The 57671-nt window shown below is 66.6% G+C and carries 40 protein-coding genes and 2 pseudogenes (1 of these 42 running past the window's edge); 28 read left to right on the top strand and 14 right to left on the bottom strand.

Annotated elements, in window-relative coordinates:
• The 3 genes in view from pglZ to Mam01_RS31885 are tightly spaced (each overlapping or abutting the next) and all read left to right on the top strand, a layout consistent with a single transcriptional unit that may run on beyond the window.
• Positions 1-811: the 3' end of a BREX-2 system phosphatase PglZ gene (gene pglZ, locus Mam01_RS31895; RefSeq protein WP_204288897.1), read on the top strand. It extends 1913 nt beyond the left edge of the window; only the last 811 of its 2724 coding nucleotides appear in the window; its start codon lies off the left edge, out of view; its stop codon occupies positions 809-811.
• The gene (gene brxD / locus Mam01_RS31890; protein WP_204288896.1) at positions 802-2109 is read left to right on the top strand and encodes a BREX system ATP-binding protein BrxD; all 1308 of its coding nucleotides are present in this window, start codon (positions 802-804) and stop codon (positions 2107-2109) included. The genes pglZ and brxD overlap by 10 nt, the downstream gene beginning before the upstream one ends.
• Entirely contained in the window at positions 2106-4211 is a 2106-nt protein-coding gene (locus Mam01_RS31885) for a DEAD/DEAH box helicase (RefSeq protein WP_204288895.1), read from the top strand. The genes brxD and Mam01_RS31885 overlap by 4 nt, the downstream gene beginning before the upstream one ends.
• On the opposite strand, the gene Mam01_RS31880 is transcribed toward Mam01_RS31885, so the two are convergent.
• Positions 4204-5763 (bottom strand): serine/threonine-protein kinase, encoded by a 1560-nt coding sequence (locus tag Mam01_RS31880; RefSeq protein WP_239101775.1) that lies wholly within the window; start codon positions 5761-5763, stop codon positions 4204-4206. The genes Mam01_RS31885 and Mam01_RS31880 overlap by 8 nt on opposite strands.
• 260 nt (positions 5764-6023) lie before the next feature.
• Here Mam01_RS31880 and Mam01_RS31875 point away from each other — a divergent pair, with 260 nt between their 5' ends.
• The 7 genes and pseudogenes from Mam01_RS31875 to Mam01_RS31845 form a co-directional block, all read left to right on the top strand.
• A complete protein-coding gene (locus tag Mam01_RS31875; RefSeq protein WP_239101774.1) occupies positions 6024-7277 on the top strand; it encodes a DNA sulfur modification protein DndB in 1254 nt (417 codons plus the stop codon).
• 323 nt (positions 7278-7600) lie between these two features.
• Positions 7601-10483 (top strand): tetratricopeptide repeat protein, encoded by a 2883-nt coding sequence (locus Mam01_RS31870; protein ID WP_204288893.1) that lies wholly within the window; start codon positions 7601-7603, stop codon positions 10481-10483.
• Between the two features lie 499 nt (positions 10484-10982).
• Positions 10983-11711, top strand: coding sequence for an EcsC family protein (locus Mam01_RS31865; RefSeq protein WP_204288892.1), 729 nt, complete (start codon positions 10983-10985; stop codon positions 11709-11711).
• 349 nt (positions 11712-12060) lie between these two features.
• Positions 12061-12468, top strand: a complete 408-nt coding sequence (locus Mam01_RS31860; protein WP_275409117.1) for a transposase family protein — start codon at positions 12061-12063, stop codon at positions 12466-12468.
• A 74-nt stretch (positions 12469-12542) separates the two neighbouring features.
• The gene (locus Mam01_RS31855; RefSeq protein WP_204288890.1) at positions 12543-13199 is read left to right on the top strand and encodes a transposase; all 657 of its coding nucleotides are present in this window, start codon (positions 12543-12545) and stop codon (positions 13197-13199) included.
• Between the two features lie 100 nt (positions 13200-13299).
• Complete coding sequence (locus Mam01_RS31850) at positions 13300-15081, top strand: reverse transcriptase/maturase family protein (RefSeq protein ID WP_204288889.1); 1782 nt, start codon at positions 13300-13302, stop codon at positions 15079-15081.
• Positions 15082-15201: 120 nt separating this feature from the next.
• Positions 15202-16016: pseudogene (locus Mam01_RS31845) on the top strand (transposase); the annotation flags it as partial.
• 77 nt (positions 16017-16093) lie between these two features.
• Here the strand turns inward: Mam01_RS31845 and Mam01_RS31840 are convergent.
• A complete protein-coding gene (locus Mam01_RS31840; RefSeq protein WP_204288888.1) occupies positions 16094-17212 on the bottom strand; it encodes an FHA domain-containing protein in 1119 nt (372 codons plus the stop codon).
• Positions 17213-17447: 235 nt separating this feature from the next.
• Between Mam01_RS31840 and Mam01_RS31835 the strand changes: the two genes are divergently transcribed.
• Genes Mam01_RS31835 through Mam01_RS31810 form a run of 6 tightly spaced genes read left to right on the top strand, consistent with a single transcriptional unit; the run spans position 17448 to position 27231 of the window.
• Positions 17448-18293, top strand: a complete 846-nt coding sequence (locus Mam01_RS31835) for a hypothetical protein (RefSeq protein ID WP_204288887.1) — start codon at positions 17448-17450, stop codon at positions 18291-18293.
• Positions 18227-19936, top strand: coding sequence for a SpoIIE family protein phosphatase (locus tag Mam01_RS31830; RefSeq protein ID WP_204288886.1), 1710 nt, complete (start codon positions 18227-18229; stop codon positions 19934-19936). Before Mam01_RS31835 ends, Mam01_RS31830 begins: the two co-directional genes overlap by 67 nt.
• Positions 19933-21381 carry a VWA domain-containing protein gene (locus Mam01_RS31825; RefSeq protein WP_204288885.1) on the top strand — a complete coding sequence of 483 codons (1449 nt, stop codon included), beginning with the start codon at positions 19933-19935 and terminating at the stop codon, positions 21379-21381. The genes Mam01_RS31830 and Mam01_RS31825 overlap by 4 nt, the downstream gene beginning before the upstream one ends.
• Complete coding sequence (locus Mam01_RS31820) at positions 21378-22406, top strand: FHA domain-containing protein (RefSeq protein WP_204288884.1); 1029 nt, start codon at positions 21378-21380, stop codon at positions 22404-22406. The genes Mam01_RS31825 and Mam01_RS31820 overlap by 4 nt, the downstream gene beginning before the upstream one ends.
• Positions 22403-23431: a protein kinase family protein gene (locus Mam01_RS31815; RefSeq protein ID WP_204288883.1), complete on the top strand. Its 1029-nt coding sequence runs from the start codon at positions 22403-22405 to the stop codon at positions 23429-23431. The genes Mam01_RS31820 and Mam01_RS31815 overlap by 4 nt, the downstream gene beginning before the upstream one ends.
• A gap of 38 nt (positions 23432-23469) precedes the next feature.
• The gene (locus Mam01_RS31810) at positions 23470-27231 is read left to right on the top strand and encodes a hypothetical protein (RefSeq protein WP_204288882.1); all 3762 of its coding nucleotides are present in this window, start codon (positions 23470-23472) and stop codon (positions 27229-27231) included.
• 1613 nt (positions 27232-28844) lie between these two features.
• Here the strand turns inward: Mam01_RS31810 and Mam01_RS31805 are convergent.
• Entirely contained in the window at positions 28845-30032 is a 1188-nt protein-coding gene (locus tag Mam01_RS31805) for an IS701 family transposase (protein ID WP_204288881.1), read from the bottom strand.
• An 84-nt stretch (positions 30033-30116) separates the two neighbouring features.
• On the opposite strand from Mam01_RS31805, the gene Mam01_RS31800 reads away from it, so the two are divergent.
• The 3 genes and pseudogenes from Mam01_RS31800 (at position 30117) to Mam01_RS31790 (ending at position 31354) form a co-directional block, all read left to right on the top strand.
• Positions 30117-30548: an IS5 family transposase gene (locus tag Mam01_RS31800; protein ID WP_204288880.1), complete on the top strand. Its 432-nt coding sequence runs from the start codon at positions 30117-30119 to the stop codon at positions 30546-30548.
• A 1-nt stretch (position 30549) separates the two neighbouring features.
• Positions 30550-31086, top strand: a pseudogene (locus Mam01_RS37790) (IS3 family transposase); the annotation flags it as partial.
• 49 nt (positions 31087-31135) lie between these two features.
• The gene (locus Mam01_RS31790) at positions 31136-31354 is read left to right on the top strand and encodes an integrase core domain-containing protein (RefSeq protein WP_204288879.1); all 219 of its coding nucleotides are present in this window, start codon (positions 31136-31138) and stop codon (positions 31352-31354) included.
• A gap of 318 nt (positions 31355-31672) precedes the next feature.
• Here Mam01_RS31790 and Mam01_RS31785 read toward each other — a convergent pair whose 3' ends face one another.
• From Mam01_RS31785 to Mam01_RS31770, 4 genes are all read right to left on the bottom strand, one after another.
• Positions 31673-32815 carry a site-specific integrase gene (locus tag Mam01_RS31785; protein ID WP_204288878.1) on the bottom strand — a complete coding sequence of 381 codons (1143 nt, stop codon included), beginning with the start codon at positions 32813-32815 and terminating at the stop codon, positions 31673-31675.
• Positions 32812-33000 carry a helix-turn-helix domain-containing protein gene (locus Mam01_RS31780; RefSeq protein WP_239101773.1) on the bottom strand — a complete coding sequence of 63 codons (189 nt, stop codon included), beginning with the start codon at positions 32998-33000 and terminating at the stop codon, positions 32812-32814. The genes Mam01_RS31785 and Mam01_RS31780 overlap by 4 nt, the downstream gene beginning before the upstream one ends.
• A gap of 136 nt (positions 33001-33136) precedes the next feature.
• Positions 33137-34168 carry a DNA-methyltransferase gene (locus Mam01_RS31775; RefSeq protein WP_204288877.1) on the bottom strand — a complete coding sequence of 344 codons (1032 nt, stop codon included), beginning with the start codon at positions 34166-34168 and terminating at the stop codon, positions 33137-33139.
• A complete protein-coding gene (locus Mam01_RS31770) occupies positions 34165-34584 on the bottom strand; it encodes an XF1762 family protein (protein ID WP_204288876.1) in 420 nt (139 codons plus the stop codon). Before Mam01_RS31770 ends, Mam01_RS31775 begins: the two co-directional genes overlap by 4 nt.
• 378 nt (positions 34585-34962) lie before the next feature.
• Between Mam01_RS31770 and Mam01_RS37055 the strand changes: the two genes are divergently transcribed.
• The 4 genes from Mam01_RS37055 to Mam01_RS31750 all read left to right on the top strand — a co-directional run bounded on the left by Mam01_RS37055 (position 34963) and on the right by Mam01_RS31750 (position 40596).
• Positions 34963-36165: a hypothetical protein gene (locus Mam01_RS37055; protein WP_239101772.1), complete on the top strand. Its 1203-nt coding sequence runs from the start codon at positions 34963-34965 to the stop codon at positions 36163-36165.
• Positions 36166-36443: 278 nt separating this feature from the next.
• Positions 36444-37901, top strand: a complete 1458-nt coding sequence (locus Mam01_RS31760; protein ID WP_204288875.1) for a conjugal transfer protein TrbL family protein — start codon at positions 36444-36446, stop codon at positions 37899-37901.
• A complete protein-coding gene (locus Mam01_RS31755) occupies positions 37898-38833 on the top strand; it encodes a PrgI family protein (RefSeq protein WP_204288874.1) in 936 nt (311 codons plus the stop codon). Before Mam01_RS31760 ends, Mam01_RS31755 begins: the two co-directional genes overlap by 4 nt.
• The gene (locus tag Mam01_RS31750; RefSeq protein ID WP_239101771.1) at positions 38830-40596 is read left to right on the top strand and encodes a VirB4 family type IV secretion system protein; all 1767 of its coding nucleotides are present in this window, start codon (positions 38830-38832) and stop codon (positions 40594-40596) included. The genes Mam01_RS31755 and Mam01_RS31750 overlap by 4 nt, the downstream gene beginning before the upstream one ends.
• 5 nt (positions 40597-40601) lie before the next feature.
• Here the strand turns inward: Mam01_RS31750 and Mam01_RS31745 are convergent, their stop codons facing one another.
• Positions 40602-41228: a nucleotidyltransferase domain-containing protein gene (locus Mam01_RS31745; protein ID WP_204288873.1), complete on the bottom strand. Its 627-nt coding sequence runs from the start codon at positions 41226-41228 to the stop codon at positions 40602-40604.
• Positions 41229-41269: 41 nt separating this feature from the next.
• On the opposite strand from Mam01_RS31745, the gene Mam01_RS31740 reads away from it, so the two are divergent.
• The 3 genes from Mam01_RS31740 to Mam01_RS37050 are packed head-to-tail and all read left to right on the top strand — an operon-like array spanning position 41270 to position 45734.
• Positions 41270-43654, top strand: coding sequence for a type IV secretory system conjugative DNA transfer family protein (locus Mam01_RS31740; RefSeq protein WP_204288872.1), 2385 nt, complete (start codon positions 41270-41272; stop codon positions 43652-43654).
• A complete protein-coding gene (locus Mam01_RS31735) occupies positions 43651-44481 on the top strand; it encodes a replication-relaxation family protein (protein ID WP_204288871.1) in 831 nt (276 codons plus the stop codon). Before Mam01_RS31740 ends, Mam01_RS31735 begins: the two co-directional genes overlap by 4 nt.
• Entirely contained in the window at positions 44478-45734 is a 1257-nt protein-coding gene (locus tag Mam01_RS37050) for a C40 family peptidase (protein WP_239101770.1), read from the top strand. The genes Mam01_RS31735 and Mam01_RS37050 overlap by 4 nt, the downstream gene beginning before the upstream one ends.
• Positions 45735-45899: 165 nt before the next feature.
• Here Mam01_RS37050 and Mam01_RS31725 read toward each other — a convergent pair whose 3' ends face one another.
• Complete coding sequence (locus Mam01_RS31725) at positions 45900-46334, bottom strand: hypothetical protein (protein ID WP_204288870.1); 435 nt, start codon at positions 46332-46334, stop codon at positions 45900-45902.
• Between the two features lie 100 nt (positions 46335-46434).
• A complete protein-coding gene (locus tag Mam01_RS31720; RefSeq protein WP_204288869.1) occupies positions 46435-50415 on the bottom strand; it encodes a DNRLRE domain-containing protein in 3981 nt (1326 codons plus the stop codon).
• 1168 nt (positions 50416-51583) lie between these two features.
• On the opposite strand from Mam01_RS31720, the gene Mam01_RS31715 reads away from it, so the two are divergent.
• Positions 51584-52201 (top strand): prepilin peptidase, encoded by a 618-nt coding sequence (locus Mam01_RS31715; RefSeq protein WP_204288868.1) that lies wholly within the window; start codon positions 51584-51586, stop codon positions 52199-52201.
• Between the two features lie 121 nt (positions 52202-52322).
• Here Mam01_RS31715 and Mam01_RS31710 read toward each other — a convergent pair whose 3' ends face one another.
• Entirely contained in the window at positions 52323-52805 is a 483-nt protein-coding gene (locus Mam01_RS31710) for a hypothetical protein (RefSeq protein WP_204288867.1), read from the bottom strand.
• Positions 52806-53087: 282 nt separating this feature from the next.
• Here Mam01_RS31710 and Mam01_RS31705 point away from each other — a divergent pair, with 282 nt between their 5' ends.
• Positions 53088-55631 (top strand): SCO7613 C-terminal domain-containing membrane protein, encoded by a 2544-nt coding sequence (locus tag Mam01_RS31705; RefSeq protein WP_204288866.1) that lies wholly within the window; start codon positions 53088-53090, stop codon positions 55629-55631.
• A 46-nt stretch (positions 55632-55677) separates the two neighbouring features.
• Here the strand turns inward: Mam01_RS31705 and Mam01_RS31700 are convergent, their stop codons facing one another.
• The 3 genes from Mam01_RS31700 to Mam01_RS31690 form a co-directional block, all read right to left on the bottom strand.
• Positions 55678-56706, bottom strand: a complete 1029-nt coding sequence (locus tag Mam01_RS31700; RefSeq protein ID WP_204288865.1) for a DUF932 domain-containing protein — start codon at positions 56704-56706, stop codon at positions 55678-55680.
• A gap of 133 nt (positions 56707-56839) precedes the next feature.
• Complete coding sequence (locus tag Mam01_RS31695) at positions 56840-57400, bottom strand: hypothetical protein (protein WP_204288864.1); 561 nt, start codon at positions 57398-57400, stop codon at positions 56840-56842.
• Positions 57401-57466: 66 nt separating this feature from the next.
• A partial coding sequence (locus Mam01_RS31690) for a hypothetical protein (protein WP_204288863.1) occupies positions 57467-57671 on the bottom strand: 205 nt, incomplete at its 5' end.

Genomic DNA, 57671 nt, shown 5'->3' with positions numbered 1-57671 from the left:
TGCCAGAGCCACCGGCCGCACCCTGATCCTCACCAGTGACCACGGGCATGTCATCGAACGCGACAGCACGCCACTGACGGGCACTGGCGCCGAGTCGGCCCGGTGGCGACCGATCGGTGGCCCTGTCGGCGAAGGGGAGATCGCCATCGAGGGACGCCGGGTGATGCTCGGAGGCGGCGCGGCCATACTGCCCTGGCGGGAGGAGCTCCGTTACACCGGAAAACGCGCCGGATACCACGGCGGCGTCTCCGCTGCCGAGGTCGCCGTGCCGTTCGCGGTGTTCAGCGCCGCTCCGGTGGACGAGATCGCAGGCTGGCGGCCCGCGCCAGCGCAGGAACCCGCCTGGTGGCACACCACGGTCGCGCTCGCCGCGGCCCCCGCGAGTCCGCGGAAAGCTCAGGGAACCAGATCCTCGAAGTCTCCGGAGAACCAGGAGGAGTTGCTCTCCTTCGAAGAGCTGGCCCCGCTCGCGGTGCCGGCGCCGCGGCCTCCCGCTGAGCGATTCATCGACGAGTTGCTCACCACCCCGCTCTATGCCCAGCAGCGGGAGCGAGCCGGGCGGACGGCCCCCGACGATGAGCGGGTTCGCAGCGTGCTGGCCGCGCTGCTTGCCGGCGGTGGGCGGCTGCATGAGACGACGCTCTCCGCGGTCGCGCAGGTGCCCGCTGCCCGGCTGCGAAGCGTGCTGGCCGCAGTCAGGCGGGTGCTGAGCGTCGACGGCTACGACCCGATCGGCTATGACGCCGACGGCGTCACCGTCATGCTGGACACGAGTCTCCTCTCCGAGCAGTTCGGGGTGCCATGGCGGTAGAAAACGTCAGCGAACGTCGGCGCCGCGAGGTCATCCACGCGCTGCGGCGCGGCACCGTCCCGTCCACCGGGCTGGATCTGCTCGCGGTCGGTTTGGACCGGTTCACTGCAGCGCTCGACGAGGAGTTGGCAGTCGCAGCCCGTGGTGGCGCGGTCTTCAAGGCGGTCCGCGGCGAGTACGGCTCCGGCAAGACATTCTTCGCTCGATGGCTCGCCGAGCGTGCCAAGAAGGCGGGGCTGGCCGTCGCCGAGGTGCAGATCTCGGAGACCGAGACGCCGCTGCATCGGCTGGAGACCGTCTACCGACGGCTTTGCGAGAACCTGTCTACGGCGCAGTTCCCGCCCAGTGCGCTGCGTTCCGTGATCGACGCGTGGATGTTCACCCTGGAGGAGGACTCACTCGCCGCCGGGGTGCCGGAGCCCGACCTTGACCCGGCCGTGGGAGCCCTGCTGGAGAAGCGGCTGGCTGAGGTGAGCCGGTCCGCGCCCGCGTTCGCCGCCGCCCTTCGCGGATACCGCTCGGCTCTGGCAGCGTCCGATCCCGCGACAGCGGAAGCCGTACTGGCCTGGCTGAGCGGGCAGCCGCACGTGGCCGCATCCGCCAAGCGAGCGGCGGGGGTGCGCGGCAACCTGGACCACTTCGGAGCGCTCGGATTCCTGCAGGGGCTGCTGACCGTGCTGCGCGACTCGGGGCATCAGGGTCTGCTGCTGGTCCTCGACGAGGTGGAGACGCTGCAGCGGGTGCGCTCCGACGTACGGGACAAAGCGCTGAACGCGCTCCGCCAGCTCATCGACGAGGTCGACTCGGGCCGGTTTCCCGGTCTGTACGTGCTCGTCACCGGTACGCCCGCCTTCTTCTCCGAGGGGTCCCAGGGGGTCCAGCGGCTGGCGCCGCTGGCAGCCAGGCTCGCCACCGACTTCGACACCGAGGCACGGTTCGACAACCCCCGGGCTGTGCAGATCCGGCTTCCTGGGTTCAGCCACGACGGCCTGCTGGAGCTGGGCATCCGGGTCCGGGACCTTTACGCCGCCGGAGCATCTCCTCGGGTGGTCTCGCTGGTGGACGACGCCTATCTCGCCGACCTCGCCGGCGCGGTCGCCGGTTCACTGGGTGGCAGGATCGGGGTCTCACCCCGACTGTTCCTGAAGAAGCTGGTCGGCGATGTGCTCGACCGGGTGGACCAGTTCCCTGATTTCGATCCACGTGCCCACTACCGGCTCACCGTCGGTGCGAGCGAGCTGACCGAGGTCGAGCGGAACGCGCTGTCGGTGGACGACATCTCGCTGGATCTGCCGTGAACTCCTCCGAGCTCCACCCCGTGGTACTGCACCACATCGTCAACACGCTCGGCTGGCCAACGTTGCGACCACTCCAGAAGGACGCGATCGCACCGGTGCTGGCCGGCTCGGACGCGCTGCTGCTCGCCCCGACGGCGGCTGGAAAGACCGAAGCGGCGATGTTCCCGCTGCTATCACGGATGGCATCAGACCGTTGGCGCGGCACCTCGGTTCTCTACCTCTGCCCGATCAAAGCGCTTCTGAACAACCTTCTGCCCCGCCTTGAGGGCTACACAGGCTGGCTCGGACGGCGCGCGTCACTATGGCATGGTGACGTTACATTCTCCCGTCGCAAGCAGATCCTCCGGGAGCAGCCCGATGTGTTGCTGACCACACCGGAGTCGCTTGAATCGATGCTGGTCAGCGTCAATGTCGACCACCGGCAGTTCTTCGCCGGGTTGCAGGCCGTCGTCGTCGACGAGGTGCACGCCTTTGCCGGCGACGACCGCGGCTGGCACCTGCTCGCGGTGCTGGAACGCCTCACCCACCTGCTCGGCCGCCCCCTTCAGCGGGTCGGCCTGTCCGCCACCGTGGGGAACCCAGGCGATCTGCTGACCTGGCTTCAAGGCTCCGGCGCGGGAACCCGCCCCGCGCGAGTAGTCTCACCCGATCCGCCCAGCCAAGCGCAGGCCGTACCAGCTGGAGAGGTGCAGCTCGACCACGTGGGGTCGGTGTCCAACGCCGCGAAGGTGATCGCGGCGCTGCACCGCGGCGAGAAACGCCTGGTCTTCTGCGATTCCAAGCAGCTTGTCGAGGAGCTGGGGCACGCCCTCCGTGGTCTGGGCATCACCGTGTTCCTTTCGCACGCATCCCTGTCCACCAACGAGCGAAGACGCTCGGAGGAGGCGTTCGCGCAAGCCCGGGATTGTGTCATCGTCTCCACCTCGACATTGGAAGTCGGCATCGACGTCGGTGATCTGGACCGGGTAATCCAGATCAACTCGCCGTTCAGCGTCGCGTCGTTCCTACAGCGAATCGGGCGCACCGGGCGCCGGCAGGGAACCGCGCGGAACTGCCTGTTCCTCACCCTGGACGAGGGATCGCTGCTGCGTGCCGCAGCGCTGTTGTTGCTCTGGGGCCGCGGGTGGGTGGAGCCGGTCACGCCGCCCCCTGAGCCCCGACACATTGTGGCCCAGCAGTTACTGGCGCTCTGCCTGCAGGAGCACCGTGTCGGAGATCGGATCTGGCCAGAGTGGTGGAATGGGCTATGGCCGTTCGGTACGGGATCCGAACCCATCGTCAGCCATCTGATCTCGTCGGGATACCTGGACGAGGACTCGGGGATGCTGTTCATCGGCCCGGAAGCCGAGCGGCGCTTCGGATTCCGGCACTTCATGGAGATGACCTCCGTCTTCACCGCCGCACCCGAGTTCACCGTGCTGCACGGGCGCAAGGAGATCGGACGGACTGACCCCGCGCTGCTCACCGAGGAGATTGAGGGACCGAGGCTGCTGCTGCTCGCCGGCCGGACCTGGCGGGTCAACTACATTGACTGGAAGCGCCGCCGATGCTTCGTCGAACCTGCAGACGGCCGGGGTAAAGCCCGCTGGAACGGGCGCGGGTTGGGCGGACTCTCATTCGCTCTCTGCCGTGCCATGCGCTCGGTGCTTCTGGGCGAGGATCCGCCGGTCCGGCTGAGCCGCCGAGCGAAGGAGCGACTCGCCGTGATCCGCGAGGGTGACCTGGAGACGGTCCACCCCGGCGGAACCGTCATCACCAAGGACGTCACTGGCGACGTCCGCTGGTGGACCTGGGCGGGATTCAGGGTCAACGCGACACTTGCCGCGACCCTGTCACAGATCGCGGACAGCGGTCAGCGTGTGGAGGAGGATTCCGTGCGGCTCCGGGCGAACCTGACTCCAGACGAGTGGCGGAAGGCGATGACGGGGGCCGCTGAACGGCTCTGCCTGCCCGAGGTTGATCCCAAGGCGTTGACGGGGTTGAAGTTCAGCGTCGCGCTGCCCGAACGGCTAGCGGTCGCCACCCTCGCCGCGCGCCTGGCCGATCTGCACGGCGCACGCGAAGTGCTCGGCGAACCGTCCCGCTGGTCGATCATTAGTTAGAGGTGTGCAGATCCAGGTCGGCCAGAATTCCCACGACCTGATCCACTCCGGGATGCCGCGGGCCATAGCGGCGTTCCAGGTCCGGAAGGAGTGCGGACAGAGTGCGGGTCGCCCCGGCTTTGTCTCCAGCGGCAAGCTCCAGAAGTCCGATCTCACGGCGAAGCTCCAGGATGCGATCCTCATCGACGCCGAACTCACGCTCGTCGACCAGCAGGTCACGAAGCTGCCGGAGCGCGAGGCTGGTTTCCCCCACGTTCGCGTGGCAGGCCGCCTCCTGCAGGCGGCAACGGAGCACCAGATCGTTGTCGTCCCCATCACGCACGGCAAGGTCCGCAGCGAGCTGATTGAACTCCGGAGCAGCCCTTCGGTAGTCACCCCCCAGGAAGAGCACGTTAGCGAGATCCAGCCGAAGGCTGATCACCTCCGGACTGGCAGCGCCGAGTGCCCGGCCAGCGGGCTCGATCACCGCGGCGAGCACCGAGGCGGCCTGGCCGAACCGAGATTCGGACAGCAGCGCCTGGGCATCGGCACGAGCATGAGAGATGTCCCTCTCACGGATCTCAGCCCCGGCACGCCGATTCGAAACCGGTACCCCGACGACCTCGGGAGCCGGTGCGGGCGAGCGATGAGGGATCCTCGCCACCACTGAGGCATACATGAGGACCGGGGAGCCGGTCACAACATCCACGAAACCCGGCAACGGGGGAAGGTCGCGGCAAAACTCCGTCAACCCGGCGAATACTTCCGCTGCGTCTTCGGGCCTGTCTTCAGCCCTCTTGGACAGGAGCCGGAGAACCAGGGCCTCGAGCCGTGCGGGTATCTCGGGTCGGAGTTGGCGCAGGGGCCGCGGAGTCTCGTCGGTGTGTCCGCGCATCACGGCGAGAGGCGTCGGCCCGGTGAAAGGCCGTTCCCCGGTCAGCAGCTCGTACAAGACGACCCCGAGGGAATAGAGGTCGGACTGCGGGGCGGTGATAGCGCTGAACGCCTGCTCTGGTGCCATGTACTCAGGAGTGCCCGTCGTAACGCCCGTTTGGGTGATCCTGGTCAGCCCGGATGCTTCGTATGCGCCGGCAACCCCGAAATCGAGAACCTTCACAGTCCCGTCCGGACAGAGCATCAGGTTGCCGGGCTTGAGATCGCGGTGAACAAGGGAGGCCGTGTGCGCGACTGACAGGACCGTACACACTTGCGCGCCGATGGCGGCGGCCCAACCGACGGGAAGCCGCTCCAACTCGTCGATCACCGTGGAGACCGGGGAACCCTCAATGAGCTGCATCACCAGATAGAGCTCGCCGTCATAGGTCCCGTGGTCGTAAACGATCGGAACGCCGGGATGCTCCAGCCGGGCGGTGATCCGGCACTCGCGAACGAACCGCTTGGTCAGCTCCTCGTCCGGCTTGCCGTCGGGGAGCCGATCCACCCGGATGAACTTGACCGCCACCCGGCGGTCGAGTCGTGTGTCGTACCCGCTGCGTACTTCGCCATAGCCGCCTCGGCCGATGGGGAACGGATCCAGCTCGTAGCGCCCATCGATGATCGTCCGTGTCGCCACGTTGATCCACCTTTCCCCAGCTGTGCGAGGAAAAGTAACACGATCACCAATCTGTACGCAGAGCCGACCGCCGAGTCCTGACCCGAAGATCCAAAGGATTCCCGCCAAGGAAACTTGCCATAACTCTTCCTTGACCGTGTATGCCATTCACATGATACAGTCTTGACTGACGGCCACCAGCCAGTTGGTCTCATCCACCTGTTTCCGTCTGCGATGTTGGCCGCGCTGGGCCGCCCGCATCCCTCCACCTAGGAGCAACTGTGACCCTCACCGTTGACACGAGCCGGCTCATGGGCGTGGCTCGATACAGCACCTACCTCGCCATGCGCACTATCCAGGGCGGCCGGATCGTGTACAGCATCCGCGTTCCCCTCATGGACTTGGATGTCATCCTCCCCATCCCCGATCCAGACAACGTGGATGAGGACAACCGCAAGGTCGACGTACGCCATGCCAAGGACTTCGGCGTCTACATCGACAGCAATCCCGGTTGGGCAGCCCCCGCGCTCCTCGTTCGCGACAGCGGCGGCTGCGTCTTCGAAGGTCTCCCCGGGGCCGATGAGGCAGTCGGCTACCTTCGGGTTCCCTGGCGCGAAGGCGGCCTCTCACAGATGCTCACCATCGACGGGCAGCACCGCATCCTGGGCGTGCACCTGGAGATCCGCCGCCTGAGCGCCGAGATCTCCCGCATCGATCGGGATCTCGGCAAGTCCACCAAGGCTGAGCGCATGGCGAAGCTCGCTTCGGCGCGCGACGACTTGCATGCCCGGCTGAGCAGGCTCAAGAACGAGAGCATCGGCGTCGACATCTACGTCGAGCGGGACAACCTCCTCGCCCGGCAGATGTTCGTCGACGTAGCGGACAACGCGAAGGGGATCTCCGCGGCCGTGCGCTCTCGGTTTGACAGCTCCCGTGTGGCGAACCGCACCTTGGATCGGGTCATCGTCCATGCATTGCTGCGCGGCCGGGTCGACATGGAGCAGGATCGGATGACCCGCAATAGTCCCCACCTGCTGGGCGCCAAGCACGTGGCCGACTTGACTCGGGGTGTGGCTGTCGGCATCGGCGGGCGGATCAACCGGAAGCGGGAGGATTCGATGAGCGACGCGACCGTCGTGACGGACGTGCTGGGCTTTCTTGACTGTCTCACCGAGGCCTTCCCCGACCTCGCCGCTGTCAGCGAGGACCGGCTGGAGCCGGCCGACCTGCGCGCTCGTTCACTGCTGGGTTCGGTCGGCATGCTGCGAGTTCTCGCTGGCGTGTACAACAAGTTGCACTCGAACATCGAGGACGCCGACATCATTGAGTTCTTCCGGTGTCTCGCCCCTCACATGACGGCGCCGGTTCCGGCTGACAGTATCTGGCGGAACGACCCCAAGACCAGCATGAGCTTCGAGGTGGGGGCCTCCGCACCGGTCATGCGCACGCAGAATCTGGGCTACCTGGTTACGGCGATCACCGATTGGTACTCGCACAGGCCCGCATTTCTCCGGTTGCCCGCGCCCACCGCCTGACCCTGCCTCCCCCGCTTGTGCCACCTGTCAAGGGCCTGACTCTTCGGCGACGACTTCACCGCAATCTCGGAGTTGCCGTTAGGGTCGCCGCTTCTCGTGCGGGTCACGCAGATACCTGAAGGAGAACTCGAATCTCGCCCCTGCCGCCTACGAAGAGCTCCATTGCTACGCCACCTGGCAGGCCGTCGTCGGAGAACTTCATGCCGACGAGGTGGGAACCAGACACAGAGTCTGGGCGACCAGCTGGGATCTAGAAATTCGTGCCGGATTTCGCAATGATCGACCAGTTGTCGCGTTCCAAGAGAAAGGGATGACTGACGACCATGTCGATCGGCCACCTCGTCGCGCAGTACCAGGCCTATGCGGCAGCCGAGCCAGAGCGGTTCGGCATGGCCGTCTCTGAGTCGCTGGACGATCTGTTCCACCGGCTGGGCGGTGAGATTCACGGTCTGGAACAGACGGTGATCGCCGATCCAGACATCGTCCAGGAGGAGTTGTCTCGCTCGCTGAGAGCTCTTGCCGATCGGCTCGCCGAGCAGGGTCGCCCCGATGATGAGTTGCTTGCGCGCCGCATCGTGCTCAGCCTGTGGGAGGGTCGCGATCAGCTGCAGCTCGCGCGGGCCCTGAGCGAGCTCGCCGCGCCACTCATGGCGCTGGGCCAGCTCGACGAGGCCGTCGCCGTACGGCGCCGCGCTTTCCGCATCCTTCGTGTCCTGGCCAAGGAGGACGTTACCCGCTGGCTGGATGTCGCCGCGGAGGCCGAGCCGTACAGTGCCCTGCTCGTCCAGGTCGACAGCGCGCTCGACGCGATGATGGTCTGCCGGCAGACGGTCCGCGGCCTCGCTCCGCTCGTCGAAATGGGTCTGGACTGGGCGCGGGAACCGTACGCTCACTGCCTGCTGCGTCTCGCACAGCGGGTGGCCGAGGACGACGACCTGAAGGAAGGCATCCGGCTGGCGGAGAAGTCCATCGAGCAGTTCCGGGCTCTGGGAGGGGGCTACGATCTAGCCCTCGCGCTCAACATCCTGAGCAACCTCAAAGTGGACGACGGTGACCTCGCCGGAGCCCTCACGAGCTCCCAGGATGCGCTGGAAGAGGCAAGGAATCTGGCCGACGGTGACTACCGTATGACGCTCGCCATGGCGCTGCAGAGCGCAGCCTTACGGCATGCGGATCTCGAACAGTGGGACCAGGCACACGAGAGCCTCATTGAGGCTGGGGAACTCTTTCCGCTGCTGCTTGCCGAGGATCCAGGAGTGGCTCCGTGGTACGCGACCTTTCTTGGCAACCTCGCCCGGGTTCAGGCGCAGCTCGGCGACGCGAATGCCGCAATGGAGACCGCGGAGAAGGCCACCCAGCTCTACCGCGACCTCGCCCGGCAGGACCCTGCCGTCTACCTGGGCGAGCTCGCGCTTTCCCTGGTCAATCTGAGTCATCGCCACGCGGCCATTGGTCAGCACACAAAGGCGGTGTATGCGCTCCACGAGTCGATCAAGCATTACCGCGCGCTGCGTAAGGAGGACACGGGGTGGACACCCGACCTCGCTCGCGCCCACCGCTACCTCGGCGACCAGCTGGAAGCGCTCGGCCAGCACGAGCCGGCCCTGAATCAGACGCGTGTATCCGTCGAGCTCTACCGCGAATGCGCGGACCCCCACCTCGGCGAATCCCTCAAGACCTTGGGCACCCAACTGCATAACCTTCGGCGTACAGAAGAATCGGTGGCAGCCACAGCCGAGGCGGTCGAAATCTTCCGTACCGCTGGAGACCTTCCCCAGCTCGCACACGCGCTGTTCAACCTCGCGGTCACGCACAACGTCGCCGACCAGATCGACGAGGCCATGCGATCCGGCAGGGAGTCCGTCGAGTCGTATCAGCGCCTGTACGACGACGACACAGGCTGGGCCGTGGCCCTCGCTAACGCGCTGAGCTTCTTCGGCTCCGTCCTCGAGCGAGCCGGCCAGTTCGACCATGCGGTCACCGCCGTCGAGCGCGCGGTCAGCCTCCTCGAACGGCTCTACGAGCCCGGCGACGACCAGCTCGGTGCGGACCTCGCACGGGCGCTGCACAACCTGAGCCGCTACCACGAGGAAGAGGGCCGCCTGGGACGAGCGCATGAGCACATGCGGCGCTCCGTCTCCCTGTACGGCGAGTTGACCCAGCAGGACCCTGACCGGTTCCGCCCTCGACTGGCGAGCGCCTGGCTCTCACTAGCCATCTACCTGTCCCGGCTCGGCCAACCCGAAGAAGCCAGATCCGCCGCCGCGCTGGCCGTCGATCTCTGCCGAGAGACCGGAGCCCGTGAAAGCCTTGCCGATGCGCTGTTCCAGCTCAGCAACCGGGAAGCCGACCTTGGCCGTACCGACGAGTGCGTCGCCGCTGTCAATGCGGCCCTCGAAATCTACGAAGAGCTGTCGCTCGTCCAGCCCGACCCGTACCTCGGCAGGATGGCGATGTCGCTGGACAACCTCGCCACTCGCCACTCAAGTCAGGGCGACCATGAGCGGGCGCTGCCCCTGCTGGAACGCGCCGCGGACATTTGGGGGCAGCTCGACGAGACCGGCCAGCTTGCCGGGACTCTGCAACGGCGGCTCTTCGTCCAGTCCTGCCTCGGGCACGACATCGAGGAGACGGTCGAGCGCGTCACCAACACCCAACAGGACCTCGCGACCACGGTCCGCGCCCTCAACGACGTCGCCCAGGAGCTGATCGGCGTCGAACTCCTCGACCCCGCACAGCAACTCCTCGATCGCGCCTCCGCGTTGTGGGAGATCCACCTCCTCCAACAGCCCGACGCCGAACCGTTCCCCTACATCCACCTGCTCGACTCAAGGGCAACCATCATGTCCAGGCTCGGACTCCACCAGGAGGCCGCCGCGGCAGAACTCGACGTGGTGGAGCTGTTCGAGCCGCTCGCAAAGGAGGACCCCGACAGCTACCAGGCCGTCCTGGCGACCGTCCGCGCCAGATTGGCCGACTATCTGCGTGGCGCGGACCGGACCGCCGAGGCCCTCCACCACCAGCGCCAGGTGGTAGAAACCTACGAGAAGCTGGCCGCCTCCGACCCCAGCCGTTACCGGCCCTCTTTTGTCGCCTCTCTGACCGATCTCGGTGAACTGCTCCGAGACCTCGGCAACGGCGACGCCGACCCCGTACTCACCCGGGCCGCCACGCTCCGTGCCGCCCTCTCGGAGACGTCCGAGTGACGCACCGATGCGAATGCGACCTGCCGTTTATGCCCCCGCCCGCAAGGACGGAACCGACAAGACGGCTTCGGCGCTGCCGGCTTCTCGGACGGCAGAACCAAGCCAGAGCCTGTACGAGGTTCCGATCTTCAGGCGGGCCGAAGGCTCCGCATCCACAAGACGGCACCTCGTACCCGAATGTCTGCGAGATAACTCACAAGGGTCTTGTCGGTGCGAAGGCCAGACCGTGTTACTCCTTGAGCCGATTGATGCAGCGCTCAGCGGTGTTGCGTTCGTACAGGTCCCAGTTGCGGCTGACCGGACAGCCGGCGCGATTCAGGCATGCAAGTCAACCAAAGGGACCCACGAAAGCCGGTAAGTACCAGAGCCTCCACCGAAGCCGGACCGCTTTACTCAGCGGATCCGTTCTTGATTTGACCTGTCAACCCACGTGCTGGTTTGAGCGTCCTGAGTCACGCTAACCATTCCCAGCACCCCCAGAATCTCCAGGCGGCAGTAGATGAGCGAGCAGCAAACCGACCCGTTATCCGATGCGGAGCACTCCACCGAGTCGGCTACGGCCGATCCCACGCCACTTGAGCGCCTCGGCAGCAAGGCCAAGGAGGTCATCGACAAGATCCTCAACGTCGGCGTAGACGGTGGGGGCCCGTGGAAGGGATCCATCCAGGTCGCGGAGGAACACCTCACGAAGCACGGCGACGCCGAGAAGGCCATCCAGCGCCTCATCGCGACGCACGTTCGCATCACCTCTAGCACCGGATTTCTGACCGGTCTCGGCGGGCTGATCACTCTGCCCGTCACGATGCCCGCCGACCTCACAGCGCTGTGGCTCACCCAGGCGCGCCTATCCGGCGCGATCGCGCACCTGCGCGGGTATGACCTCCGCTCCGAAGAGGTGCGCTCCGTCGTCCTCATCTCGCTGATCGGGTCCTCAGCAGCCGAGGCTCTGTCGCAGGCGGGCGTCCAGATCGGCACGAAGTCCGCCATCAGCGCCATCAAGCAGGTCCCCGGCCGCGTTCTCATCCAGATCAACAAGACGGTCGGCTTCCGGCTGATCACCAAGGCAGGCACCAAGGGCATCGTGAACTTGACCAAACTGGCACCCGTCGTGGGCGGGGTGATCGGCGGTGGCATCAACTTCACCAGCACCCGCGCGGTCGGTGCGTGGGCGAAGAAGAACTTCCCGGCTACGGACGACGGCAGCCGCAGGCGCACTCACTGCTCCTGACAGACTACAAAACGCGCGTGAGCCAGGGGTCGGGCACGCGACTAACATCACACTCAACGCAACCTGACCGACGCCTTCTATGAGCACGGCGTTCTCTCTCCTACTCCGCCGATGACTTGTCGTTGGTGGAGTAGGAGAGAGAAGTCCTTTGTCCTGCGTGCCCTGGGTAATCCGCCACCCGCAATGTCGACGTGCTTACATCGCGATTCACTCCAGCGAGTTGTGGATCAGGGATGACCGGGGTCCAGCTGGCCATCTCCGACGCCTGTCGGTTCCGGTTGAAGACTGGTTCTGGCACTAATTCTGTGATCTTCCAGCACTCGGCTGCGGGTGTTGCTGATCATGCTGGATGACGATCTCGGAGCTGCTCGCGGTTCTCTTCCCTCACCTGGCCGGTCTGCAGATCGACCATGTGTGCCGGTCGGGGACTTCGGTGCGGATCCGGGCCAGAGCCCGCACTACGCAGGCGGCGTGCCCGCGATGCGGGACGGTGTCTCAGCGTGTGCACAGCAGCTACGAGCGGCGGATCTGCGACACAGCCGTCGGCGGCCAGGAGACCATACTCCATCTGCAGATACGGCGATTTCGGTGCGGCAACGACGACTGCGCCGCGAAGACTTTCGCCGAGCAGGTGCCCGGGCTGACGGTCCGCTACGGCCGCTACATCGTCCCGCTCCGCACGCTGCTGCAGACCATCGCGCTGGCTCTGGGCGGCCGGCCGGCGCCCGGCACACGCACCGTCTGGCCGCTGCGGTGAACCGGATGACGCTGATCCGGCTGATCCGGTCCCTGCCCGACCCGCAGCCGGGCGGCAGTCCCTAGGTGCTGGGCGTGGACGACTTCGCCCTGCGCCGCGGCCGCACCTACGGCACGATCCTGATCGACATCTCCACCAGCAGGGTGGTCGACGTGGTGCCTGATCGGACGGCCGAGACCCTCGCGGCCTGGCTGCAGGCTCACCCCGGCGTCGAGATCGTGTGCCGGGACCGGGCCAGCGCCTACGCCGAGGGCACCGCCCGCGGCGCACCGCAGGCGATCCAAGTGGCAGATCGCTGGCAGTGCGCCATGAGGCGCCTGGTCGTATCCCTGGCTGAGCCGGGAGGAATTGGAAGGAGGTTCCTGGGTCCGATGGCTTACCTGGATCCGAAAGGTGAAGGGGACAGCAGCATGTCATTGAAGCGGCGGCCGTGCTCAGGCGTTGGAGGCGGCGCGTCGTGGGACCCGCGTGATATGGCGAAAGCTGGATTGCCTGAATCCCAATCTCCAGTTGATGGAAGGTCGCATCCGTCGGAAATCGACGCCCGAAGCCGACGCCGCGCTCTGCCCGGGTTTAGTGCCATGACCTGGGCACCTTCCGAGCGCGGAGCGATGCCCAGTGAGGGCATTAAAGGAGATGAGTGGGACGCCTACCTCACGCTGTCACGTACGGCCAGGACGAACATGGGTCGCCTACGGGACGCGAGTCCTATGGCGACGGAGGCCCCGTAGTAGTCGCCGGAGTCACGTCCGGCCAAGGAGTCCGGGAGAGCCGGACGCAGGGCGAAGGGGGCCAGGTGATCGGACACCTCAGGGTCGGGAGGTATGCGTAATGCAGAGCGCCGAAACGGTGCTGGGTGTCCTGCGTGAGCGCGGCAGGCGTGGCCTGCCGTTGAACGAGTTGTATCGGCAGTTGTTCAACCCGCAGTTGTATCTGCTGGCCTACGGGCGCATCTACGCCAACAAGGGGGCGATGACGCCCGGGGTCACCGGGGAGACCGTGGACGGCATGTCGATCGGCAAGATCGAAGCGATCACCGAGGCGCTGCGGGCCGAGCGGTATCGGTGGAGCCCGGTCAAGCGGATCCACATCCCGAAGAAGAACGGCAAGGCCAGGCCCTTGGGTCTTCCGCCGTGGTCGGACAAGCTCGTCGGCGAAGCGGTGCGGCTTCTGCTGGACGCCTACTACGAGCCGACGTTCTCCGACCTGTCCCACGGTTTCCGTCCCGGTCGAGGTTGCCACACCGCGTTGCGGAAAGTGAGTGAGACCTGGACCGGGACGACCTGGTTCATCGAGGGAGACGTCGCCGACTGCTTCGGGAGCTTCGATCACGAGATCACGCTCTCGGCGCTGGCCGAGCGGATCCACGATGGCCGGTTCCTGCGGCTGATGCGGAACATGCTCATGGCCGGATACTTGGAGGACTGGGTCTGGAACGCGAGGCTGAGCGGGGTCCCGCAAGGTGGCGTCGTTTCACCGATCCTGTCGAACATCTACCTGCACCGGCTGGACGACTTCGTCGAGAAGGTTCTGATCCCGCACTACACCCGAGGGCGGATCCGCAGGCAGGACACCGCCTATGCCAGGGTGCGCGCTGCCAGAGACCGGGCGCACAAGCGCGGAGACCACGCCACGGTGCGGGAGTTGCGCAAGCAGTTGCGGAGCATGCCCAGCGGGGATCCCCGAGATCCCGGTTTCCGGCGGCTGCGCTACGTCCGGTACTGCGACGACACCTTGCTCGGGTTCACCGGACCCAAGGCCGAAGCCGAGGAGATCAAACAGCGCCTGACAGCGTTCCTGCGCGACGAACTCGCGCTGGAGCTGTCGGCGGACAAAACGCTGATCACGCACGCCCGCACCCAGGCGGCGCGTTTCCTCGGCTATGAGATCACCGTGTTGCACAACGACCGCAAGGTCACCCAAGGCCGGCGCAGCGCCAACGGCGTCGTCAGCCTCAAGGTGCCGGCGTCGGTGATCAAGGCCAAGAAGGCCCCCTACCTGTCTCGCGGCAAACCCGAGGGCAGGCCCCGTCTGATCAACGAAGACGACCACACCATCGTCAACACCTACGGGGCCGAGTGGCGGGGCATCGTCCAGTACTACCTGCTGGCCGGGAACGTCCATCGTCTCCACCGGCTCGGCTGGGTCATGGAGACCTCGCTGCTGAAGACTCTGGCCAACAAGCACCGCTCGTCGGTGGCGAAGACGGCCCGCAGATACGCGGCCACCATCACCACCCCGCACGGGCCGCGCAAGTGCTTCGAAGCCAAGGTCGAACGCAGCGGCAGGAAGCCACTGGTCGCACGGTTCGGAGGCATCCCACTACGGCGCAACAAGGACGCGGCCATCACCGACCGCGTCCTGGTCCCGGGCACCATCCGCCGCAAAGAGCTGATCACCCGGCTCCTGGCGAACCGGTGCGAGATCTGCAAAGCCGACGACGGTATCTCGGTGCACCACGTCCGACGCCTCGCCGACCTCACCCGGCCGGGACGGCCACAACCCGCATGGGCGGAACTCATGGCCACACGACGGCGCAAGACCCTCGTGGTCTGCCGAAGCTGCCATGACTCCATCCACACCGGGAAGCCGAAACCGCAGCTCACGCAGTAGTCACCGGAGAGCGACGTGCGGTGAAAGTCGCATGCGTCGTTCGGGCTGGGGGCCGCAGGAAAAGGACCCGTGCTCCGCGCGGGCACCTCGCCAGCGGCCCACCATTGCCCTGTGGGAGCGGACCTCTGCGACAAGACCCTCGCCGAGGTCCGCTCCCACAGCTCCTGCTGGGCCACGGTCACCCTGGCCCGCCCCGCCGGCATGAGGGAGCAGACCACCCGAGAACGCTGGCAGCAGATTCGCGATCTGCTGGGCAAGGGCGTTAGCCTGCTGGAATGCCCCCGCCGTCTCAATCTGTCCCTTAACACCGTCAAGCGCTACGCCCGCACCCGCGAGCCGGAGGCCCGGCGCCGCGCTCCCTGCTACCGGCCCACTCTCGTCGATCCTCACCGTGATCACCTGAGGGAGCGGCGCGCCGCCGATCCGGCCGTCCCGGTCCTCCAGCTGTTCCGCGAGATCAAGGAACTCGGGTTTACGGGCAGCTCAACCTGCTCTACCGCTACATCACTCAAGGCCGGGCCGAGGGCGATCGGCCCGTCATCACACCCCGCCGTCTGGCTCGGCTCTTGCTCACCCGCCCCGGCAGGCTGCGCGAGGCCGACACCACGTTGCTGCAGGAACTCGTAGGTGCGTGCCCCGAGCTGGCCGAGCTCGCCCGCCTGATCCGTTCCTTCGGCGAACTCCTGTCCCCGGCCGCGGGCAACGACGCTAAGCTCACCGCCTGGCTCACCGACGCCCGGGCCGCCAACCTGCCCCACCTGCACGGCTTCGCCAACGGCCTCGAACTCGACCGCGAGGCCGTGAACGCCGGCATCACCCTGCCGCACCACAACGGCCGGACCGAAGGCGTCAACACGCGAACGAAGAGAATCATGCGGCAGATGCACGGCCGGGCAGGGTTCGACCTCCTGCGCCACCGCATCCTGCTGCACTGAAGATCACGCAGCGCCACCACCGATTACGGGACAGACCCGAAGACCACCAGCGTACAGTCCCGGCGCACGGGAAAGGTTCAGTGAGAATCGATACGTGACGTTGGCGTCGCCCCCCCGGCCGACGTCACACGCGAGTAATCCATGGCCAGTTCCGTGGGAAACCTTCGTCCGCTGCGAGCGAGTGCAATGCGGGGCGAGCACATGATCCTGTCGGACGGCTTGACGGGGTACTCCCGTCCGGGAACGAGTCTGGTCTCACTGCCGTTCTCCGCGGCGATTTTGGTTCCGTTGGTGCTGTGGTCGCGTACCCAGAGGCCGCCGTTCTTCAACGTGAGCGAGAAATGGTGCCTGCTCACCAGCGTTATCTCTTTTGAAGAGAGCCACGGCTCCAAGCTGATTCCGGTGGACGGGGCCCGGCCCACCGGCACCTCCGTTTCTCCACGGCAGGTGAACCGTTCCACGCATTCGCCGTCCAGCAGGAGCTTCAATTGCACGATCAGGGGGCGGGGGCCGTCGTCGGTCAATTCCAGCCCGTGTAGCCCGCATGTCGGAACGCCTCTACGGAGGCGGGGAAGCAGAACATGGGTCCCGTGCCGGGCGTCGTAGAGCGTGCATCCGTTGTCTGGGCAACTCCACATGCGGTCCAAGATGTCATACCTTGGCGTCCGCCGACGGCCTGCCAACAGGCCCTGCTTCTTGAGCTGGTCCTGCTCAGCGTGGCGGGATATCTGCCACTCGGCCACCACGCCCATGTCGACGGGGCGCACCGTCATACCCCCGTCAGCATCGACATGGGGCTCCTGGAATTGGTGGGTGTTGCCCTGCAGCCAGCCGTACTCGGTGCGATGGCCACGGAAGCGGTCGGCGGAGATCACCGGCAGGCCGGTGGCCTCCGCCAGTTCGAGGAGACGCTCGTCGGCATCATCCACGGCCTCTACAAGGCCCTCGCGACGCCAGGCGGTCAGCTGACGCCGATCGGCTTCGGGCAGGAGACCCCGGGCGAACAGGCTCTGGTCCGCTACCAGGTACACCTGCACGCCCGGGTCGTTCTCTCGGCTGACCAGGGCGTTTAGAAGCCGCTCCAGGCGCGTCAGGCTCCCGCGTACTCGACCACGAGAATCACGAGTCCGAATCACATTCGATAAGTCGACGAGGAAGTCGGCGGAGAAGACGTCTCTCGCGCAATGATCAGACATGCAAACCTCTTCCGAAAGTGACTCATGATCTCGCCATGCATAGGTATCATCCTCAGTCTGTGTTGCGCGGCTAAATCAGTAGAAATCATGTTGGGGTGCCATGGTCGACTGGGGGAATCCAGACCCAGAGGGTGATTCGGGACCATCGACACAAGATTCCTCCCCGTGGGGTTCTTTGTCCGATTCGGCGGCTGATTCCACGCCTTCTGGTCAAATGTCACAATCGCCCGCTTCCGTGGAGGATCTGGCCGCTTTTTGGGGCGTGCTGGACGACCAGCCGGAGGAGGCGGACGACCGCCCCCCGGCGGGCGCGGACGATGATCGGCCCCCCCCAGAGGTGACGGCGTCGCTACTGCATCACGGTGACGTGCTGTGGGCCCGCTTCGAGAACGGTGAGGCCCGCCTCGGCTCCGGGCAGCGGCTCTTGGTCCTCGACGGCAGCGGTGAGCAGGCGGGAGGCTGGCGGCGGGTGGAGGTCGTGGACGCCACGCGGCTGGGTGTGCGGCTCCTGCAAGTCCCCTGGGCCGACCCGCCAAGACACGTCGGCGACGACCCCGCACTGCTCTATCGTCCGGCTCCGCCCGGCGAAGTACAGCGGGTCAGCCGGGTCGCCCCCTTCCCTGTCGGGCGCGGCCCCGACGTACAGGCCACGCTCGCGGCGAGGAGCAAGGCCCTGGAGGAGGCCGCCGACGAGCGCGCCGCGCAGGCGGAGCTCCACGCGAGGAAGCAGGTGGCGGAGGCCGAGCGGCGGTACCGGCAGCAGGCGGCGCAAGCGGAGACTGCGGCCAGGATCGAGGTGGACAGGATCACCCGCGAAGCCGACGCACGGGTGGCCGCGGCCAGAACCGAGGTGGACAGGATCACCCGCGAAGCCGACGCACGGGTGGCCGCGGTCAGAGCCGGGGTGGGCAGGATCGCCCGCGAAGCCGACGCACGGGTGGCCGCGGTCAGTGCGGAGCTGGAGCAGATGCGCAGGGCGGCGCAGGGCGCTGCTCGGCTCCCGATAGGTGTGAAGTGGATGATCGGTGTGGCGATAGTGATCATTGTGCTCGCTCTTCTCATCCGGCTGGCGCACACATGAACCTCGGCCGATTCCTCCGCCGCAGGACAAGCCGTGCCGCGAACCCGTCCGAGGAGGAGAACGCCATGGTGGAACCAGCCACCCACGTGGCCGGCTCATTGGAGGACGTAGAGCCGGCCGTCGCCGCTCCGATCGCCGATACGGACCCAGACCTCCAAGACGACCCCCCGCCCAAGAACGAGACGGCACCCCAGGAGCACGATCCGTCTCCGGGGGAACCGCCGACCGACGACAGCCTCGAAGAGCCCGACATCGACACGTGGGGCGACTTCTTCGAGGGCGCCGACGACTTGGAGGTCTACGACGAAGGTTTCGTCTCCGTCCTCGTCCCCAAGATCAGCCTGGAATGGCCTGCATCCCTAGCCTCCACCTTGGCCGAGGCAGTGTCGGAGGGAGGGAGCGACGGTCTGAACCCCGACGCGATCGTGCCCGCGCTTCCCGCTCTCTGGAGGGTCGTCGCCGATGCCGTGCACCTCGTCGGCTTCGGGTGCCTCACGCGTGAATCGGTCCGCTGGGGTTCGGGAACCTGGCAGCTCATCCTCTCACCGCGTTATTCCCTCACCGGCACCGTGCTAGAAGCGGGCCACCATGACGAGCACTTCCATCGGTGGGCCTGGCTTCAGGACCGGCACGTGATCGCGTACGCGCTGGTCGAGGCGGTCGTGGGACGCCGGCCCGCCGGCCGCCAGGACGCGCAGGCGCTGGTCGAGTGCGCGGCCGGGGAGGTCACACCGGGATTCGATGCCATCGTCGACCTGCTGCTTGAGGGCGACCTTGCGGTCGGCGACCTGCGTGCGCTGCAGGCTCTCGACCAGTTACTCTCCCGTAACGCCACCAATCCTGTCCGGTACCGCTGCTTCAGGGAGACCATGACGGGCTCAGGCAAAGCATCGGGCAGGGCGGAGGACAACGAGGACCTCGCCTGGTGGATGTCCGTGAAGGGCAAGCCGACTTGTCTGGCGCTCATGGACGGGATCACCGGAAACCACGACGGCTGGGGGCGTAAGGCCGTGCTCGCCGCGATGTCCGCGATCCGCGGCGCCTGGGAGTCCGGCACCCTGGACCCTGCGGAGGCGATCGCTGTCGCCGATCGCGAGGTGTGCGCGCGTACCCCGCCCGGCGGCGCCACCGCGATCTTGGGGAGCCTCTCCCCCGACGGTACGGGCCAGCTCGCCTCGGTCGGAGACTCGGCCGCCTGGCAGCTCAGGCCGGACGACCCGGTGAACCCCAAGCACTACCAGGCGTGGCGCCTCACCCCTGTGCACACGGAGTACGCCGAGAACCTGCGCGCCGACGCGACCGTGGTGAAGGGCAAGTCCTCGCTCACCAGGTACTTGGGCGGCGCCGCGCGCCGGCCGTTCACGCTCACGTTCAGCCTCGCGCCAGGAGACCTGCTAGTGCTCCTCAGCGACGGCGCTGCGGAGGAGGAAGAGCCGGGCCGGTGGTTTGGCGGCGTCCTTGCCAAGCTCGCCGCAGCCCGGGCGCGGGCTGGACGGGCGGTCGCTCCCGGGCTCGCCGCGGACATTGTGATGAGAGCGGAGCGCCTGGGAGGGCACGACAACGCGACCGCTCTGGTGGTCGAGACCGACTGGGCGGACCCAGACGAAGAGACGACGGTTGAGAGGGCGGCCGACTACCGATGAACGAGCTGGAAATTACTGTGGATCGCGAGCGGGTCGTAGGCGGCGACGAGTTCGCGGTGGGCGTCAAACCGCCCGCACAGCGGCCTGATCCCGCACAGCGGCATGATACGAGCACCGGTAGTGAATTCGTCCTAGCGCTCGATGCCAGCGCCTCGATGACCTGGCCGGCCCGGCGCGGTGACGACGGCGGGCCCACCAGGTGGGATCTCGCGCGTAAGGGCGCGCTGGCACTCGTAGCTGGCCTGGCTCCCACGACCGAGCTGCACATCCTCATGTTCGCCGGTGGCACGCGGGTCGTCGCCGTCGGATCCGCTGGAACGATCTCGGCCCAGCTGGAGAACCTGCTGCCCGTACATCTGGAGGAGGACTATACGGGCACCAGCATCGAGGCGGCCCTGATCGACTCCTACGCGATACTCGAATCCTCCACAGCCACTTCCCGACGTGTGATCTTGCTCAGCGACGGCGAGCCGACCACCGGCAACCTGTCGCCGGACTATCTGGCCGGTCTGGCCGAGCGGGCTGTCGCAGCCGACGTCTACATCGACCCCATAGGACTCGGCGCCGAGGCGAAAGTCGATCTGCTGCTGCGGCTCGCCGTGAACGGGCCCTGCGACCACGTCGCCTCCCGAGAGGATGCCGAGAAGATCATGGTGGAAGTCATGAGCCGACTGGCGCAGAAGGGTCAGCAGGTCATCGTTTCCGGCGGTGAGCTGCGGCTGGAGGTGAGCCCGCACTTCTCCCTGCTGGGTGTCTACCAGCTCGCGCCTGCCAGAAGGATTCACCAACCGCAAATCGTCCCGGGCGAGCAGGGATCGAGCGTGGCCACCGTCCCGCTGGGCGCGTTCGGCGCCGGGGAGCACGCCCGCCCGCTGTTCGCGCTGAAGCTTCGCGCCCCGGCGGTCCGCAAGGGCAACACCGTGCCCGTCGTGCAGGCCTCGGCCACCCTGCGTTCCCGCCGCGGCGTCGTGACCTGTCCTACGCAGGTGCCCTGTGTGCTCGTCATGCCCGGTCCGCGATCCCGAAACGAACCCCGGCCCCAGTACAACCCCTATCTGCTGGACACCATCAGGGAGGTGGAACTCGAGGCGGAGACCGCTGAACGACTTACGGCCGCCCCGGAAGGGCGGCACGAGGAGATCTACCGGGCGGCCAAGGACGAGGCCACCTCCGCCGGGCTGTACATGCTCGCCGGCCAGTACAGCGAAGCACTCAAGGCGCTCGGCTCCGGTTTGAAGGCCAACGACGTGTACAACTTCACACGCGCGGCCTCCAGCCGGGGCGTCAGCTCGCCGGTGCTCGGCCTGCGGGATCGTCCGGTGTTATCGCCCTCCGAACGCGCCCGGCCGGTCGCACTGGATCCCGTATACTCGGACGACGACTGGCAGGACGAGCAGCCCGGGCGCGGCGACGGGGCCACCACGGACTACGGGGACGAATGGTGAGCGCGATCACCGTCGTGCTGGACGCCTCGAACATCGCGTGTGTACGGCAGCAGAACGGGCGCATCGCCTACCGATTCAGCAGGGTCGAGGAGGTTCGCGACTACTGGCTGAAGCGTCACCCGGAGGACGAGGTACGCGCCATTCTCGACGCCTCGGCCTATCGCCGCATGGTGGACGAGCCGCGAGCCCGGCGGGCCGAGCAGGACAGCTGGCTGGAGACGGCGACGGGGGACGCCGACGACCGGATTCTGGATCTCGCCGACCGCTATCGCGCGGCAATCGTGAGCAAGGACAACTTCACCTTTGCCCGTGAGGAGTATCCCTGGCTGCAGGGCTCCCGGGGCCGGGTGTTCCTGCCGAGCTGGCGCAAGGGCGCCCTGCTGCTCCAGCCCCGGGTGTTGCGGGTGGCCACGCCACAGGAGATCGCGAAGGCGCAGGACGAGAAGCGCGCCAAGGCGGGCATCAGGAACGACCTGGGCGACCGCGCCTTCAGATGCACGGCGCCGCCGGACATCTGTGACCACGGCGGTGCGCTCGTACAACATGCGCTCCTCAGGGAGATGGACGGGATCTTCTACTGCGTCGCCTGCCAGCATCGGGCTCAGGAAGAGTTCCTCGACCCGGTCGTTCCCGAATCCGCCGGGGAGCCGCGGCTGACCGTAATGCACCACCAGCGCGTGCGGCACGAGCTCTCGCTGGGCTCGCAGGCGCTCATACTCGGACGCGGCGGTTCCAGTCGCCCTCACGTCCACGACGTCACCGCGGGACTTCCCAACGAGCTGGCTGTGCAGATCGCGCGGGAACACCTGGAAGCGTTTCTAGACGACGACGGCAACCTGATCGTCCGTCACCTGTCCATGACCAACGCCTCCTTCCTCAATCCGAGTCTCGGAAGCGACGGGCTGCCGAGCGACAACCGGCTGGCCGACTTCGCGGAGTATTCGGTGAGCGAAAACGACGAGATCCACCTGGGACCGGGCGTGGTACGTCTGATCGTCGGCGTGCCCAGATCGCTGCCGACATGACGGGCGGATTCACGCGGCTGGAAAGCGAGCGCGCTGCCGGGCTGTGCACGTACTATCCCAGGGCCTACGGACACGGACGGTTCGAGGTGTGCGATCTCATCGCCGGGGCGGGGCAGGGCTACGTGCTCTCGGTGAAGGACACCTGGAGCGGGAACACAGCCGTACTCAAAGGCATGTGGTGGGAGAATCAGGCGCTCGTCGACCTGTCCAGGGCACGCGCGTGGCTCGAACCGCGCACGCGGGAGTTGTTCCGCGGCCTGCGTGCCGCCGCGCAGGCGACTCAGTTGACCCAGCAGGCCCCCGCGATCATCGACGTGCTGCGCGAGCCATCACCAAGCCTGCTCGCCGCGGGCATGCGCAACCCGCCCGAGGAGCTGTTCATCGTCCAGCGGTTCGTGGGCCACGGTGCGACGGTCGCCGCCACTCTCGCCGACCAGTTCGAGGTCAGAAGGGCGGAGAACAAGCCCTTTACTGAAGCGGAGTTGCTGGACCTGGCCGACCAGTTGTGCAACGCGCTGGGCGCGCTACACGCGGCCCGCAGGCACAATGGCGCAAACGGGACGACGTACTGGATTCACGCGGATCTCAAGCCGGAGAACATCTTGGTCATCGGGCCGCCCTGGCGCTATCTGCTTATCGACTACGAGGGCGCGGTCGAGAAAGGCAAACCCGTGGAGGTGACGACTGAGGACTACGCGCCGCTCAGGGGCAATCAGGACTCCGAATACGACCAGGCCGATCAACGCTTCGACCTATACATGCTCGGCGCGACCCTCGCCGAGGCCGCGGGACTGCGCCGGTTGTCCCCGCAAGCCCGCTCCGCGCTGTACGGAACCGACAAAGCGGCCCACCTGGAGGCCAGAAGGGAGCTGGCGAAGCTCGGCTACGGCCCTACTCTGACCAACATCATCACCACTTGCCTCGCCAGGCCGGGTTACCGCCTAGCGCAGGTAGCCGATGTCCAGCACGAGCTCGCGAGAGCCCGGCAGAACTCAGCGTTGCAGCGTGTGCTGCTTCGTCCCTGACCTCTCGTCGACATCGACCTCTCAAGGAACAGGACGATATGGAGAGCACGCGCTTCTACGGCAAGTCCGGCCGGCTGTGGCGGGTCCGTCCTCTGCTGCTGCGCGGCGGCCACCTGCGCCCCCGTGCGCAAGACGGCGGCCACGACGCACTGCGGCGCGTCGACATGGTTCAGGACCAGGACACGTACGGGGCGCTGCGGCGCTTCGCGGACCGGCGCCAGCGTGCGGCGGCGATATCGCTCATCGCCGCTGGAGCCCCCGTCACCCCTGTTCTCGTGGACATAATCGACGATCCCGCATTGGCTCCCTCCGTTGTGACGTCGTGGGAGTCCGGTGGCTCCGACGTGCTGCTGGATCGGCTCACCGAGGCGGACGACCTGGCATACCTGATGGAGCGGGGGCACAGATGGACGCCCGCGCAGGCGCTGCGCACGCTGGTGCCGCTCGGACAGGCTCTGGACGTAATGGCGAGCCAGGGCTTCATCCCCATCGAGCTGTCCCCCGACCACTTGATCTTCAATAGCGGCAGTATCCGCCTCGTCGGCATCGGCCGCCACCTCTATCGGCCGGACCTTGGCGATATACCGGATGTCAGCGGCATGTCGTTGTTCACCACTCTTCTGCTTGGCGACGACTACCCACCCTCCGACGCCGACGCGAGTGTGTGGCGCGACGCCCAGCTGCGGGTGCTGCTCCGCCTGGCAGGCTGGATGGTGTGCGGTTTGGCGCCGGCGCTGTGGGGGCCCGTCGCCTCCTGGCGTGACCTGCAGAAGTATCTGCACTACGCGGGATTTGAAGTGCCGCGGATCCGGCCGAACATGCTGGCCCAGCACCTTGTGGAGGCGGCCGACCGTGCGGAGGCGCTGGCCGCCGAGCGCCAGGTGACGACCGCGCCTGCGGTGGTGCTTTATGACGACCAGCAGTGCGCGATCGGCGGGGAGAGCAGATTCGACTGGCTCCGCGCCCACGTGGGCAAGACCGTCTACGGACTGGTGGAATCGGTCGAGGCCGGTGTGGTCCGGGCACGTATCGCGGCGCCGGGCGAGACCCCGATCTACGTCGGCGTGCCCTGGCGCGACACTTATCACGCCGATGGTGGGCAGTACGTGGACCTCAGGAACTGCTACCGGCAGGGTGACCGCATCGCCTTGACCATCACACAGGTCGAGGCGTCCACACCGAATGGGCACGCCCGGCCGAAGGTCAGCGCAAAGGTACCCGTGGGCTCGGGGGCGCCCATCCGCCCCCGCCACCGCTCCCGGGTGGATCTGAACGCCGAATCCGTCCGGCTCGGGCTGCTTTGTGATCACGGCCCTGGTGTGGTCTCCGTTGCGGCGTTCGGCGGCGGCCGGCGGACCGGCGTGCGTGCGGCCCTGCTGTCGGGAGCAGGTTGGGTACTCGTCAAGCCGGAGGAACTGCCGCGAGTCGCGGCCCACCTCGCTGAGATCAATCCCACCGCTCGCTACATCGTGGTCGGGTACGCGTCGAGCGAGCTGGCCCAGGCGCTCGACGGGGTGCGCCACGAGTCGGTGCTCCCGAATTCCGCCGACGCCCCGACACAGATCGCTGGCAGGCCCGCGCTGTCGCTCCCGTACGTCCTTGACCCGGAGCTGGAGGAGTTCGGCCAACGGCTGCCCAACGGCACCGGAAGCTCCTTCCGGCGCAGAACCTTCCCCGCCGGGTGGGCTCATGAATGGGAGGCCTCCGAGGGCGAACAGGTCAACGCCGCGAGCCGGGCCGCCTTGGCCAAGAAGCTGAAAATGCACGCCGCTTTGTTCGCCGACAACACCGAGCTGCTCGTCCGGATCGGCATGTTCCTGCGCCGTCCCGGGAACCTGTCCGTGGATCCCAACCGGGTGGCGGTGAACCTGCAGCAGGCGGCCACCGTGCTCGGCAGCGTGCCCGCGACAGGCAAATTCCGGCGCGACCTGACGAGTGCGCTGCTCGGCACCTCGTATAAGGACCTCTACAGGATCGTCACGCAACGTCTCCTGCCGGTCGCCATGAAGCTCTCGGCCGCCTACGACCCCGGCCTGTCCCTCGGCGGGCGCGGTATGGACGAGAACCTTTTCGACGAGCCAGGCGTGCGACGGCTCGGCCTCTACGGCAGACTCGCCACCGCACTGCCCGGTCACGCGCACAAGGACCTGGCGGAGATCGTCTCCGGGCTGGACGACGACCTGATCGTCGCGCTCGCCGACATCCCCGCGCCCAGCCTGCAGTACCTCGTCGCCCGGCTGCGCTCCGCGGAACTGCTGGAAACCCTGCGTAAGCACATCGCCGGGGGAGACCTGGAGCTGCTCAACAGGTTCACGCCCACCGCGTGGCAGCTCCTGCTGGAAGGGTTGCGCCAGCCGGAGCTGCTCGGGGTGCTGGGGTTGGGCTGGACGCTGGTCGTGGAGCGTGATCAGGCTGGTGTCGTGGACGGCCGCACGCTCGTACGGCTCGCCGCCGAAACCGGGCGTGAGCCCACTTACATCGTCCGGGCGCTGCTCGATACGCCGGTCAAGTCGTGGCCGGACGTCCTCGCCAACCCTCGACTGGCTCAAGAGTGGCTGACGCACTACGGAGTCCTCGATATCTCGGGTGTGCTGAAAGCCTTCCCCGACGCCCAGCGGATCCTGCCCGTCGTAGGCCGCGACGCCCTGCGAGCAGCGGCGGCGGGCGACCTGGACCGTCGGGTGCTGGAGCGGCTCATGACCTTCGCCCAGCAGGTCGGGATCCTCGCCGCCGAGGCGATCGTGGCCTTCCTCGCTACCGGCCTCGAAACCAGCCAACTCGAAACCGTCACCGGACCGGCGGCCGTGGCATGGTGCACGTACCGGATGAGAGAAGGTGACACCCTCGAACAGGCGATTCAACGCCTGATCCAAGAGCCGGACGCACTGCGCATCTGGGCCGTCGACGGCCGAAACCTGGACAGAAGGGTCCTCACCGACGTACTCGGCGCCGAACCAAAAAACCTGGGCGTCTCCGCCGTGGAAGGCCGCCAACTCGTCCGCCTCTTGGAGCGCGAACCCGGCTTGGGGGACCTGTGCGCGCGCGCCATCTTCCCCCGCCAGCGGCTGCGGCTGCTCCAATGGGCCGCCCACGACCCCCACCATCGCCTGCTGCACCGCGCGGTGGCGGCGGCGCTGCCCGGCCTGCTCGATGAGCCTGACCTCGGAACGGCGCTGAGCCAGATCCTCGATGAGCACCTCGACTACCGGCAGGTGGTCATGGCGAGAACCTTGAACCTGGATAGACCCGGTCGCGAGCTGCTGCGCGCGCTCGGCCCTCTAGGGCCGGGGCTGGACACGGACGTCCTCCTCACCGTACTAGAACTCGCCAGAACGGAAGGGCCGGGCTTCGCGGCGGAGGCCGCGCAGCTCGAAGGCAGACGGCCGGGCGCGATCAGGTTGCTCACCCGCTGGGGTGCTCAATGGCTACCCGTACTCGCGGGTGGGCATGGTGCGAGGGTGGCGGTTCTGCTCGCCCGGCACGCGCCGGAGGACGACCGGACATCACACTGGCTGCTCAGCTCGGGCGAGGACGGCCTGCAGGCGCTGGCCCGGCACGGCCAGAGGCTTCTCCGCCTGGTACGTGAGACGCGCCCGCCGGTCGTGGACGTCCGGCTACTGTCCGATCTCCTCGACCACAACCCCGCGCATGGCGCTGCCGCCCTGTATCACTTGATCGTCCAGAACGGCCTTCCACGGGAGACGTGGGGGCAGGCATCGCGGTGGCTGGCGGAGGGGAAGCCAGCGGACGAGGTGTTGCTGCGGCTTTGGGACCGCGCCGCGACTCGCCTGCTGACCTGAAGGTGGAGCAAGAGGACGGCAGGCAGGCCCAAGGCATGAATGAGAGGGGCTCCGAGCTGCCGAGGGTGTGCCGGTCGAGTTCCTCCAGTCGACCGCGGAGCGCGGCGGGGAGAGACCCTCAGCGACGTGTTGCGGTCACGTCCAGTGAGGTGGTGTACGAGCTGCCACCGCGTGATCCGTTTCTGTAGGTTAAGCGGTGAGGGTATTCGGGAGTTGTTCCTCGTTCGGCGTGTCGCCGGAGATCACGCGTAGGCGTGCTTTTGCGAGGAGGTCCAGGCCGATGTAGCGGCGGGCTTCGGTCCATTCTTCGTCGATGCTGCTGGCTGGCGGTATTGCAGAGGATCCATGGCCATGGTCAATCCTAAGAACCGAGGTCCAACTCGCAGCGTTCGCTCAGATCGTAGACGCCGGTGGAAAACCCTTGACCACTCTTTCGGATTCCAATCACGGGACTGAACCCCGATGCCTGATACGTCTCTGGTTTAGTTATGCAATCGTCGTTGGCTAACGACTGTTAGCCGCGGCCAGCATCATCGCCGTGAGAGCATGGCCAAGGGCGAGGGAACAGGCTCCTCGGCGGGTCTCGTGGCTGCCGCTCTAAGTGTGTTCCCACCCTCTGGGCGCCCTAGTCTTGTGGTGAATCGCCCCCGATCAGCAGAAACCTCTGGTGGCTGGCCCTAGCTCTCCTTCGTGCTGTATCTTGGTTCTCCCGTGGGTATCTCAGGCACCGAAGTGTGCCCGGTGATCGGTTGGCACCAGTAAAGCCCGCGGAGAAAACATGCTTACGGCCCTGTCACGCTGGCAGCGCGTCGCTCTCGTTGCCGTTCTTACGATCCCCCTGCTCGCCATCATTATCCTGACGCTGCCCACGTGGCTAGTTCTCCCCTTCCGGCGCGAGGGCCGCGAGTTCATTCTTGAGCTGGTCGAGAGGCTGACTGACTGTCTGAAGGCGTTCGTCGGGGTGCCGCAAAGCGATCAGGAGGACGGGAATCAAATGGGAAGGCGGCGAGGAAAAGGAAGAGGCTAGACTCGTGAGTTCCTAGCGCGAAGCCACAGATCTATATCACATGCTGTTTCGTAAGTCAACTGACGGCGAGGGTAGAGGCGCCTGCCCCGAGGGAGCAATCGTCAATGAGCCGTTGTCTGTAACGGTCGGTCGCGTGTGTAGTGCCGACGCCAGCCGGGTGATGCCGCTTCGTGGCGAGGCATAGCAGGGCATTCCTGGGCATGCCGCGCCCCAGTGATCGATGGCGCCCCGGTGCTGCAACCCGTGGAGTCCCGGCGAAGTCTGAGCGCACAGGACTGCACTGCATACTCGTCGGTGGTTTCGTGCTCAAGCAGGTCGTCGATGGGCACGACGTGGCAGGCTCATACGCGCCGGGCCTTCCGCGTCCGTGCGGCCTTCCGGGCCATACGAGAACGCTGCTCGTGCGTGCGACCCGCGTTCGCGATCCTCGCGGCTTTCGCCTTGCTGTAGCCATAGTACTACAGCCTGATTTCGTGATGTCTGAGCCATCGTCGCCAGTAGTGGCTGTGGCGGGCGCGGGTCTGATGGTGGCGTCGGTGGGTTGACCAGGCCAATACAAACTCAAGAGCGCGCGTGGCAGGGACAATCACGTGTGCCAGGAGACGGCGGATTTCTGCTGGTGTGAGGCGGACCAGGCCGCCTGGGCTTTTGGGGAGTGTGCGGCGGTGACGGCGAGGTAGGCGTGGGCGAGCATCGCGAGGGTGATGTGGCGGTGCCAGGCATCGAACCGGCGGACCTGGTAGTGATCCAGGCCGGTCTCGTTCTTGGCTGCCTGAAAGCATTCCTCGATCGCCCAGCGCGCTCCAGCCACACGGACCAGGTCGTCCATCGTCGTTCCCACCGGGCCGTAGCACAGGTAGTAGGCGATCTCCAGTTCACCTTTGGCGCAGGGGATCAGGGAGCGCCGGGCCAGCAGCCAGCGCTGGTAGCCGGGTTCGGTCTCGTAGTGCACGGTGGCCAGCGCCCAGTCATACAGCCGGGGCCCTTTTGCGCCATCACCGCACGAGCGGCGCTTCCACGCCTCCGGCGGGGCGCCGGCGACGAGAGTATCGGCGCGTACGGTGGCACCCGCGACGATCTGACTCTTCGGGACGGCGACCACATAGCTGACACCGCGCCGCTCCAGGAAAGAGCGGAACTTGTAGTCCATGCCATAGGCCTCGTCGGCCGTCGCCCAGGACACGGGCAGGCCAGCGTCCAAGGCCCGGGCCAGCATCTGCCGGGCGAGCATCGGCTTGGTGGCGAACTCCACCTCCTCAGGGATGCCGGCCTGCGCACACCGCTGGCGGTCGGCCAGCCAGGACTTGGGCAGGTACAACTCCGCATCGATCAACGCCCGGCCCAGCGGTGAGGCGTAGGCCAGGAACACACCGAGCTGGCAGTTCTCGATCCGGCCCGCAGCGCCGGAGTATTGACGCTGCACCCCGGCCGACTTCGTGCCCTTCTTGATGAAGCCGGTCTCGTCCACGATCAGCACCGCATCCCGGTGCCCGAGGCGTTCCACCACGTACGCCCGCAGATCCGCCCGTACACCCAGGGAGTCCCAGCGGGCGCTGACCAGCAACCGCTGCATCCGATCCGGTGTCGCGTCCCCGGCCGCCTCGGCCAACTGCCAGCCGTTCTTGCGCTCCACCGGAGCCAGCAAACCGGTCAGATACGCCCGCGCCTGACGCCGCGGCTCCACCCGCCCGAACCGACCCGCCACCCGCGCGAACAACGCATCCAGCCCGGCCACCCACTCCTGAAGGTCACCCGCAGCCACACCACCCGACATGATCCAGAACTATAGATCACAAAACCTGGCTGTAGTACTAGGCCGTGTCTTCAATGTGATCTAGGTGTTGGATCATGACTTGGCGTGATTCGCCGGTACGAGTTGACCGATGAAGAGTGGGAGAAGCTGCAGGTTCTTCTCCCCTCCGGGCGGATGGGCCGTCCCCGGGAGGACGACCGCCGGGTGCTGAACGGGATCGTGTGGAAGATCCGCTCCGGGGCGGCCTGGCGGGACATCCCCGCCCGGTACGGGTCCTGGCAGAGCATCTACACCCGCTTCCGCCGCTGGGCCCTGAACGGCACCTTCACCCGCATGCTGCAAGCCCTGCAAGCCAACGCCGACGCCCGCGGCGACCTTGATTGGCTGGTCGCGGTGGACTCCACCATCGTCCGAGCCCATCAGCACGCGGCTGGGGCGAAAAAAGGGGGACCAGGCGCCGACTCGCCATCCGATCACGCCCTTGGACGATCCCGAGGCGGACTGACCAGGCCGGGGTCCGGTCGTCCGGGCGTGTGAACTGCTGGAAGTCTCCCGCGCCGCCTTCTACGCCCGCCGCAACCCCACACCCGGCCCCCGCGCTGTCCGCGACAAACAGTTGAGCGAACGCGTCAGCGGCGTCCACCGTGAATCGCGTGGAACCTACGGCGCGCCACGCATCCACGCGGCCCTTCAGCACGAAGGCGAACGATGCGGACGCCGTCGCGTCGCCCGGCTGATGCGCGCGCTGGGATTACAGGGCCGGTATCGACGCCGCCGGCAGACCACCACGATCCCCGATCCGGACGCCGCCAAGCGGCCGGACCTGATCAGCCGCGACTTCCAGCCGGAACCCGACGGGACCGACACTCGCTGGTGTGGCGACATCACGTATATCGCCACTGATGAGGGCTGGCTGTGTCTGGCCACGGTCATCGACATCGCCTCACGCCGGGTGGTCGGCTGGGCCACCGCCGACCACCTGCGCACCGAGCTCGTCGCGGACGCTTTACAGCAGGCGTGGCGCAACCGCCGCCCCACCACACCCGTGATCTTTCACTCGGACCGCGGCTGCCAAATACACCAGCACCGCCTACACCCGGCTGGCGGAGCGGCTCGGAGTCCGGTTGTCGGTCGGACGCCGGGGTCAGTGCTGGGACAACGCGCTGGCCGAGTCGTTCTTCGCGACGATCAAGGGCGAACTCCTGGACGAACACCGCTGGCCCACCCGGGCCGCCGCCCGCAGCGCGATCTTCGAGTTCATCGAAAGCTGGTACAACCTCCGCCGCCTCCACAGCAGCCTCGGCTACGTTAGCCCCGCCACCTACGAAGCTTGCGTGGCCTGACCACCACACCAACGGTGTCCGTCAAAGCGGAACAAGCTCAAAGCGCGGCCTGGCCGCCGCACCCGGTGTAGTGCCAAGTCTGGTTGCCGGACAGCCAGACGTCCGCCTCGCCCATCACGGCCATTTACTCGATCTTGAATGAGTGCGGGATGCGCTTCGTCTCCGTCCGGGACATCCCACCGCACCGCCGTGGCCGAGGGTGACACCGCCGACCACGGGCCACACGTTCACCACGGTGTCCACGCCCCGCGAAAAGTCAACCCAGCCGCTCGGAGCCTGCTCGCGGAACGTCTGCTGCGGACACCCACAGGCGCCTGGTCACGAGAAGATGCGGTCCATGACCTCGGCTCCATCAAGGAGGACCGGGCGGATCTGCTTGCGGCAGACCGCTTCGGTGACGGCTGTCCCACTGTGACCGACGAGGCGAGCGATGTCCTCCAGAGGAACACCGGAGTCAGAGAGCAGTGAGACGAAGCTATGCCGCATCTCCCGTGGTGTCCAATCCTTGGCCTTCAGCCCAGCGTCCTTCAAGATCTTCCGAAACATACGTCTGACGTTGTGGGAGTCCAGGGGTGTGCCGACCTGAGAGGCGAAAACGAGATCGTTCTCGGTCCACCTGGTTCCGGCAGCCTGCCGATCCTTGGCCTGCTGGACCTGATGCGCGCGAAGAGCCTCCACACATCGTCTCGGCAGGGCAAGTGACCTACGGGATTTCTTGGTCTTCGTGTCGCCTCCCTCTCGGATGGATCGCCAGACGGCAATCCATGGGGGAATGCCGTTGTCGGAATCTCCATCGAGATCCACCTCCGACCAGACGAGCGCGCGGAGCTCCTCGGTTCGGGCGCCGATGAGGAGCGAAAGCACCACGTAGGCGTACAGCCGCGAGCTCTCCGCAGCGGTGAGGATCGCCGCCGCCTGCTCCAGAGTGAGCGACTTGGAAGGGCGGCCCTGTCTGCCTTCGGGGACGTCACACAGAGCCACCACGTTGCGCTTCACCTTGTCCCGAGCCTGGGCGAAATTCACCGCCCGATTCAGGCACGAGTGGAGCAGTCGAACCGTTCGGGTGCTGTGCGTCTTGGACTTGCTTATGAGCCAGCGGTCCACGTCTTCGGCGCTCAGCTCCCGCAGCTTCCGCCCACCCAGAGCGGGAATGATGTGCTTTTCGGAAAGAATGCGATAGTTGGCCACGGTCTCCGTACCGCGTCCCTGCAGGCCGTAAGTGAGCCAGCCGGTCACCGCGTCGGCGACCGTGTAGTTGGCCGGGCCATTGGCGAGTCCGTCGTCGTGATCGCGGAGGATCTCCTTGAGCTTCGCCTTGGCCTCAGTCTTGGTCTTGCCGCTCGCCTTTCTGACGATGCGTTTGCCGGCTGGAGAGTAGCCGACGGTGACCGAGGCGATCCAGCGCTGCCGCTGCTCGTCCCAGTGCAGGCCGCCGTCTCCCCGGCTGCGTCGTGCTGTCATATGGTCCTCGCTTCCTGTTCGAGAAGAGCGATGTAGTCGGCGATGGCTGCGGCCGGGATCAGCCGGGTACGGCCCTGTTTTACGGAGCGCAGCCGTCCAGCACGTAGCTGCTCGTAGATCACGGTCCGGCTCATGCTGAGCAGGCGCATGGCGTCGCTGACCCGGTAGAGCTGCCTTCCGTCCACCTGGTAACTGCACTGATGATCTTGCGAATGGTTGTCACATACCTGAGTGGGCCGCGTACGGCCCCGCGTGCGGGGCCCTGCAGGATACGGCCGTGAATCCGATTCGGGAGGCCCTGAGCAGGCCCTTTGTGGCTGTTCAGTCACCCGCGCCTCCTGCCGGGATTCCCGCGCCGGCGACAGCGAGGAGCCGTGTCCGGGCGAGCTCGCAGTAGTCGGCGTTGAGCTCGATGCCGGCGAACTTCCGGCCAAGTTGCCGCGCGGCAATGCCGGTGGTGCCGCTGCCGGTGAACGGGTCCAGGACGATGCCGCCGGGGCGGCAGCCAGCCGCAATCGCCGTAAGCGGGATGTCGATCGGGAATGCCGCGAAGTGCGCCGCCCGCAGTGGCCGGGTGGGGATCGACCAGACGTCCCCGGGGTTCCTGCCATTGGGGTGCGCGGCGGCATGCCGCTCACCCGTGGGCCGCATCGCCGCGCCATGCCGCGGGCCGGCCGAGTCTTCGCCGTCACTGCCGTACTTGCCGGGCGGAGGCCAGGCCGTCTGGATGCTGTTCGCCTTGCTACCCCCGGAGCGTGCCCGTCTGCTGATCGGGCGGTCGCCGGTGTAGGGCTGGCGGACCGGGTCGAGGTCGAACCAGTAGCGCTGCTGTTTGACGAGCAGGAAGATCAGCTCGTAGCGGTTGGACATCCGGTCCCGGACGGACTGCGGCATCGCGTTCGGCTTGCTCCACACGATGGCGTTGCGGAGGATCCAGCCGTCCTCCTGGAGGGCAAAGGCGACCCGCCACGGCATGCCGAGCAGGTTCTTCGGCTGTACGGCCAGACGGGCCTTGGGCCGTACCTCTGGCTGGCTCGGGTTGTAGTCCTTGCCGCGGGACCAGCCGTCGGAGTTCGCCGCGTAGCAGTCCCCGAGGTTCAGCCAGCAGGTGCCGTCGTCGGCGAGCACCCGGCGGGCCTCGGCGAAGGTGGCCTGGAGGTTCTCCACGTACGCCTCCGGCGTGGGCTCCTGCCCGTACTGGCCCTCGCAGTAGTTCCGTAGCCCCCAGTACGGCGGGCTGGTGACGATGCAGTCCACCGAGCCCTCGTCCATCTCGGTCAGCACCTCGCGCGCGTCCCCGTGGTAGATCGCCGCGTGCTCGTCGTGCCAGTACGGCTCGCGCAGCTCGCTCATCGGCGTCCCCCGGCGTGCCGGATCGCCCACAGGACGCGGGTGACGTCACCGGCTCGACTGCCGGTGTGCCAGCCGATGGGCCTGGGGAGGATGCGGAATCCGGCGTCCCACAGGTCGGTGCCGGGGTCGTCGATGCGGGTGTAGGCGATCAGGCGCCGGTAGCCCATCTCGCGGACCAGGGGCCAGACGGCACCGAGCAGCACTCCACTGGCGTCGGATGTGCCGTCGGTGGCCAGGGCGAGGACCTCGGCGGTGTCGCCGTCGTCGAAGGCCCAAGCGGTGGGCCAGCCGATGAGCATGACACCGGCGAGGGTGCCGTCACCGGTCTGGACACCGAGAGCGAACGCGGTGCCGGCCGGCAGAGCGAGGTGGGGCTGGGCCCAGGCGATGAATGCCCGCGCGGTCTGAATCGGCACCGGCGAAATCACCAGCTGCTGATTCTCTGGACGCTCGGGGCTGTTCAGGCCCTCGCGCTCGTTGGTGATTGTCTTGTCATTCCTGCTTTCCATCGTGTAGTCGGGACACGTTTCTCCGGATGCGTGCGCCATCGGGCCCGCTGGGCGGTCCGAGGCGCATGACCAGGAATATCCATCGACTCAGAGAGCCCTCAGAGGGCGAGTCCTCAGAGCCGGCTCTGCACCTAGAGGCGTGACGTCTGAACCGCTCAGAGATCCCAGCCAACGGGTTATGTGAAAAGTCTGCGGCGGAACTCCGAATCGGCTATGAGCAAATTCTGAGGGGGTGCGTACACCAGTTTCGAGACCAACGAATTCCTCTCGGACTGGAGCAAGAAAATGAGCACCGACCCCGTCGCCGGTTCCCCGCTGGACACCGCGGAGACCTCGTTCCGGCTGCTGACCACAGGGCCGGGCGCGCTGTCCCTGAACTGCACCACGCTCGCCCCCACCCTCCCCAGGGGCGAGGTGAACCTCGCGGAGCTGCGGATGCTGCTCACCAGCCGGCACGTCGGCGACGAAACGCGTGACGCCGTCTGGCGGGAGCTGGTCAACCGGGCGCGGGTGCGTAAGGGAGCGTGGACGGTCGCCGCCGTCGGCATGGCGATGCCCGCCCTGCGCACGATCGCCGCGACGCTCACCCGGGACCTTCCCTACGGGGACCCGGCCGACGTCGACTCCGAGATCCTGGGCGGCTACCTGAGTGCCCTGCGCCGCCTGGACCTGGACACCACGGACGTACGCGCCCGGCTGTGCCAGGCCGCGCGGTGCGCGGGCGAGCGTGCCGTACGGCACATCGTTTCGACGACGGAGCGGCGGCGACTCCCGGATGAGTCCCCTCCCCTGCGACGTCCGCGACCCTGCCCCGAGCTGGTGCTGGCCGACTCGGTGGCCCTCGGCGTGCTCAGCGAGCATGACGCCGAACTGATCCTCCTGACGCGACTGGGCGCCATGCCGCTGCGGCAACCGTCCCCCACGACTCCCCCGCCCCCCGCTTCCTCGGTGAACGAGGAAGCGCCTACGGCTTCCGCGCGGAGCCAGGGAACTCCGGATGCAGCACCCGCAACCGACCCGAAGGGAGGCAGGGACACCACCCCTGGCTCCGCGCGGATTTCCTTCCGTCCCCAGCCTTCTGCCGCTGGCGGTACGGCTCCGGCCGCTCGCCGCTGGAACGTGCTGCCGTACCGGCCGCTGTGGCAGCGGGCGGCACGAGTGATCGGTTTCCGCGTCCTGCCGATGCTGGCCGGCGCTATGCCGTTCGTTGCCGCCGCGGCAACCAACGCCCTGGCCTCGCCGGTCGTCGCCGCTCCTTCGGACCTGAACACGGTCTTCACCAACCTGCGGAACTGGCTGATCGGCCTGCTCGCGACGCTGGCCACGCTGATGCTGACCCTCGGCGGGCTGCGCTACCTGGTGGCGGGCGGCGACCCCGGCGAGGTCCAGAAGGCCAAGGCGGCGTTGAAGGCCGCCGCCTTCGGCTACGCGCTGGCCGTCCTGGCCCCGCTGTTCGTGAGCATCCTCAAGCGCGTCGTGGGCGGGTGAACCCGGTGACCCCGATCCGCGGAAAGCTCGCCGTGGCCGACCGAGACCGGCCGCAGACGGCAGCCGCACCTGCGCGGCACCCCGCGTCGGCCGGAAGCGCGGCAAGGCGACCGGTTGAGACCCCCACCCGGGTGGCACTGCGTGTCGTTGCCGCTGCCGGCGTGGTCGTCGGCGCGTGCACTGTGGTGGTCATCAGCGCGGCCTCGGCTCACGCGACGCCGACGCCTCTGCCCTCTCCTGTTCCTGGGTCGTCTCCGTCCGCTCCTGGTGAGCTGCCGGTGCCGGAGGGGACGGGGATCGGCTTCGGCATCGGGGACTGGATCACGGGGCAGATCAACTCCTGGTTCGCGAGCCTGGTGTACCTGGCGATCAAGCCGTTGCTGGACCTGCTGGCGGTGACGCTGCTGGCCACTCCGGATGTCTCCGGCGGCGGCCGGGTGTTCGACCTGTGGCAGGCGACCGCCGCGATCGCCAATGCCGGGTTCGTCCTGCTGGCGACCGTCGGCGCGATCAGCGCGATGGGCCACCAGACGGTGCAGACGCGCTACACGGTCAAGGAGGTCCTGCCCCGGCTGTTCATCGCCGTCCTGGCCGCCAACACCAGCTTCCTGCTGTGCGGCAAGGTCATCGAGATCGCCAACGCCCTGTCCACGGCCCTGCTGGGGCAGGACTTCGACGGTCGCCGCGCGGCCACGACTCTCCAGCTGCTGGTCATCGCGCCGGGCGTCTCGCAGCAGATCTTCTACGTCCTGCTCGCTCTGGTCGCGGTCGTCCTGCTGCTGCTGTTGCTGATCACGTTCGTCATGCGGGCGGCGCTGGTGCTGTTGCTGACGGTCGCCTCGCCGCTCGCGCTGGCCTGCCTGGCTCTGCCGTACACCGAAGGGCTGGCCCGGTTCTGGTGGCGGGCCTTCACCGGGCTCCTGCTCATCCAGGTCGCCCAGTCGCTCACGCTCGTCCTGGCGGTGCGGATCTTCTTCAACCAGGACGGGCGGCTGCTGCTCGGGCTCATGCCGACCGGCCAGCTCGTCAACCTGGTGCTCGCTCTGTGCCTGCTGATCATTCTGATCCGCATCCCCGGCTGGATCTCTCGCCGGATCTTCGCCGGGGCCGGCGGCCACTCGACGATCGGCCGGATGGTCAAGTACGCCCTGGCCTACAAGCTCACCTCGCCCGTCCTGGCCGCCCTGCACCTCCGCCCGGGAGGCCGCCGTAGCAGCACACCTCGGGCCGCCAGGAACGTGGCCGCCGCCCACGCGATGACCGGCCGGGCGCTGCCCGCGCTCGCCGCCGGTCCTGCCGGTACGGCTGCCGCCACCGCTGGGACCGCCGCTTCCGCGGCCCGTGGCGGTCCGGGTCCTGCCAAGCACGCGCCCATATCCGCACGCCACCCGGTGAGCCCGGCGGACTGGGAGCCCGCCCCGGTCAAGCACGCTCCGTCCGCTCCCGCCGTCCAGGGCAAGTACCGGAGGCCGCCACGACCGTCCGGTCCGATTCCCTTGACGAAGCCGGTGTACGGCCACCCGCGCGAGACCTACTACGCCAACGGCCCGGCCGGGCTGGCGCAGCTGTACTGGCTCCGCACCCAGAACAGCCCTTCGCGCCCTGGCCGCCCGCCGGTCCCGCCGGTCGTGTTCCGGCCTCCCGTCTACCCCTCGCAGGGCGTCACCGGACGCCCGGGCGACACGGAAGGGCACCGTACTCCGCCCCCCAACGCCACCGGAGATGAGGGCCGATGAGCTGGGTACAGCCGGTCCGCATCCCCGCTGACGTGGACCAAGACGACAAGATCGTCGCCGGGTTCACCGCCCGCCAGGTGGCCATCCTCGGCGGCACCGGCGCCCTGCTCTACGCCGCGTACGTGCTCGTCGGTGAGCGGGTGCCGCTCGTGGTCTGCGCTGCGCTGGCGCTGCCGGTCGCGACGGCAGGGACTCTCCTGGCCGTCGCCCGGCACGACGGTCTGCCGCTCGACCGCTACCTGTTCGCCGCCCTCCGCCACCTGCGCTCCCCCAAGCGCCTCGTCTGCACTCCCCATGAGGTGCCGCCGCCCCCGGCCTGGATCGGCGCCAGGCCCGGCCCTGCTCCCGCACCGCTGCGCCTCCCCGTACACGGGACGGCCGGGGACGGGCTGCTCGATCTCGGCCCGGACGGCGTCGCAGCCATCGCGGAGGTGTCCACGGTCAGCTTCGCCCTGCGTACCCCCGAGGAGCAGGACACGCTGGTCGCGGTGTTCGGGCGCTGGCTCAACTCGCTGTCGGGCCCGGTCCAGATCCTCGTACGCGCCGAACGGGTCGACCTCACCGAGACGATCGCCTCCCTCGAGCACAACGCCCGCCAGCTCCCGCACCCCGCGCTGTCCGCCGCCGCGCTCCAGCACGCCGGCTTCCTCGCCGGCATCGCCGAGCGGCACGACCTGCTGCGCCGCCAGGTCCTCCTGGTCGTACGTGAGCCCGCGGCAGGCAAGGCGCGGGAGGCCGGTGCGGCCCGCGCCCTGCGGCGGCTGGACGAAGCCGCCCGGCTGCTGTCGGCCTGCGGGCTGACCGTCCGCCTGCTCGACGCCGCCGCCACAAGCGCGCTACTGGCCGCCTGCTTCGACCCAGCGGCTCCGCCGCTGCCCGCCGCATCCATGGCTGCCCCGGATCAGGTCATCACGAGAGGAGAACACTGGTGAAGTTCGCCTTCCGCCGCACGACACAGCCCGCGCACGGGTTCGGCCCCGACGCCCTCGAGGTCCAGCCCCGTAGCCTGCAGGTCAGCGACAACCACTGCGCCACGCTCGCCGTCACCGGCTACCCCCGCGAGGTCACACCCGGCTGGCTCGAACCCCTCCTCACCTACCCGGGGCGACTGGATGTGTCCTTCCACGTCGACCCCGTACCGTCCCTGGTCGCCTCCGACCGACTGCGCAAACAGCTCGCCCGCCTGGAATCCGGCCTGCGCAGCGACCAGCAGCACGGCCGGCTCATCGACCCCAGCGCGGAGGTCGCCGCCGAAGACGCCCAGGAGCTGGCCTCCCGGCTCGCGCGCGGCCAGGCCAAGCTGTTCCGCACCTCGATCTACCTCACCGTCCACGCCACCACCGCCGAGGAGTTGGATGACGCCTGCGCCCAGGTCCGGGCCCTGGCCGCCTCCCTCCTGCTGGACGCGCGAGTTGCGACATTCCGCCAACTCCAGGGCTGGGTGTCGGCGCTCCCATTGGCGTACGACAACCTGCAGATGCGCCGCACCTTCGACACCCCGGCGCTCGCCGCGGCCTTCCCCTTCACGAGTCCCGACCTGACCGCCGACCTCGGCCCGACCACCGTGCTCTACGGCGCGAACGCGGCCAGTGCCTCCCTCGTGGCCTGGGACCGCTTCGCCCAGCCCAACCACAACTCGACCATCCTGGGCTGTTCGGGCGGCGGGAAGTCCTACCTGGCCAAGCTGGAAGCACTGCGCTCGCTCTACACCGGGGTCGAGGTCGCCGTCATCGACCCCGAAGACGAATACGCCCGCCTGTGCGCCGCAGTCGGCGGCGCCTACCTCCACCTCGGCGCGCCGGACGTCCGCCTCAACCCCTTCGACCTTCCCATCCCCACCGGGCGGAGCTCCACCGATCGCGAGGGGGATCCGCTCACCCGCCGGTCATTGTTCCTGCACGCGCTGATCGCGGTCATGCTCGGCGGCCCACTGGGCAGGGTCGGCAAGCCCGCCCTTGATCGGGCCATCATCTCCGCCTACAAGCAGGCCGGAATCACCTTCGACCCGCGCACCTGGAAACGCCGACCACCACTGATGAGCGATCTGGTGAGCGCGCTTACCGATGATGGGGATCCCGCAGCGACGGAGATCGCCGCCGGGCTCGCGCCCTACGTCACAGGCAGCCATCGCCGACTCTTCGACGGCCACACCACCACTCAGCCCGACTCTCACCTGATCGTCTTCTCCCTGCGGGACCTACCCGACGAGCTCAAGGCCATCGGCACGCTGCTGACCCTGGACGCGGTCTGGCGGCGCGTCTCCGACCCGGGCAACCGCCGCCCCCGTCTCGTCGTGGTCGATGAGGCGTGGCTGCTCATGCGTGACCCAGAGGGCGCGAAGTTCCTGCTGAGGATGGCCAAGAGCGCTCGCAAGCACTGGGGCGGTCTGTCGGTGGTCACCCAGGATGCCGCCGACTTGCTCGGCTCCGACATCGGGCAGGCGATCATCGCCAACTCCGCCACCCAGATCCTGCTCCGCCAGGCACCTCAGGCCATCGACAGAGTCGCCGGCGCCTTCCGCCTGTCCGACGGCGAACGTCAGCTCCTGCTGTCAGCCGACCGCGGCTTCGGCCTTCTGGCCGCCGACTCCGGTGCGTCACGGGTCGCCTTCCAGGTGTTGGCCAGCGAGCAGGAACACCGCCTCGTGACCTCCTCCCCTCAAGAACTCGCCGAGTACGTGGAGGACGATCTGTGAACACCTCAATCAATCAATGGCTGGTTCGTCCGCAGGCGCTCACGCCACGGGTGGTCGCCGTACTCGATCGCGAGTGCCTCGTCCAGCCAACGGCGCCGTACGGCGTCCAAGATGGGCAGGACCTCGGCGAAGTCACGCTCGTCCTTCGGGCGCGAGTTCTTGGCCTTGAACAGCAACTGCACCTCGGGCGCGATCCGCGCGACACCGTCTTCTCGGATTGTCAGCGTCGACAGCGGGCGACCGATCCGTGCGTCACGCCGGTACACCCACACGTCGTTCTCGGCCTCGTCCACCATCACCTGGAAACGCCACGGCCCGTCGGAATGCTCACGCACCCAGATGTCGTGCACGTGGTCTGGCAGCACCTCGCCGACCGGCCAGGGTCGCAGCGTTCCCGGCGGGTCGGCCGCGTGCACATCCCAATCAGCCAGCAGCGCGCGTACGGACAACTGGTCGCGGCGCAGCACCGAGATGTCCACATCCCCGTGCTCCCGGAAGGAGCGGCCGGCCGCCAACTCGATCGCGTACCCGCCGCTCACCCACCACGGAGCGGCCAGGTCCTGGAACAGCGTGACCACCTCGGCCAGCGGCGCCAGCTCCCACGGCCCCCACGGTGTCTCTGTCCTTGGCACCAGCCCATCATCACCCTGCAGGGCAGGACCGGTGAAGCCCGATGATTCAGGACCTCCTCTACAACCCGGACGCCGTCATCGATGGGCTGCTGGCCTGGGTGAATGCCAACGTCTGGCAGCTCACCTTCGGGCTCTCGACGGCTGCGATCATTCTCGAACTACTCAATGCCCTGGTCATACGGCTACGCCACCGCGCCGCGTTGAGGGGGGCGCGGTGTGTGGAAATCCTCGCTCCGCCGATGGCGGACATGGCGGGATCTGAGGCGCTGTGGACGAACTTGATGGGGCTGCTGCGCCCGGCCTGGAAGCGCCTGCTGTTCGGCCAGCCACATCTGGCCTTCGAGTACGGCTTCGGTGTCACCGGCGTACGGATCCGGCTGTGGGTCCCCGGAACCGTCCCCCAGCACCTGGTGGAACACGCGATCGAGTCCGCCTGGCCGTCCGCGCGTACAGCCGTTGTGGAGGCGGCCCCGCCGGTCCCGCTGGCTGGGCAGGCGACCGGCGGACACCTGGTGATCGCCCGGAGCGAGCTGCTGCCGATCCGCCACTCCCACAACCACGACCCGCTCCGCGCCCTGCTCGGAGCCGCCGTGGGCATGCCGACCTGGCAGCACGCCGCCGTCCAGATCCTCGCCCGCCCCGCAACCGGCCGCCGCCTCGCCCAGGTCATCAGCGGCGGCCCCGCCGGACTGGTCAGAGCAACTCTCGACTTCGTCACACCCGGCCCGATGCACCCCCGGCTTCATCCAGGACATCTGACCAACCGTGTCGCCCGGCTGGAGGATTCCGCCGAAGCCCGGGCCATCCGCGACAAGGCCCGGCAGCCGCGATACGAGGTCGCGATCCGCTACGCCGTACAGGCAGACGACCCCGCGTCGGGTGACGAGCGTGACCGTGAGCAGGCTCGCGAGGCCCGGCGGAACACCATCCGGGGCCGGGCGCATGCCATCGCCTCGTCGTTCGCCCTGTTCGCCGGGCACAACCGGCTGGAACGACGTCGGCTTGCCCTGCCCGCCGCGCGCTTGGCGTCGCGACGGCTCGGGCGCGGGTTCCTGCTGTCGGTCCCCGAACTCGCCGCGCTCGCCCACCTCCCCTTGGACGCCGCCGTACCCGGTCTGAGCCGTGCCGGAGCCAGATCCGTACCACCCCCACCGGCGATCGCATCAACGGGCAAGGGCCTCGGCTTCTCCGACGCCGGGCACCTGAGGCCGGTCGCGCTACGCGTGGCTGACTCCTGCCACCACGTGCACGTGCTTGGACCCAATGGCACCGGCAAAAGCACGCTGTTGGCCCAGATGATCCTCTCCGACATCGAGGCCGGCCGCGGCGTCGCCGTCATCGAGGCCAAGGGAGACCTGATCACCGACCTGCTCGGGCTCATCCCCGAGCAGGCAGCCGACAAGGTCGTGCTCATCGATCCCGACGACCGGAACCCCTGGCCGGCGCTGAACGTGCTCGGCGGTTCCAGCGAGATCGGCGTGGACAACCTCGTCGGCATCTTCCACAAGATCTACGCCGACTACTGGGGACCACGCACCGACGACATCCTGCGCGGCTGCGCGCTCACGCTCGCACACCACGGTGGAACCCTCGCCGACGTCCCACTGCTACTCACGAACTCGGCGTACCGCGCCGAACTCGTCGAAGCGCTCAACGACGGATTCCTGCTGGGCTTCTGGCACTGGTACGACAACCTGTCCGAGCAGGCCCAGGCTCATGTGACCGCGCCGATCATGAACAAGCTGCGGGCCTTCCTGCTCCGGCCGTTCGTCCGCAGCGTCATCGGTTCAGCGAAGTCGACCTTCGACCTCGGCGACGTCCTGGACGGCGGAATCCTGCTCGCCCGCCTGCCCAAGGGCGTCCTCGGCGACGACAGCGCCCGGCTCCTGGGTTCACTGATCCTCGCCCAGGTCTGGCAGGCCGCCGCCCGCAGGGCGAGGCTCGGACACGCCCGTTCGCCCGCCGCCCTGTACGTCGACGAGACGCAGAACTTCCTCAACCTGCCGCACACGCTCAGCGAGATGCTCGCCGAGGCCCGCGCCTATCGGCTGTCGATGGTGCTCGCCCACCAGCACCTGGCCCAGCTCCCCCGCGACCTCCGTCAGGCGATCAGCTCCGACGCCCGCAACAAGGTGTACTTCTCGCTCTCCCCCGAGGACGCCCGCGAGGTCGAGCACCACTTCAGCCCGTACCTGACCGCGCATGACCTGGCCAACCTGGACGCCTTCCAGGCCGCCGCACGTCTCGTGGTGCGCTCCGCGGAGGTCCCGCCCTTCACCCTGCGCACCCGGCCACTGCCCGACCCCGATCCCGGACTCGCCGCACGCGTACGGCTTGCCGCCGCTCGGGCCCACGGGCGCCATCCCGCATCCACGGACCCCCTGTCAGAAGGAGACCCCCGTACGCAACCCAGAGGAGGATCATGAACCAGCACTACACGCCGCGCGTTCTCGACTCGCTCGTCATCCGGCTCAGCGACCACGACCGGTGCCTGCTCCGCATGGTCTGGACGCATGAGGTCCTGACCACCCATCAACTCCTGCAGGTGGCGTTCGACAACGACCACACCGGCCGCCACCGCCTGGTGAAGCTGAACCGCCTTGGCGCGCTCGACCGCTTCCGGCCCCGGCCGCCGCTCGGCTCGGCGCCCTGGCACTACGTTCTGGGAGAGGCCGGCGCCGCCGTACTGGCCTTGGAAGACGGTGTGACGCTGTCGGAGTTCGGATACCGGCGCGGCCAAGCCCTGTCCATGGCCTACAGCCAGCGGCTCGCGCACACCATCGGGGTGAACGGCATCTTCGCCGCCCTATCCGGCCACGCTCGCCGTTCGGATGGATGCCGGCTGAACGCCTGGTGGACCGAAGCGCGGTGCAAAGCCATGTGGGGCAAGCACGTCCGGCCCGACGCCTACGGCCGATGGACCGACAACGGCCACACCCTAGACTTCTTCCTCGAATACGACACCGGCACCGAAACGCTCGACCGAGTCGCCGCCAAGCTCCGCGGCTACGCCTCACTGGCCGCAGCCAGCGGGATCGACACCCCCGTCCTGTTCCTGACCAGCGCCTCGCGCCGGGAAGCCAACCTGCATGAGCGGCTGCGCCTTCGCGGTTCTCTCATGTCGGTGCCCGTCGCCACCGCGACCCAAAGCCAGGAACCGCACGAGGCGATCTGGCTACCGGGCAACCGGACGGAAGGACGGCTGCGCCTCGCCGAGCTCGCGCGTCACTTCGGCCAGCAGAGGCGCCCTTGATCGCAGAGCTCGGGGCCGGCAAGTTCATCGCGGCGGGCGGGTGCCTGGTGTGCGGGGTCGTCGTCATCGCCGGCCTCGGCGGCGGAGCCAAGTACGCCTTCACCGCCGGCGACACGGCCAAGCTCCGAGCTGCGGTCTGCGCCTACACCGCCCCACCTGACGCGGTACGGCGGGTGCCCCCTGCCCGCTTCGGGCTCTCCTCGCGGCAGATCGCGAACGCCCGGGAGATCATTAACGTCGCCACCGAGCTGGGGCTGCCCAAGCGAGCCGCCGAGATCGCCCTCGGCACCGCGATTCAGGAAAGCAGTCTCACCAATTTAAGGACCGGCCACGGCTCGTACGGACTATTCCAGCAGCAGCCATCCCAAGGCTGGGGGACGAAGCAGCAGGTCACCGACCCCTCCCACGCGGCCCGCTCCTTCTACACGCGCCTGATCGAGATCCCCGGCTGGGAGCACATGCCGCTCACTCAGGTCGCGGCGCTCGTTCAGCGCCCCCGTGAGGACCTTCGCGACGCCTACGCCAAGCACGAACCGCGCGCCAAGGCGCTGGTCGCCCTGATGTGGAAGAGCGGATCACCCAGGCGAGCGGCCGTGGACCCGGCCACGAGCGACGACATTCGGGTCAGTATTCGAGCCGCGGCCGGGCTCGGCGTTCCACGTGACGAGCTCGTCGCCAGCATCACCAGAGACCTGGTTAGCCAGGGCTCCGGTGAGCAACTCGACCCTGACGAGACCAGAAAGCGTGCCGACGACATCGTGACCACCACCGCCGGCCAGCTATGCAAGGAGCTGAAATCCCAGCTGGACGATCCCACCCACGGAGATGCGCCGCTCATGCTCCCGTCGGGGCGAGGTGCGATCGCGGTCAGAGCCGCACTACGCATGATCGGGGTGCCCTACTCCTGGGGTGGCGGCGGGCCAGGCGGGCCGAGCTTCGGCACCGGCCGCGGGGCCGGGACCAAGGGCTTCGACTGCAGCGGCCTCACGGAGTACGCATGGAGCAAGGCAGGAGTCAGCATCGGCTCCTCCACCGGCCCGCAATGGCACTCCGGTAAGCACGTCGACCGCTTGCAACTCCAACCGGGTGACCTGGTGTTTTTCGCCTACAACCCTCGCGATCCCAGCACGATTCACCACGTGGGCCTCTACATCGGCGAGGGAAAGATGGTTCACGCGCCGCGCACCGGCAGCCACGTGCAGATCGCGCCGATGTCCCGCAGCGACTACGCCGGGGCCGTACGACCGTCTTAGCGGTTCTGGGGTGGCCGACCAGTCCCTCCGGTTCGGGTAGAGCAGCGGAGGCGGCGAGAGGTCTGGACGATCGCGGGACGAACGCCACCGCGGCACGGTTGTGCTGCATTGCCGGGAGCATGTGGGCAAGCATTCACCCCGAGAATGACATCCGTTGCGGACCCGTCAATTGTGAGTCGGCCAGAGCTGAATCAAATATCGCTCCAGATCATCGACGTCGTCCAGGGATTCATCGCCTGGATCCAGGTCGGGATACAGATCCTGTCGATACACGCGGAGGTTCCAGGTCATTGCTGGCCGCTCCAGATCGATAGCGGCGGAAACTGGGCCACCTGCGGGGGTTGCGGCGTTGAGGATGCCGGATGAGAAATTCACGATATCTTCCTCAGCATCAACATTTTCCATCAACTCAAGCGGTGGCGGTTCGTCCCAAGCCTCGATGACTACCTCGGCGTTGTGCGTATCGAAGTTGCTCATAATCACCACGATGTTCGGTGACGCCGCGGTGAACCTAGCCGGCAGAGGCGTCACATCTTGTGCCGGCACGACGCCCAACCCATCGGAATCTACCAACATGAACGTATGGTAGATGACGGTCACTCGAAAGGACTGGCTCACGCGCCTCATGCTTACTACTTCACTTTCGATTGTAGCGGAGTCCCTGCCCCCGGCCCGAATCAGGGGCAGGGACTGGGGTTGATTAGTCCGCCGCGATCGAGAAACCGTCACGACGAAGTATACGGTTGTTTTCGTACCACCATCCGAGCCTCACCCCGAAGGCCCAGTTGTCATAGGCATTAATGAGCTTGACAGAGAAGGCATACTTTGGAGCGGCCCGCATTGACCCCTCCTTGGTCGAGGCGAAGGGGAATTCGTCGCAAGCAACCGCTGTAGTATTCGGGTTATTCGCGTGCCGCGTTCCGGTCCAGGTTCTCTTTATCTGGTTCCTGCATACGCGGATAGAGAACCTCCGTTGCTCAGCGGCTGCGTCCCCATCCGCCAGCCAGTGCAATTTCCTCCCTCCTGGGCCGCCGGGAATACTCGTCTTGGTCTCCCCAGCATATTCTTCGAAAAGGCGGCCTCCAGGCTTTGGTATCGTGTCCTGCGGTTTGGTGATTGCCTCCCAGACATGCGAAACTTGCTCGGGCCAGCCGCGCCCGGTCACCGGGTCGAAATCGTCGTTCGATACTCGAACACGAATGGCGTGAATGAATACGCAGCCACCATTGCGATACGTCTGGATGTAGTCCGCGTTATCACATCTCACCTTGAGTTTGTTTTCGGCCTTGTCCTCTTTCAGTGAATTGTACATTGTCTGCCCATTAGGAAATTTCACCGACCATCCGAGGTGGATCGTACACCTTGTAATCTTCTCGCCTGTGAGCCCTGAAATGTTGTCGGAGTGGAACGCGAAGTTAACCCTCGGATACAGCTTCCACTCGGCTGGTGGGAGCGTCTTGGAAGGCAGCCCCGTGATTTGGCAGCGGTTCGGATCTGGAGCGCCCTTGTAAGAGACACCCACAGTGAGAGGGGCAGCCAGCAGCGTTCCCCATGCACGCTTAATTTTGGTCTGAGTCCAAACGCTGAATTCTCGATTGTTCTGGTTGGTGTCGGCAATCGCTTGTGCGTCATAGATGAGATAGCCGATGAGTCGCGCGCCGTTACTGCCCACGGCCCACTCCATGGCATAGCCAGTACTGTTCATGCAACCGGAGAACCGGCTCACCCATGCGCTGAAAGTCGGAGCGATGTTAGGCCAGGCTTCGCACAAAGTCCAGGTCCATCGAGCAGGCTCGGCCTTACCTTGGGGGACAGGAAGGGGAGGGTTGGATGCAGCGATGGCTGGCCGTTGGAGGGTAAGCTGCTCTCCCGAGCTCCGCACCAGCGAGCTTTGCCGTGCGGCGAAGGCCTGCGGCGGTGTTTGGTACTTCACAACCAAGACCGGAGGATGACCACCTGCTTCGGTGGTTTCCCATCCACGATCGTAGGCCGTGCCCGACTCATTGGATGCGCGGAGCCTGACGCCATAGTTGGGGCTGCCTGCCGCCCAAGCCTGGACTATCGAAGTGAGCGACCATGTCCACAGGCGGGCTTGATCGTCGCAGGTTCCCGGATCTGTTGCCGTCACTTCTCCGGTGCTCGTTGTGGCCGGCTGGTTATCCCAGCCCAAGGTGGCCGGAGCCCAGCTTCCTGTGATGCGCTCGGCTTTGATGCCGGATCCGCAGCCGTAGCCATCCGCAACCCCGAATAGCTGCAGCTCAGCGCTTGTTACGGTCTTCCCTGCCAGCGCTGATGTGTCGAACTGCAGGTATGTCCGCTCCTTGACGGCAAAGGAGAAAAACGGCGAATAGATCCCCGCGTACATACTTTCGCCTGTGAAATCAGCGCAGTCATCGTCGCAGATCCATCCGTCGACCTGGGCCGGAATGGTCAAGGTACCTGTCGACGGAGACGGAGACGGAGACGGAGACGGAGACGGAGACGGCGACGGCGACGGAGACGGAGACATTGATGCACAGGGCGATGGATCTTGATCGGATTTGAGCGCGGTTGCGTCCTCGGCCGACAACGCGTAGCTGTAAACCCTAACCTCATCGATGGCACCATCGATGTCGGTGCCGATCGTCAATGGGCCGTTGCTATCCCACACGGCCGCGACGGGCTCTGACCCGATCAGTTGACCGTTCAGATATAGTACGGATTTCCCGGCATCTGCATCATAAACAGCAGCGATGTGGAACCACTGATTCACCGGCGGTTGAACTCCCGACTCGACACCAGCGGCGCCCGCGTCAGTTGAGTCCGTGGCGTACATACGGAAAGTGAGTCCATGCTCTGGACTACCACCCAGGAAGAAGGGCGCCCTGTTCACGCCGCGCTGCTGAACAACTTCGAAGGGTTCCTGAAGGTCAGTCAGCTTAAGCCAGGCGGAGACGCTGAAACTGTGGCTGGTCTGCACGACCGGATCCAAGGTTTGGGCATGGTTTGGAGATCCCGCGCTGAATAATGCCTGACCTGAATGGCCGCCGCCCCAAGTTGACGAGCCTTCGAGAGTAGCGGAGTTCGCGTAGCCTGAGGAGTCGTCTGCGATGTTTCCCGTACCATCGTCGAACGTCCAACGTCCTGCCAAGCAACTGTCAGGTTGCGAGCTCGGATCTAAACCATTCATTTGGTATACTGCAGCTATTTCCTCCGGTGTTACTCCCTCTGGCGCCCCAACTTCGATCAGATTGCTTTCGGATCCGACTGTTGATGCCTCCTGCTCGGCGTCATCGGCAGCTGGGTCGATGTCCGGAACCACGGGTGGGGTTGTGGTCGCATCCGACAGCGCCACTGCTTCTTCATACGTTACATCGGTGCCGTCATCAGCGCGATTGAACATCGTCCGCACCTTGACGGGAGGCTCGTACTCGATGAAAAGAATCGGCTCGTGATCGGGCATTTTACGATCATGTGTCCCTCCCTCTTGAGAGCGGAACTGCCGCCAGTTGATGATCGCACTCTCACTAGCCGCCATGAGCACGATCCCATAGTCCGGCTCGCCGTTCGCCCAGGATTGGACGATTTGTTCGATTGAATAGAGGAGTTCGCCAGTTTGGCATCCTGTAGTATCGCTATAGGCCGCTTTGTTGGTGTACTGACCGGATGTCGTCCATTTGGGCTGGTTGGCCCATGACAAGGTAGCCGGATCCCAGCTAGAGGTCAGCTTCCTGGCGACAGTACCAGAACCGACCTCCAAACCGCAGTTCTTGGTGCTTCCCGCGGGAGCACCAGAGCGGTAGTTCCATAGCATTAGATTGGCATCGCGGATGACCGCCCCAGCGAGGGTTTCAGTGCCGGTGACGTTATAATGAAGATAGATTCGCGCAATATCGGCACTCGTCTGCGTGGTGCCCGCGCGCAGCCACGTATCGGTTAGATGGTTGAGATCGGGGTTGTTCTTGTTGACCCAGGCATCGTCGGTCAGTCCCGCGCCCACGTACTCGCTGGCGACTGACATTGTGACTGGGTAGGTTACAGCGGGATCGGCTAGAAAGTTGGCGTCTGGCTGCAGCGTCAGCGTCGTGGTCCCGCCGCTTTTCTGGATGTTCGCCATTACAGCGCCGATCTTGCCGGCATCGGGCGATCGCTCGGCAAGCGCATCAACGGCCTGCACCGTAACTGGAGTAGCCTCTGCCTTCCCAGCTCCTGAAACAAGCTGCTGTCTACCGTCTTTGCGACTGGCATATCGGGTACCGCGCGGCAGTAGCATTGGCAGCTTGACCGTCAGTGGGCCTTTTGGCCTATCGCGAAGAATAATATCCTGGGTGAAACCATTTGTTTCGGCGCGTACCACCAAGTCGACGCCCTTGGCTACCGCGTCACGGTACACCGCTCCATTGCCTGCGATCGAGGGCTTGGGTAGGCGGGCTCCCCAGCGGAAGCCGGCAACCCCTCGGGTGGTTCTGGCTGACACAAGCGTTGTCGAGCCTTCACCTCCAAATTGCAGGGGGGTCTTTACCCGTCGCGCTTCTAGCCTCCCGTCATGAGAGATGATGCTGGTATCTATGGGATCCCAGTGGACAATGCCGTCCCGATCCGTGCTCTTGATTTGAATCGGACCCGCGTGCAGCTCTGCACGTAAGGTCTTGCCGTCCGGGTTGGCCCATACCTTGGAGTTCTCGCCGAAGAGTGAAGGCACCTCAACTTTCTGACCAGTGTCATGGGCTTTCTTCTTTGCAGCCTCTAATGCCGGGTCTGAAACCGTGAAGGCCCCGCGGTCCCTAGCCGGCGAGGAGGACGCGGGTTCGGCTTTGGGCCCGGGGTCCGCGTTAGCAGTTGCGCTGGGGGAGGCAGTAATGATTGACCCTGCCAGTGCAGCGACTGCCAATATCCTGGTTGGCTTGTGTACGAGGCGACGTATCCGGCGTTTCTGAGGAATATGATTCACACTGCATCTTTCGGTGTCGACAGCTATCGGGGGGGCTGTATCATTCTGTCATTACAGATTGTGTTGGTAAGCTTCTGGGGGATAGGTAAAGTAGATATGGCGTGGGAAGTTTCACAGAGCCTGCATCTGGGCCGCGATTGCACGTGGTGCTTTTCCGGTCCATAGGCGTAAGGGAATGAAGCGCAACCGACGGTCTTAGCCAGAAAGTGGGCGTCGCACCCCCCTCCGAGAGTCCGGCTAATTTCACCGTTGCATTTTTAGGGCTGCGAGCCTCCGGACCATACGAGGTCCTACGTGCCATAAAGTCGACATAAGTTAAACTCCCGGTCCTTACTGACGCAAGATCTATCTCGTGGCAGAGTCGTCACGTCAAGTCACAGAAAGGTCGCTTGGTTCGGGTGCGACTTGCATTCACCCAGGTTGAATGCATCTAGGCAGGTGACCTCAAGAGTGGGTTGTGACTCATGTCACAGCCGAGAGCGCTCGGCATGCAGGGCGATTGCGCAGTCGGCGAGCGCTGCCCCTGATTTGGGAATCTGTGGGGTGAGCGGCATGTTCGGCGGCAAGTGGAGCGAGTGAGATCGCATTCGTGATCATGAAGTTCTCGACGATTCACGACCCCGGCGTGAGCAGCCGCGTCCCTTCGGTTCGGCCAGCATGTTCTCGGTTCCATGGCTTCACCACGTTCAGGTATTCCTGGATCTCCTGCTGCAGGTCTCGGTCGCGTGCCAGCCTCTGCGCCGCAAGGAAAGAAACGGTCGCGCCCACGGCGAGCAGCCCTTGCCGTCCCAGGTCGACCAGTCCCCAAAAAACGAGCTACACCCCAAACGGCTTGACCATGCCTGATCACTCATGGCTACTCTTTGCTCTCGCTGTGTGGACAGAGCGTCCACGCGAGCACTGTTGAGTGGGGGACTTCGTGTCGACGATCGGCATTGCGCTGGGAACTGCCGCCGTCGGTCTCCTCACCGGACGAGCCGTCCGTACCATCGCCGACCACTTTGCTTCTCGAAAAGGCATGCCGTACGCAACTGAGATCACCACTGCCGCGGTGTTCGGGCTACTCGGCTGGCGGATCGGTCTTGCTCCGCTTCTCCCCGCATACCTCTATATGGCCGCTGCTGGAGTGGCGCTCAGCGTGATCGATCTGCGGACGCGACGACTGCCGGACGCGCTCACGCTGCCCTCGTACGTCGTCCTCCTGGCGCTCGTAGCCGTCGGCGGGATGGTGAGCAGGGACGGAGCGCTCACCGTGGGCCTAATCCTTGGCGCACTGGGCGCCTTCTCGCTCTACTGGTGCTTCCGGCGGATGAACGCCGCCCTTGGGCCGGGAGACGTCAAGGCGTCCGGTCTTGTCGGCGGGATCCTCGGGACCATCGGCGTACACGCCTGGGTCGTCGGCATCGGCGCGGGGCTCATACTGGCGGCGCTGTACGCCGTGGCCCTGCTGATCAGCCGGAAGGGCTCCGCATCCACCCTCATACCGTATGGACCGTTCATGTTCGCCGGCTGCCTTGTGGCTGTCCTCGCGATGTGACCGCCGAATGCTCTCCACTGCCGACACTGGGGCCGTAGGCTGGACATGGCCGATCTCACCTTCTCTTTTGGCGAAGGAAGTGAAACCGGTCAGGGGCCGTTCCCTTTCGGGGGCGGCCCCACTACTCGTCGAGAAGTTCCCTCAGAAGCGTGAACCCAGGCATGATCTCCCTCGGCCGTACGCCCACCTCGAACATCTCCGGCTCCTCGAAGACCGGTTCACCGCTGGGGCGGCGCGCATAAGCCACGCGGCCGTAGTCGACGCCGTCGTCACGATCGAAGCTCATCCACGTGATCGCCTCCTGCTCACCTTCGCGCAGAGGGTGATTCGAGACCGCACGCGTAGCCACAGTGCTCGGGGGCTCGAAGATCCACACCTGGGGCACCGCGAGGACCCATCGCCTCACGCCGATCTCACCGGCCTTCGCGGCGGCCCTACGCTCGAAGGCAACGGCAGTCTCTCGATCACGCAGGTAGTCGTAGTCACTGAGGACGAGACGGCGCTCCCCGTCCAAGACGACGACCGCGGGGCAGTCATGAGCGACGATGCTCTTCTCAAGCCGTTCGACCACGTCGAAGAGCAGGTTCGCCGTCTCGGCGTTCACCCCGGTTCCCCTCTCGTGTAAACGCAGACCGCCGCCAACACCTTATGGCTCGCTCGGCCCTGTCAGCCTTGCAATGCACCGTCCGCGCTTGCCGCGTCGCCGACGGCGACGCTGCGAGATGCAGCCGATTCATGCTCCGCCTCCTGCTGGGTTCTCAGTCTCACTCCGCCAGCTCAGGCGTCCACCACGCGTCTCGGTTTCACATTCTGCGTCCTGTTTGCCCCGTAACGGAAAGCTGCGTGATGGTGTCACCTACCTATGAGCAGTTGAGTAGTCCGGCGCATGGCGGCGGTGATCGGGGTGGGGAATCCTGCTGGAATGCAACCCGGTGCGCATCCCTGTTGTCCGGACTGCGGTGAGCCTCTCACCGGTCCCCACGCGGCCTGCCCGGCCTGCGCGCTGCCGCTGAGCGGCGCTCTCGCCGGCGAGCTATGGCGGGTCGACCTGGCACTCGCCGACCTCAGGACGCGTGAGGCGCAGCTGACGGCCAGGCGCAACGAGCTTGTCGCGGCGTTGCGGGCCGCCCGTACCGAGACCAAACAGGCCGAGGATCACTTCGGCGCCGTGCCGTCACCGGTGCTCAGCCCCAAACGGCCGAGGGATTTGCCGGTGAAAGCAGTACAGAACCTGCTTCTGGCACTCGGGGGGCTCCTGCTGGTCGTCTCCGCGATCGTTTTCACTGCGGTGAGCTGGGGGCACCTCGGCATCGGGGGGCGGGCGGCGATTCTGCTCGGGTTGACCGGGCTCGTCCTCGCGGCCCCGATCCCGTTACGCCGACGCGGCCTGGCCGCAACAGCGGAGACCCTGGCCATGCTCGGCCTGGCGCTGCTGTTCCTCGACGGCTACGCCGCCTGGCAGGTCGGGCTGGCTGGTCTCGACGCGATTCATCCTCAGCCTTACACGGCCGGACTCATCGGGGTCGTCGCCGTGGCCTTCGCCACCTATGGTCGGCTTGCCCGGCTCAGATTGCCGACCCCTGCGGCTGTTGGGCTGGCGCAGCTTCCGCTCGCGGTGCTGACCTTCGACAAGGGCGCCTTCTGGCTCGTCGCGGCCCTGCTCGCCACCGCCTGCGCCGACGCGACGGCCTGGCTGGCCGGGCGGCAGAGGATGGTGGCTGTCTACTTCGGGTGCACGTGGTCGCTCGGCGTGGCGATCGGGCTCGCGGAGTCGCTGGAAACCTACGAACCGCGCAGTGCCTGGCCGCTGTCGGGTGCGCTGATCGTCGCCGTGGTGGCAGGGCTGGTCATCGCCGTTCGCGCGCCAAGGCCGTGGTCGGTAGCGCTCACCGCGGTTTCGGCGATCACGCTGATAACAGCACTCGCGGTCCCCACGCGCATGCTTCTGGAGAGCCCTTGGGCGGTCGCGCCCGCGCCGCTCGCCGGGCTGGCCGTGACCGTGCTCGCCGTTCTGGCCTCCCGTACGGCTTCAGCGGCCAAGGCGGCCCCGCTCAGGGCGGCGGTCGTCCAAGCGTCGGTCACGGCCGCTGTCACGGCGGCGATCGCGACGGCCCTGCTCTCGACGCCGGTGGCGATGACGGTGATCGTCGCGCTGGCCGGTCCGCTGGACCAGAGAGAGGTCTGGAGCGGCATCGGGACGACCGGAGTCCGGGAAGCACTCGGTGCGCAGTCGATCGCCGGGCCGTCCGACCTGGTCGTGCTCGCGGCGCTCGCACTCGTCTGTGCGGTCCTCGCGCTCTTCATCGTGCGGCCCGGCGGTACGGACAACGCCGATTGGCGCGCCCGGCTTCATATGCTGATCGTCGTCGCGCTGGCTTTCGCCTCGGTGACCGTGGCCGTCTGCCCTGTCGCGCTCGGCCTGCCGTACCCGGCGGTGATAGCCGTACAACTGGTGCTGGCCGTCAGTCTCGCCGCGATCTCAACCAGGGCCGCCCTGATGGGCGTTCTGGCGCTCGCCGCGGCGCTGGAAGTATGCGTGTGGGCGCTGGTGTCCGAGCCGGCCACGTTGATCGTGCTGGGTGTCCTCGCCGTCACGGCTGCGGTGACCGGCCGCGTCGCCCGTACCCCGGCCGTACGCGCCGGGGCCGCCGCGACGGCGACGCTGCTGATCGGTGGCGAAGCGGTCGCGCTGTGGGTCGCTGCCGACCTTCAGTCGCGATTCGTCACCTTCGTCCTCCTCGGAGTGGCCGGCGTAGCCGTGATCGTCGCGGCGCTGCTCAAGGCCGGGCCGCGGGTGGCGGTGGAGATCACGGGGTACGCGCTCGGGGCGGCCGGTCTGCTTCTGGCTGTGGATCTGCCGATGTTCAGTCTGGCCTGCGCTGTGGCCGGTGTCCTGGCGGCCGGTACGGCTCTACGGCCGGACCGGCGGATGGCCGGGTACGTCGGAACCGCCTTTCTGCTGCTGGCCGGCTGGACTCGGCTCCTGGCGGAGCGGGTCGAGCTGGTGGAGGCCTACACGGTGCCGTTCTCCCTGGTGCTGCTCGCGATCGGCTGGCGGCGGGCGCGACAGTCATCGTCGTGGGCGGCTTACGGTGCGGGCCTGTCCTTCTCCTTCCTGCCGAGCCTGCTGGCGGTCTATGCGCAGCTCGGGGGCTGGGTCCGCCCTCTGACACTGGGAGTCGCGTCGTTCGTGGTCCTGTTGCTCGGTGCGAGATCACGGCTCCAGGCACCCGTAGCGCTCGGAGGGTTCACCCTGGCCGCGGTCGCCCTGCACGAGCTCGCACCATGGATCGCACAGCTCGTGACCGCTGTTCCTCGCTGGGTTCCGGTGGCGGCGGGAGGCGTCGCGCTGGTCCTGATCGGAGCCACCTACGAAGCTCGACTGAAAGATGTCCGCCGGATGCGCGCCGGATTCCGAGGTCTGCGATAGCGACGCCGCGTACCGGCCGCCCGAGGGGCACACAGCGTCGGCGGGATCAAGAACGGGAGCGAGACATCACCCCCTCGCCGAGCACCTCGGACAGAGTGAGCAGGGTGCCTTGGTCGAGTTCCTCGACGCCGCCGGTCACCGCACGGAGCATGTTGCGTTCGGCTCGCTCGGCACCGCGTACGTTCTGTTCGTGATGCACGAACGTGTTCACCGCCTGCACCACGCCCCAGGCCGTACCACGCCACGGCGCTACCCGCAGGTCGTGGTTCCAGAGCTTGACCAGGACGTCTCGCTTGTTCTCCGCCATCGTTCGGCTGCGGCCTCGCTGCTGTGGCATCGGTGCATGGGCGTCAAGGAACGCCTGCCACTGCCGCTCACTGACCTCAACCCGGCACAGCTCGCGTACGACCGATGAAAACTCGTCGGCCAGCGCATAAACGATGTTCAGCGCGTCCCGAGCCTCAGCCAGCCGCAGCTTCGAGTGCCGGGAGTGCTTGATCTTGACCTGCTGTCCGCGCTCGGCGAGGCCGGCGGCCATCGTATTGTCGCAGACGATGTGGGTCACGGCCCGTTTGAACGTCGTGGCAAGCGAACCGTCGAACGACGTCGCGCCGAACAGGTGGGGCCGGAACTCGACGCCTTCGGGCGTGATGACGTTCTCAGGGACCTCGACCGACACCCAGGCGACCGCTCCGCCCTTGAGCAGTCCGGCGGAACCGATCGACAGATCGGCATCGAGGAGCCGGGAGACGGTGTTGATCAGCCATTCAACGTAGGGATGTGGCTCGTACCCGTCGGAGAAGACGCCCATGACATGACCGTTGTCGCTGCGCACGATTGCCTGCCTACCGGGCACCTGGGCCAGCCCGCCTCGCGGGTCTTCCACGTAGACCGGGCTGCTCAGCGCCTCCCAGCCGAACAGCCGACGCTTGACGTCGTCCACGGGGATCGGACCGGGGTAGTGGTTCGGCTCTTCGGCCTGCATGCTCGCCCGGTAGTGCCAGGCCGTACCGCGCTTCTCGGTGAAGCCGATCAAGGTGTTCGCGTTCAACCACTCCAGAGACTCCCTGGACATGTCTGTCTCCCTTCTATGGAAATGAGAAAGGCACCGACCGTGGCCGGTGCCATCTATGTCGTTGGCGATTTCGGTAAGGAGACCTACCGGATTAGCCCACCCCTTTCGTGCGACCGCGAGAGTTCGAGCGAACTCATGTGGAGCGCTGTTGTACGGCGTAGGCCACGCGTTCGGCCAGTTCACGATCGGCTGCGTGGATCTCGATGGTGCTCGTGATGTCGCCGTGCACGGTGAATGAGCCGGAGGCGCCACCCAGTCGCCACCGCACAACAGTCTGTCTCGCGTTCTCGGTAAGCGACGCCTTGGGCAGCAGTTCAACCAGGGTTGCCACGATCTCGGCACGAGTGCCGTTCTCGGTCGCCTTCGTCGCCAGTCGCTCGCGGCAGGCCTGCAGATCGCGCCGATAGTCAGGGAGTAGGCGACGCTCGATCCTCTTCGCGACGAACTTCGCTCCTCGTGCCGCCGTCACCGTGATTTCGTGTCGCCGCAGATCAGGGAGAGTGCCCCTGCTGCCGTCCGGATAGATGCCGAGCACCCTGATCCGCCCCCGCTGGTTCCAGATCGGATGCACGACGAGACGGGCGTCAGCGGGTCCGAGGAGGTAGACCGGATGACCAGGCCGCACCAGGGGCGTGTAGCCCTCCAGATGCTCGGCGACCTCGATCACCAGTTCCTCGATGTCCCAGTCGTTCACTCACAAACTCCTCTCGTATCATTGATTGACGAGTTGAAACGATTCATAACTGCCGATCAGGCGTCATCACTGATCGAAGCGGCGCTTGGCGCTGGTATCTAAATACGGGAGGCGGAGAGGTTCGAACGTCCGCCGCTTTGACCGCTGTCCACATTGATTCGCGTTGATGGAACAGGCGTGACAGGTTTTATGGGTGCCTTGATTTAGGGCATCGCCCGTCGAGCCGGAATGGTCACGGCTGCTCTTTGTTGCGTAGGTGTTCTTGCTCGGC

The organism is Microbispora amethystogenes (assembly GCF_016863015.1).
GTDB lineage: Bacteria > Actinomycetota > Actinomycetes > Streptosporangiales > Streptosporangiaceae > Microbispora > Microbispora amethystogenes.
This window is presented reverse-complemented; position numbering and strand designations above follow the sequence as displayed.

Excerpts from the sequence above, each read along its gene's own strand:
- Mam01_RS31755 (WP_204288874.1), top strand. The coding sequence starts at position 37,898 with ATGAGCTGGGTACAGCCGGTCCGCATCCCCGCTGACGTGGACCAAGAC.
- Mam01_RS31785 (WP_204288878.1), bottom strand. The coding sequence starts at position 32,815 with ATGACAGCACGACGCAGCCGGGGAGACGGCGGCCTGCACTGGGACGAG.
- Mam01_RS31775 (WP_204288877.1), bottom strand. The coding sequence starts at position 34,168 with ATGAGCGAGCTGCGCGAGCCGTACTGGCACGACGAGCACGCGGCGATC.
- Mam01_RS31810 (WP_204288882.1), top strand. The coding sequence starts at position 23,470 with ATGGAGAGCACGCGCTTCTACGGCAAGTCCGGCCGGCTGTGGCGGGTC.
- Mam01_RS31700 (WP_204288865.1), bottom strand. The coding sequence starts at position 56,706 with ATGTCCAGGGAGTCTCTGGAGTGGTTGAACGCGAACACCTTGATCGGC.
- brxD (WP_204288896.1), top strand. The coding sequence starts at position 802 with ATGGCGGTAGAAAACGTCAGCGAACGTCGGCGCCGCGAGGTCATCCAC.
- Mam01_RS31740 (WP_204288872.1), top strand. The coding sequence starts at position 41,270 with ATGATTCAGGACCTCCTCTACAACCCGGACGCCGTCATCGATGGGCTG.
- Mam01_RS31705 (WP_204288866.1), top strand. The coding sequence starts at position 53,088 with ATGGCGGCGGTGATCGGGGTGGGGAATCCTGCTGGAATGCAACCCGGT.
- Mam01_RS31865 (WP_204288892.1), top strand. The coding sequence starts at position 10,983 with ATGAGCGAGCAGCAAACCGACCCGTTATCCGATGCGGAGCACTCCACC.
- Mam01_RS31850 (WP_204288889.1), top strand. The coding sequence starts at position 13,300 with ATGCAGAGCGCCGAAACGGTGCTGGGTGTCCTGCGTGAGCGCGGCAGG.
- Mam01_RS31825 (WP_204288885.1), top strand. The coding sequence starts at position 19,933 with ATGAACGAGCTGGAAATTACTGTGGATCGCGAGCGGGTCGTAGGCGGC.
- Mam01_RS31735 (WP_204288871.1), top strand. The coding sequence starts at position 43,651 with ATGAACCAGCACTACACGCCGCGCGTTCTCGACTCGCTCGTCATCCGG.
- Mam01_RS31840 (WP_204288888.1), bottom strand. The coding sequence starts at position 17,212 with ATGTCTGATCATTGCGCGAGAGACGTCTTCTCCGCCGACTTCCTCGTC.
- Mam01_RS31860 (WP_275409117.1), top strand. The coding sequence starts at position 12,061 with ATGACGATCTCGGAGCTGCTCGCGGTTCTCTTCCCTCACCTGGCCGGT.
- Mam01_RS31815 (WP_204288883.1), top strand. The coding sequence starts at position 22,403 with ATGACGGGCGGATTCACGCGGCTGGAAAGCGAGCGCGCTGCCGGGCTG.
- Mam01_RS37055 (WP_239101772.1), top strand. The coding sequence starts at position 34,963 with ATGAGCACCGACCCCGTCGCCGGTTCCCCGCTGGACACCGCGGAGACC.
- Mam01_RS31870 (WP_204288893.1), top strand. The coding sequence starts at position 7,601 with ATGTCGATCGGCCACCTCGTCGCGCAGTACCAGGCCTATGCGGCAGCC.
- Mam01_RS31805 (WP_204288881.1), bottom strand. The coding sequence starts at position 30,032 with ATGTCGGGTGGTGTGGCTGCGGGTGACCTTCAGGAGTGGGTGGCCGGG.